Origin of the sequence: Halorarum halophilum, from assembly GCF_013401515.1 — an archaeon.
GTDB classification, from domain to species: domain Archaea; phylum Halobacteriota; class Halobacteria; order Halobacteriales; family Haloferacaceae; genus Halorarum; species Halorarum halophilum.
This window is the reverse complement of record NZ_CP058529.1, coordinates 937,920-992,945: the sequence shown is the minus strand read 5'-3', so window position 1 is coordinate 992,945 and position 55,026 is coordinate 937,920. Positions and strand designations below refer to the sequence as shown.

At 68.5% G+C, this 55,026-nt stretch carries 55 protein-coding genes and 1 pseudogene (1 of these 56 cut by a window edge); 19 read left to right on the top strand and 37 right to left on the bottom strand.

Annotated features, from left to right (window positions below; genetic code table 11):
• Positions 1-677: 677 nt before the first annotated feature.
• From HUG10_RS05230 to HUG10_RS05200, 7 genes are all read right to left on the bottom strand, one after another.
• On the bottom strand, positions 678-1,751 hold the full coding sequence (locus HUG10_RS05230) for a tyrosine-type recombinase/integrase (RefSeq protein WP_179168553.1): 1,074 nt from the start codon (positions 1,749-1,751) through the stop codon (positions 678-680).
• Positions 1,744-2,151: a DUF5805 domain-containing protein gene (locus HUG10_RS05225; RefSeq protein ID WP_179168552.1), complete on the bottom strand. Its 408-nt coding sequence runs from the start codon at positions 2,149-2,151 to the stop codon at positions 1,744-1,746. Before HUG10_RS05225 ends, HUG10_RS05230 begins: the two co-directional genes overlap by 8 nt.
• Positions 2,152-3,029: 878 nt before the next feature.
• On the bottom strand, positions 3,030-4,406 hold the full coding sequence (locus HUG10_RS05220; protein ID WP_179168551.1) for an ABC transporter ATP-binding protein: 1,377 nt from the start codon (positions 4,404-4,406) through the stop codon (positions 3,030-3,032).
• A complete protein-coding gene (locus HUG10_RS05215; protein ID WP_179171000.1) occupies positions 4,403-5,422 on the bottom strand; it encodes an ABC transporter ATP-binding protein in 1,020 nt (339 codons plus the stop codon). The genes HUG10_RS05220 and HUG10_RS05215 overlap by 4 nt, the downstream gene beginning before the upstream one ends.
• 77 nt (positions 5,423-5,499) lie before the next feature.
• Positions 5,500-6,939: an ABC transporter permease gene (locus HUG10_RS05210; RefSeq protein WP_179168550.1), complete on the bottom strand. Its 1,440-nt coding sequence runs from the start codon at positions 6,937-6,939 to the stop codon at positions 5,500-5,502.
• Position 6,940: 1 nt separating this feature from the next.
• Positions 6,941-8,002, bottom strand: coding sequence for an ABC transporter permease (locus HUG10_RS05205; RefSeq protein WP_179168549.1), 1,062 nt, complete (start codon positions 8,000-8,002; stop codon positions 6,941-6,943).
• Positions 8,003-8,094: 92 nt separating this feature from the next.
• The gene (locus HUG10_RS05200; protein ID WP_179168548.1) at positions 8,095-9,999 is read right to left on the bottom strand and encodes an ABC transporter substrate-binding protein; all 1,905 of its coding nucleotides are present in this window, start codon (positions 9,997-9,999) and stop codon (positions 8,095-8,097) included.
• 204 nt (positions 10,000-10,203) lie between these two features.
• Here HUG10_RS05200 and HUG10_RS05195 point away from each other — a divergent pair, with 204 nt between their 5' ends.
• On the top strand, positions 10,204-11,172 hold the full coding sequence (locus HUG10_RS05195) for a metallophosphoesterase family protein (RefSeq protein ID WP_179168547.1): 969 nt from the start codon (positions 10,204-10,206) through the stop codon (positions 11,170-11,172).
• Between the two features lie 69 nt (positions 11,173-11,241).
• Entirely contained in the window at positions 11,242-12,171 is a 930-nt protein-coding gene (locus HUG10_RS05190) for a carbohydrate kinase family protein (protein WP_179168546.1), read from the top strand.
• Positions 12,172-12,244: 73 nt separating this feature from the next.
• Here HUG10_RS05190 and HUG10_RS05185 read toward each other — a convergent pair whose 3' ends face one another.
• The 9 genes and pseudogenes from HUG10_RS05185 to HUG10_RS05145 all read right to left on the bottom strand — a co-directional run bounded on the left by HUG10_RS05185 (position 12,245) and on the right by HUG10_RS05145 (position 22,297).
• Positions 12,245-13,051 (bottom strand): BtpA/SgcQ family protein, encoded by an 807-nt coding sequence (locus tag HUG10_RS05185; RefSeq protein ID WP_179168545.1) that lies wholly within the window; start codon positions 13,049-13,051, stop codon positions 12,245-12,247.
• Between the two features lie 261 nt (positions 13,052-13,312).
• Positions 13,313-13,888: pseudogene (locus tag HUG10_RS05180) on the bottom strand (universal stress protein); the annotation flags it as partial.
• Between the two features lie 345 nt (positions 13,889-14,233).
• The gene (locus HUG10_RS05175; RefSeq protein WP_179168544.1) at positions 14,234-15,622 is read right to left on the bottom strand and encodes a hemolysin family protein; all 1,389 of its coding nucleotides are present in this window, start codon (positions 15,620-15,622) and stop codon (positions 14,234-14,236) included.
• A 422-nt stretch (positions 15,623-16,044) separates the two neighbouring features.
• Positions 16,045-16,824: an SDR family NAD(P)-dependent oxidoreductase gene (locus tag HUG10_RS05170; RefSeq protein WP_179168543.1), complete on the bottom strand. Its 780-nt coding sequence runs from the start codon at positions 16,822-16,824 to the stop codon at positions 16,045-16,047.
• A 166-nt stretch (positions 16,825-16,990) separates the two neighbouring features.
• Complete coding sequence (locus tag HUG10_RS05165) at positions 16,991-18,208, bottom strand: AI-2E family transporter (protein WP_179168542.1); 1,218 nt, start codon at positions 18,206-18,208, stop codon at positions 16,991-16,993.
• A 112-nt stretch (positions 18,209-18,320) separates the two neighbouring features.
• The gene (locus tag HUG10_RS05160; protein ID WP_179168541.1) at positions 18,321-19,220 is read right to left on the bottom strand and encodes a hypothetical protein; all 900 of its coding nucleotides are present in this window, start codon (positions 19,218-19,220) and stop codon (positions 18,321-18,323) included.
• Positions 19,221-19,266: 46 nt separating this feature from the next.
• On the bottom strand, positions 19,267-20,865 hold the full coding sequence (locus HUG10_RS05155; protein ID WP_179168540.1) for a coiled-coil domain-containing protein: 1,599 nt from the start codon (positions 20,863-20,865) through the stop codon (positions 19,267-19,269).
• A gap of 72 nt (positions 20,866-20,937) precedes the next feature.
• Complete coding sequence (locus tag HUG10_RS05150) at positions 20,938-21,384, bottom strand: universal stress protein (RefSeq protein WP_179168539.1); 447 nt, start codon at positions 21,382-21,384, stop codon at positions 20,938-20,940.
• 73 nt (positions 21,385-21,457) lie between these two features.
• Complete coding sequence (locus tag HUG10_RS05145) at positions 21,458-22,297, bottom strand: MBL fold metallo-hydrolase (RefSeq protein ID WP_179168538.1); 840 nt, start codon at positions 22,295-22,297, stop codon at positions 21,458-21,460.
• Positions 22,298-22,630: 333 nt separating this feature from the next.
• On the opposite strand from HUG10_RS05145, the gene HUG10_RS05140 reads away from it, so the two are divergent.
• Positions 22,631-23,398, top strand: coding sequence for an SIR2 family NAD-dependent protein deacylase (locus HUG10_RS05140; RefSeq protein WP_179168537.1), 768 nt, complete (start codon positions 22,631-22,633; stop codon positions 23,396-23,398).
• Positions 23,399-23,416: 18 nt separating this feature from the next.
• On the opposite strand, the gene HUG10_RS05135 is transcribed toward HUG10_RS05140, so the two are convergent.
• The gene (locus HUG10_RS05135) at positions 23,417-23,980 is read right to left on the bottom strand and encodes a hypothetical protein (protein ID WP_179168536.1); all 564 of its coding nucleotides are present in this window, start codon (positions 23,978-23,980) and stop codon (positions 23,417-23,419) included.
• 108 nt (positions 23,981-24,088) lie between these two features.
• On the opposite strand from HUG10_RS05135, the gene HUG10_RS05130 reads away from it, so the two are divergent.
• Positions 24,089-24,565, top strand: coding sequence for a TIGR00725 family protein (locus tag HUG10_RS05130; protein WP_179168535.1), 477 nt, complete (start codon positions 24,089-24,091; stop codon positions 24,563-24,565).
• 2 nt (positions 24,566-24,567) lie between these two features.
• Here the strand turns inward: HUG10_RS05130 and HUG10_RS05125 are convergent, their stop codons facing one another.
• A complete protein-coding gene (locus HUG10_RS05125) occupies positions 24,568-25,119 on the bottom strand; it encodes a hypothetical protein (protein ID WP_179168534.1) in 552 nt (183 codons plus the stop codon).
• Positions 25,120-25,204: 85 nt separating this feature from the next.
• Here HUG10_RS05125 and HUG10_RS05120 point away from each other — a divergent pair, with 85 nt between their 5' ends.
• A complete protein-coding gene (locus HUG10_RS05120) occupies positions 25,205-26,221 on the top strand; it encodes a hypothetical protein (protein WP_179168533.1) in 1,017 nt (338 codons plus the stop codon).
• Positions 26,222-26,238: 17 nt separating this feature from the next.
• Here the strand turns inward: HUG10_RS05120 and dph2 are convergent, their stop codons facing one another.
• Positions 26,239-27,276: a diphthamide biosynthesis enzyme Dph2 gene (gene dph2 / locus HUG10_RS05115; protein WP_179168532.1), complete on the bottom strand. Its 1,038-nt coding sequence runs from the start codon at positions 27,274-27,276 to the stop codon at positions 26,239-26,241.
• 135 nt (positions 27,277-27,411) lie between these two features.
• Between dph2 and HUG10_RS05110 the strand changes: the two genes are divergently transcribed.
• On the top strand, positions 27,412-28,335 hold the full coding sequence (locus HUG10_RS05110) for a PhzF family phenazine biosynthesis protein (RefSeq protein ID WP_179168531.1): 924 nt from the start codon (positions 27,412-27,414) through the stop codon (positions 28,333-28,335).
• On the opposite strand, the gene HUG10_RS05105 is transcribed toward HUG10_RS05110, so the two are convergent.
• The 7 genes from HUG10_RS05105 to HUG10_RS05075 form a co-directional block, all read right to left on the bottom strand.
• A complete protein-coding gene (locus HUG10_RS05105; protein WP_179168530.1) occupies positions 28,332-29,342 on the bottom strand; it encodes a sodium:calcium antiporter in 1,011 nt (336 codons plus the stop codon). The genes HUG10_RS05110 and HUG10_RS05105 overlap by 4 nt on opposite strands.
• A gap of 275 nt (positions 29,343-29,617) precedes the next feature.
• Positions 29,618-30,244: an RAD55 family ATPase gene (locus HUG10_RS05100; protein WP_179168529.1), complete on the bottom strand. Its 627-nt coding sequence runs from the start codon at positions 30,242-30,244 to the stop codon at positions 29,618-29,620.
• A 35-nt stretch (positions 30,245-30,279) separates the two neighbouring features.
• On the bottom strand, positions 30,280-30,909 hold the full coding sequence (locus HUG10_RS05095) for a MinD/ParA family ATP-binding protein (protein WP_179168528.1): 630 nt from the start codon (positions 30,907-30,909) through the stop codon (positions 30,280-30,282).
• A gap of 37 nt (positions 30,910-30,946) precedes the next feature.
• Positions 30,947-31,861 (bottom strand): glycosyltransferase, encoded by a 915-nt coding sequence (locus HUG10_RS05090; RefSeq protein ID WP_179170999.1) that lies wholly within the window; start codon positions 31,859-31,861, stop codon positions 30,947-30,949.
• 127 nt (positions 31,862-31,988) lie between these two features.
• Positions 31,989-32,390: a YlbF family regulator gene (locus HUG10_RS05085; RefSeq protein WP_179168527.1), complete on the bottom strand. Its 402-nt coding sequence runs from the start codon at positions 32,388-32,390 to the stop codon at positions 31,989-31,991.
• 98 nt (positions 32,391-32,488) lie between these two features.
• A complete protein-coding gene (locus HUG10_RS05080) occupies positions 32,489-32,749 on the bottom strand; it encodes a hypothetical protein (protein WP_179168526.1) in 261 nt (86 codons plus the stop codon).
• Positions 32,750-32,770: 21 nt separating this feature from the next.
• On the bottom strand, positions 32,771-33,784 hold the full coding sequence (locus HUG10_RS05075) for an FKBP-type peptidyl-prolyl cis-trans isomerase (protein ID WP_179168525.1): 1,014 nt from the start codon (positions 33,782-33,784) through the stop codon (positions 32,771-32,773).
• Positions 33,785-33,979: 195 nt separating this feature from the next.
• Here HUG10_RS05075 and cyaB point away from each other — a divergent pair, with 195 nt between their 5' ends.
• Together cyaB and HUG10_RS05065 are read left to right on the top strand one after the other, a co-directional pair.
• Complete coding sequence (gene cyaB, locus HUG10_RS05070; protein ID WP_179168524.1) at positions 33,980-34,561, top strand: class IV adenylate cyclase; 582 nt, start codon at positions 33,980-33,982, stop codon at positions 34,559-34,561.
• 60 nt (positions 34,562-34,621) lie between these two features.
• A complete protein-coding gene (locus HUG10_RS05065; RefSeq protein WP_179168523.1) occupies positions 34,622-35,821 on the top strand; it encodes a methionine adenosyltransferase in 1,200 nt (399 codons plus the stop codon).
• 190 nt (positions 35,822-36,011) lie between these two features.
• On the opposite strand, the gene HUG10_RS05060 is transcribed toward HUG10_RS05065, so the two are convergent.
• Complete coding sequence (locus tag HUG10_RS05060; RefSeq protein ID WP_246310219.1) at positions 36,012-36,392, bottom strand: thioredoxin family protein; 381 nt, start codon at positions 36,390-36,392, stop codon at positions 36,012-36,014.
• A gap of 111 nt (positions 36,393-36,503) precedes the next feature.
• Here HUG10_RS05060 and HUG10_RS05055 point away from each other — a divergent pair, with 111 nt between their 5' ends.
• On the top strand, positions 36,504-37,469 hold the full coding sequence (locus tag HUG10_RS05055) for a PLP-dependent cysteine synthase family protein (RefSeq protein WP_179168522.1): 966 nt from the start codon (positions 36,504-36,506) through the stop codon (positions 37,467-37,469).
• 256 nt (positions 37,470-37,725) lie between these two features.
• Here the strand turns inward: HUG10_RS05055 and HUG10_RS05050 are convergent, their stop codons facing one another.
• Positions 37,726-38,181 carry a DUF5804 family protein gene (locus HUG10_RS05050; RefSeq protein WP_179168521.1) on the bottom strand — a complete coding sequence of 152 codons (456 nt, stop codon included), beginning with the start codon at positions 38,179-38,181 and terminating at the stop codon, positions 37,726-37,728.
• Between the two features lie 210 nt (positions 38,182-38,391).
• Complete coding sequence (locus tag HUG10_RS05045; protein ID WP_179168520.1) at positions 38,392-40,113, bottom strand: glutamate--tRNA ligase; 1,722 nt, start codon at positions 40,111-40,113, stop codon at positions 38,392-38,394.
• A gap of 207 nt (positions 40,114-40,320) precedes the next feature.
• Here HUG10_RS05045 and HUG10_RS05040 point away from each other — a divergent pair, with 207 nt between their 5' ends.
• A complete protein-coding gene (locus HUG10_RS05040; protein ID WP_179168519.1) occupies positions 40,321-40,764 on the top strand; it encodes a MaoC family dehydratase in 444 nt (147 codons plus the stop codon).
• On the opposite strand, the gene HUG10_RS05035 is transcribed toward HUG10_RS05040, so the two are convergent.
• A complete protein-coding gene (locus HUG10_RS05035) occupies positions 40,765-41,601 on the bottom strand; it encodes an RNA methyltransferase (RefSeq protein WP_179168518.1) in 837 nt (278 codons plus the stop codon).
• Positions 41,598-42,269 carry a hypothetical protein gene (locus HUG10_RS05030; protein ID WP_179168517.1) on the bottom strand — a complete coding sequence of 224 codons (672 nt, stop codon included), beginning with the start codon at positions 42,267-42,269 and terminating at the stop codon, positions 41,598-41,600. Before HUG10_RS05030 ends, HUG10_RS05035 begins: the two co-directional genes overlap by 4 nt.
• A 178-nt stretch (positions 42,270-42,447) precedes the next feature.
• Here HUG10_RS05030 and HUG10_RS05025 point away from each other — a divergent pair, with 178 nt between their 5' ends.
• The 3 genes from HUG10_RS05025 (at position 42,448) to HUG10_RS05015 (ending at position 45,120) form a co-directional block, all read left to right on the top strand.
• Positions 42,448-43,593, top strand: a complete 1,146-nt coding sequence (locus tag HUG10_RS05025; RefSeq protein WP_179168516.1) for a dihydropteroate synthase — start codon at positions 42,448-42,450, stop codon at positions 43,591-43,593.
• 137 nt (positions 43,594-43,730) lie between these two features.
• Complete coding sequence (locus HUG10_RS05020; protein ID WP_179168515.1) at positions 43,731-44,405, top strand: 6-hydroxymethylpterin diphosphokinase MptE-like protein; 675 nt, start codon at positions 43,731-43,733, stop codon at positions 44,403-44,405.
• A gap of 106 nt (positions 44,406-44,511) precedes the next feature.
• The gene (locus HUG10_RS05015) at positions 44,512-45,120 is read left to right on the top strand and encodes an Ntn hydrolase family protein (RefSeq protein WP_179168514.1); all 609 of its coding nucleotides are present in this window, start codon (positions 44,512-44,514) and stop codon (positions 45,118-45,120) included.
• Here HUG10_RS05015 and HUG10_RS05010 read toward each other — a convergent pair.
• A complete protein-coding gene (locus HUG10_RS05010; RefSeq protein ID WP_179168513.1) occupies positions 45,090-46,187 on the bottom strand; it encodes a winged helix-turn-helix domain-containing protein in 1,098 nt (365 codons plus the stop codon). The genes HUG10_RS05015 and HUG10_RS05010 overlap by 31 nt on opposite strands.
• Entirely contained in the window at positions 46,184-47,182 is a 999-nt protein-coding gene (locus tag HUG10_RS05005; RefSeq protein ID WP_179168512.1) for a TIGR04024 family LLM class F420-dependent oxidoreductase, read from the bottom strand. The genes HUG10_RS05010 and HUG10_RS05005 overlap by 4 nt, the downstream gene beginning before the upstream one ends.
• A gap of 113 nt (positions 47,183-47,295) precedes the next feature.
• Between HUG10_RS05005 and HUG10_RS05000 the strand changes: the two genes are divergently transcribed.
• Positions 47,296-48,714: a cryptochrome/photolyase family protein gene (locus tag HUG10_RS05000; protein WP_179168511.1), complete on the top strand. Its 1,419-nt coding sequence runs from the start codon at positions 47,296-47,298 to the stop codon at positions 48,712-48,714.
• Here HUG10_RS05000 and HUG10_RS04995 read toward each other — a convergent pair whose 3' ends face one another.
• Entirely contained in the window at positions 48,715-48,855 is a 141-nt protein-coding gene (locus tag HUG10_RS04995) for a hypothetical protein (RefSeq protein WP_179168510.1), read from the bottom strand.
• 97 nt (positions 48,856-48,952) lie between these two features.
• Here HUG10_RS04995 and HUG10_RS04990 point away from each other — a divergent pair, with 97 nt between their 5' ends.
• Entirely contained in the window at positions 48,953-49,567 is a 615-nt protein-coding gene (locus HUG10_RS04990; RefSeq protein WP_179168509.1) for a DJ-1/PfpI family protein, read from the top strand.
• A gap of 1 nt (position 49,568) precedes the next feature.
• Here HUG10_RS04990 and HUG10_RS04985 read toward each other — a convergent pair whose 3' ends face one another.
• Positions 49,569-50,726 carry an MFS transporter gene (locus HUG10_RS04985; RefSeq protein ID WP_246310218.1) on the bottom strand — a complete coding sequence of 386 codons (1,158 nt, stop codon included), beginning with the start codon at positions 50,724-50,726 and terminating at the stop codon, positions 49,569-49,571.
• A 145-nt stretch (positions 50,727-50,871) separates the two neighbouring features.
• Between HUG10_RS04985 and sod the strand changes: the two genes are divergently transcribed.
• A complete protein-coding gene (gene sod / locus HUG10_RS04980) occupies positions 50,872-51,474 on the top strand; it encodes a superoxide dismutase (RefSeq protein ID WP_179168507.1) in 603 nt (200 codons plus the stop codon).
• Between the two features lie 50 nt (positions 51,475-51,524).
• Here sod and HUG10_RS04975 read toward each other — a convergent pair whose 3' ends face one another.
• The gene (locus HUG10_RS04975) at positions 51,525-51,935 is read right to left on the bottom strand and encodes a DUF7522 family protein (RefSeq protein WP_179168506.1); all 411 of its coding nucleotides are present in this window, start codon (positions 51,933-51,935) and stop codon (positions 51,525-51,527) included.
• A gap of 268 nt (positions 51,936-52,203) precedes the next feature.
• On the opposite strand from HUG10_RS04975, the gene HUG10_RS04970 reads away from it, so the two are divergent.
• Both HUG10_RS04970 and HUG10_RS04965 read left to right on the top strand, forming a co-directional pair.
• Entirely contained in the window at positions 52,204-52,494 is a 291-nt protein-coding gene (locus tag HUG10_RS04970; RefSeq protein WP_179168505.1) for a DUF5827 family protein, read from the top strand.
• Complete coding sequence (locus HUG10_RS04965) at positions 52,491-53,339, top strand: ATPase (RefSeq protein ID WP_179168504.1); 849 nt, start codon at positions 52,491-52,493, stop codon at positions 53,337-53,339. The genes HUG10_RS04970 and HUG10_RS04965 overlap by 4 nt, the downstream gene beginning before the upstream one ends.
• A gap of 21 nt (positions 53,340-53,360) precedes the next feature.
• On the opposite strand, the gene HUG10_RS04960 is transcribed toward HUG10_RS04965, so the two are convergent.
• Positions 53,361-53,984 carry an MBL fold metallo-hydrolase gene (locus tag HUG10_RS04960; RefSeq protein WP_179170997.1) on the bottom strand — a complete coding sequence of 208 codons (624 nt, stop codon included), beginning with the start codon at positions 53,982-53,984 and terminating at the stop codon, positions 53,361-53,363.
• A gap of 350 nt (positions 53,985-54,334) precedes the next feature.
• Here HUG10_RS04960 and thyA point away from each other — a divergent pair, with 350 nt between their 5' ends.
• Positions 54,335-55,026: the 5' portion of a thymidylate synthase gene (thyA, locus tag HUG10_RS04955; protein ID WP_179168503.1), read on the top strand. It continues 310 nt past the right edge of the window; the window shows 692 of its 1,002 coding nt (coding positions 1-692); its start codon is at positions 54,335-54,337; its stop codon lies off the right edge, out of view.

Here is a 55,026-nt window from a genome sequence, read left to right as displayed (position 1 = left end):
GGCACACATACACTACACTTTGCTATAGCCGTATAAGGTTTATATGTCGCGACGAAGGCGCCCCCTGATTACCTTCATTCCGGAACTGAGTACTGTCTCGAACGCCTCAACGGCGGATTCGGGAACTAGCCAGGTGGCGGGACGAACCGTGACTGTCCGCCTGTCGGCGGGACTCCTCATCGGTCGGCGGAGTCCGAAATCAGCGTCGACGGTAACGTCGAAAGCGCGAGCCGGCCGTTCCGACGCCCTCGAGGTTGGAGACAAAATCAACCGCCGGAATGGGCCGCTCGATAACTCCGCCGTGAGCCCCAGTCTGCACCCGATTCCAGTACCGTCGAGACGGGCTCAGTGGTGATCTCGTGGGGTGAAGCCGACGATGTGGCGCGGGTGCCCAGGGGAGTCAGCCCGCGTTTCGGACAGCCATCGTCCGTCTGTTCGATCGAGTCGACGTTCGGAGCTCGACACCGCAATACCCGAACCGGTATACGTCGACCGCGACAGGCGATCCACGGCGGAAGCCATCAGTTGTCGACCTTCGGGATCGTCTCTGAGCAGGCGATCCTGTTCATCGGGATAGGGCAGAGGGAGGCGTCGCGCCACCCGTTCCCGACGTCTCGATCACGTTAGCCCCGTCTCGACCGGTTCTGCGGACGAACATCACCTGACTACCCTCCGAGTCACCTCGGCGGTAAGTCGAGAAGCGAGTAGATGTGTCGCTCGTACGTCTCGCGGACGTTGTCGCCCCAGTTGTGCGTGTAGGTGTCGATGATGTCCTTCGCGACGTCGCCGCGGAGGTACTTCACGACGCCGCGCTCCCCGGTCCGGTCCCGGAGGTGTGTCGTGAAGAAGTGTCGGAAGTAGTGGGGCGTGACGTTCTCTGCGGCCCCGGCGCCCGACTCGTACCAGCCCATGGCGGTCGCGTGGTCGCGGACGACGCGTTGGACCTGTTCGGGGGTGAGCCGTTCGCCCCATCCGCTCGCGGTTCCGACGAACAGCGGTTCGGCGGGTGAGACCGGGTCCGGCCGGACGGCGAGCCACCGGAGGAGCGTCCGTTCGAGTTCGTCATCGACGGGGACGACGGTGCCGCGCTTGCGCTTGTTCGAGGCGGTACGCTCCTCGCCGTTATACACCTCACCGACGGTCGGTTCGGACGCGACGTACAGCGAGTCCGGGCGGCCGTCGAGCTGTGCCCTCCCTCCGACGTCGAATCCGTCGAGGTCGCGGGAGAGCGAGAGGTCCCGGAGGTCGAGGTTGCACAGCTCCCCCACCCGCATCCCGGTTTTCAGGAGCGTCACCACCAGTGCCCGCTCCAGAGGGTGATCGATCTCTGCCACGAACGCCCGCATCCGGGGGACCGAGATCTCCCGGCGGGTCGGGTCGGTGTCGATTCGTTCGTCGAGTTCCTCCATCACGAGCGCCATCGGGTTCGCGTCGAAGGTCCCGACCTGCGTCATGTACGCGTAGAAGCGGTGGAGGTACGCCGCGTACGTCGCGACCGTCGAGTCGGCGAGGTCGGGGTCACGGCGAAGATCGTGGACGAACGCCATGCAGTCGCGGTGGGACGCGTCGCCGGGTTCGATCCCCACGGACCCGGACGGCCCGCCGCCCGAGAGGAAGGACTCGAACCGCCGGAGGACGCGGCCGTACTCCCGTCGCGTCCGGTCGCTCTTGCCGTGGAACTCCATGTCCTGGAGGAAGTACCCGACCGAATCGGCGGGGTCGTCGACGTCGGAGTCGTCGGCGCTACTCATCGGTCAACACGTACCCCCCGTCGCGGCCGCTGAACCTCACGCGTCCCGACTGCTGCAACTCGCCCATCGTCTCGTCGAGTCGGTCCTCGAGGTCGCCGACCACCTCCTCGAGTAGGTCGTCCCACGACATGGCCTCCTCCTGCCGAAGAACCCGGAGGATCCGCTCTTCGAGGCCGCCACCCCGGGGGTCAACGCCTTCGGAAGTGGGTTCCGCGCTGGCGGTCGCCTGGGGCGCGGTGTCGGCTTCCAGTCCGAGGTCGCTGCGGCCCGCCTGGACCATCGTACGGACGAACTCGGCCTGCGACATGTCCAGGTCGTCGGCGTCGTCGGCCCACTCCTCCTTCTGGTATCGGGGGAGTTTCACGCGCACCTCCGTCCGATCGGTGTCGGGATCGCTCACGGACTCGTCGTGACGTCCATCCCATATCAATTCCCCTGTTTCCTGTCCTAACTTACTAAGACTGTGTATGGGGTTATGATTTCTCCCAATTGAGGCTCTAAATTCTGTCTTAACTATTCTACTTCCTCAATACTATGTCTTCATTCTATTCTGACCTTCCACCACTTCCTGTCTGTCTATCAGTGCCTTCGTTCAGCCGGGACTGGGACTACGCCAGAGCAAACGTCACGCAACCTGGTGATCGCGTGGTTGGCTGGACGAGACTGAGATGTCTTCGTCGAATCTCCGCCGATCTTCGTCGCGCTGGAGCTTCCCAATCCACTCCTCGGTCAGGGGGTCGTCTGTGGCTCGGTGCTCACGAGGGGTCGTTGTGAGGATCCTCGTTTCTCGATCCGATAGGCGGTGGAGTGGTCCTGTTGATGGAGGTTCTCGATACCCCTCCCTGGCCAATAATCGCTCAACTGCATACCACTACCAATATTAACTCGGAATAGAATAATTTCTACCGTCCTAAGGCCATCTTATGAACTACATGTCGCTATACGCAGGCTGGCGGACAGTTTGCCGGTCTGGACCCCCCTGTGTGGGTGAGGATACACCCTTGGATTCACGTCCCCCACCGAACGGCGAAAGGTCGTCCAACACACCGAAAGCGGACTGGGTCGCGGCTAGCGACTTGGTCGTGTACCAGTCTGGGTGGGGGTGGGACGGGGAGGTCAGCGCCGGATTGGAACGACGTCTCACCCGACTCGCGGACGTCTCTACGATCCAGGGAACCCCGAGGTGCGGTCTCGGAAACGAACACGAGACTCGGCCTCAGCGGTACTCCGTTTCGCACTGGTGTACGGCGATCTTAGACCAAAATAGGGGTCAGCCCCTCAATCACGGGGGCGCGAGAGCCTCCGGTCGACGACCTCCGCGGGGCTGTCGTACCCCTCCTCGTGGCGAACACACCTGCTGGTTCGTCCGGAGTCGTCGACGACGTGCGGGTGGGGATGCTCCCTGTTGCAGACCGAGCCGAACGTGTCGCGGAGCGCGGCCACGGCCTCGGCGTCCTCGCCCTCACGGGCGAACTCGAGGGCGTCCTCGACCGCCGCGTCGGCGTCGTCGGTCAGCGTCACGCCCGCGAACAGGTCGTCGACGATCTCGTCGATGTCACCGTCGCCGACCGAGAGGCCGAGGCTCCGTTTCAACCGTTCCGTCAGGCCGGTCCCGCTCCCCGACCGCTCGCGGAGGACGGAGTGGAGCGCGTCGAGCGCGTTCCAGGTCCCCTCCGGCAGGTCCGCGAACTCGTCGGGTCGAACCTTCGCCGGACAGCGAGTGACGAACGGACAGCCCCGCGGCGGGTCGCGTGGCGACGGCGGGGCCCCTCGGAGGACGACCCGCTCGCGGTCGGTTTCGGCGATGCTCCCGGGGATGGCCGAGAGCAACGAGATCGTGTACGGGTGGGCGGGGTCGGCGTACACCTCCTCCGTCCTGCCGAGTTCGACGACGTTCCCCAGGTACATCACGGCGACCCGGTCGGCGATGTGCCGGACGACGGAGAGGTCGTGAGCGATGAACAGGTACGTCAGCCCCAGTTCCTCCTGGAGTTCCTCGAGGAGGTTGATGATGCGCGCCTGTACGCTCACATCCAGTGCGGACACCGGCTCGTCGAGGACGATGAACTCCGGTTCGAGCGCGAGCGCGCGGGCGATGCCGACGCGCTGGCGCTGTCCCCCCGAGAACTGGTGGGGGTACCGGTAGTAGTGCTCCTCGTTGAGGCCGACCCGCTCGATGAGATCGAACACGCGCTCGCGGCGCTCGGGTCGCCCCCTCCAGTCGTGAGCGTCGAGCGGTTCGCGGATGATCTCCCCGACGGTCATCCGGTCGTTGAGGCTGGAGTCGGGGTCCTGGAACACCATCTGGGCGTCCCGCTGCCACTCGCGGAGCTCGGTCCCGGAGAGGCTCGCGACGTCCCGGCCGTCCGCGCTGACCGAGCCCGCGGTCACGCTCTCCAGCCCGAGGATGGTCCGCCCGAGCGTGGTCTTCCCGCAGCCGGACTCGCCGACGAGCCCGAGCGTCTCGCCCTCGTACACGTCGAAGGAGACGCCGTCGACGGCCCGCACGGGGTCGCCCGTGAGGAAGCCCTCGTCCTCGTAGTGCTTCTTCAGGTCGCGGACCTCCACCACCGTCTCCACGTCGTCCGTCGATGCCGGGTTCGCCCCGCTCCGGCCCGGCTCCTCGTTCGTCCCGGGTTCGTCGGAGCGGCTCATCTGGCACCCCCAGGTCCGTCACCGTCGTCCCCGAGTTCCGGCTCGTACTCCTGCTCGTGGAGCAGGCAGGCCGCCGAGTGGTCCGGTCCCACCGTCACGTGTCCGGGGTGGACGCGTTCGCAGGCGTCGAACGACTCGGCACAGCGGTCGGCGAACCGGCACGCGGTCGCCTCCTCGGTCGGCGTCGGGACCTCGCCCTCGATGGTCGGGAGCCTCTCGTCCCGCGCGGTCCGGCCGGGGATGGACGCGAGCAGCCCACGGGTGTACGGGTGTTTCGGCGACTCGAACAGCCGGTCGATCGGCGCGGTCTCGACGATCTCGCCGGCGTACATCACGTTGACGCGGTCGGTCGTCTCCTCGATGACGCCCATGTCGTGGGTGATGAAGAGGATCGCGAGGTCCTCCTCGGCCTGGAGTTCCTCCAGCAGGTCGAGGATCTGCGCCTGGATGGTGACGTCGAGCGCCGTGGTCGGCTCGTCGCACACCAGGAGATCGGGGTCGCAGGCGAGCGCCATCGCGATGACGGCGCGCTGGCGCATCCCGCCGGAGAACTGGTGGGGGTACTCGTCGACGCGCCGCGGCGCGTCGGGGATCCCGACCGCCTCCAGCAGGCGGACGGCCTCCTCGCGTGCCGCGGTTCCGCGGAGGTCCTGGTGGATGCGCAGCGCCTCGCGGATCTGGTTCCCGACGGTGTACACCGGGTTCATCGAGTTGATGGGGTCCTGGAACACGATGGCGAGGTCGCCGCGGTGGGCGTCCCAGTTGCCGCCGGTGAGTTCGTCGCCGCGGAAGCGGATCGAGCCGGCCTCGACGACGCCCGGTTCCTCGATGAGCCCGAGGATGGAGCGGGCCGTGACCGACTTGCCGGAGCCGGACTCGCCGACGATACCCACGGTCTCGCCGGGGTGGACGTCGAAGCTGACGCCGTCGACGGCACGGATCGTCTCCTTGTCGGTGTGGAACACCGTTTGTAGGTCCTCGACAGCGAGAAGTGGGTCCTCGCCGGTCCGATCGATCGCCGTCGTGGCGGCCTCCCCCTCGTCACTTCGGGACGCCGACCCGGCGGCGTCACCCGTGTCGCCTCGGGAACGCACTACGCACCACCCCCGCGACCGGCAGCCCCGTCTGTCGCGCTGTCCGACTCGGGGTCGATGGCGTCCCGGATGCCGTCGCCGAGGGCGTTGAAGCCGGTGACGACCAGCGTGATGAGCACGCCTGGGATGAGCGAGATGTGCCAGGACGGCCCGCCGACGTACGCCTGCCCGGCGTTGACCGCCCGTCCCCACTCCGGCGTCGGCGGGTTGACGCCGAGTCCGAGAAACGAGAGGCCGGCTATGGAGATGATGGCGCCGCCGAGCGTCATCGAGCCGTAGATGAGCAGGTAGCCGACGATGTACGGGAACATGTGCTTTCGCATGATCCGTCCCGGGGTCTGGCCGAACGACTTCGCGGCGTCGACCCACTCCGCCTCCGACACCTGCAACGCGGGCCCGCGGAGGGAGCGCCACATGTACGGCCAGGTCGTCCCGGCGAAGATGAGCGCGAGGACGAACGCGCCGCTGTACAGGTTGCCGATCCACGTGTCCGCGAGGACGACCGTGAGCATGATGAGCAACAGCAGTTGCGGGAGCGCGCTGACCGAGTCCGAGACGAGCACGAGCGAGAGGTCGACCTTGTCCTTGTAGTAGGCCGACAGCAGCGCGAACGTCGTCGCGAACAGCGCGCTGAGGCCGACCGAGAGCACCCCGATGACGAGCGAGATCCGGGCGCCGGCCGCGAGGAACGTGAAGAGGTCCTTCCCCGACGGGAGCGTTCCGAACGGGTGGAAGCGGCCGTAGTCGTCGTAGCTCCAAACCCCGACGTTGTTGTCGGTCCCGACCGACCGGGCGTTGCTGTTCGCGACGCCGACGTTCACCTCCTCGACGCTGTCCGTCTCGGCGTTCCAGTACTGGATCGTGTGGTCGTAGGGGTTCTGGAGGTTCTGCTGGACCGTCGACGGGCCGAGCGCCGGCGCGAACGCGGCCAGCACGACGAACATGAACACGACGACGAGCCCGAAGATGCCCCACTTGTGGCCGCGCAGGCGGTTCACGACGTCGTCACGGGGCGTCCAGTCGGCGACGCGGTAGTGGCGCCGGAACCAGACGTACCCGACCCACGCCCAGCCGAGCAGCGCGAACGAGTAGAGGTAGACGAGGGCCACCCGGAGGAGCCACGACATCACGGGCGAGAGGCCCAGGAAGGTGCCCACGTACCCGCTGCCGTTCCAGTAGCCGCCGTTGGGGACGACGTCCCGCGAGAGCAGGGTCGGGATCCCCGCGGCGTGTTCCGAGAGCGTGCCCGCGAACCCGGGGCCCGCGGTGACGGGGAGCGCGGCGACCGCGTCGGCGAGCAGCGTCGCGGCGAAGTGGAACGCCGCCCCGGCCTCGAGCGCGAGCAGGAACGCCGCGCCCGCGATCCAGACGAGCGCCGGTCGGGGGTCGTCCCGAACCCGGTCACGGAGCGTCGTCCCGGTGTCGGTCGGTACCGACATCTCAGGCCTCCTCGTAGCCGACGCGGGGGTCGATGAGCGTGTACAGCAGGTCCTGTGCGATGTTGATGGTGAGCATCATGACGATGAAGACGAACATGAGCGTCCCGACCAGCGGGAGGTCCCCCTGGATGGCCGCCTTGAAGAACAGCCAGCCGATCCCCTGGATGCCGAAGACCGCCTCGACGAGCACGGAGCCGCCGATGAGCAGGAACGCCTCGCTGGTGATGATTGGGACGAGTGGCACCAGTGCGTTCCGGAGGACGTGCTTCCAGACGAGTGCACGTCGGGAGACTCCCTTCGCCTTCGCGAGGTCGATGTACTTCTCGCGACGGGTCTCGAGCACGGCGGTCCGGCCGATGCGCATCTCGTTGCCCATCGACGCGGAGCCGAGGACGATCGCCGCGGGGAGGATCTTCTTGATCGCCGCCAGGGTGTTGCGCGGCTCGGTGACGAGCGCGAGGGGGTCACCGTGCATGTAGCCGAGCCTGGGGTTGCCGGTGACGGCGTCGATCTCGACGCCGAGGGCGTCCCAGTTGAGCGGCGTGCCGAACAGCAGTTCGGTCCACTGTTCGGAGCTGACCAGGAGCGAGAGCAGCATGACCGCGAGCCAGAAGTTCGGCATGGCCCGCCAGACGATGCCCGAGAGCGAGGTGACGTAGTCGGCGGCGGTGTTGGAGTTCAGGCCCGCGTAGAACCCCAGCGGGACGCCGACGAACACCGCGATGAGCACCGACCAGAACCCGAGCCACAGCGTCCGCGGGAGGAAGTCCGCGATGAGGGCGTTGACGTTCGAGCCGGGGTACAGCAGCCAGGTGCGACCGAGGTCCAGCGTGAACAGGTTGGTCATCCAGTCCACGTAGTGTTCCAGGGGCGGTCTGTCCAGGCCGAGCTGCTCGCGCGCGTCCTGGTACAGTTCCTGGTTCTGCGGGTTCGCGCTCCCGAGGACGTTGGCCGCTGGGTCGACCGGGCCCTGGAAGACGATGAACCAGGTCATGCTGGTCCCGAGCCAGAGGACCGGGATGGACAGTAGCAGTCGTTTCGCCAGGTATCTCCATCGACTCATGTGTGGTGTGGTCGTGGGGTGCCGAGGGTGTCGGTCGCTTGCGAATCGGAGCGATAAACACTACCGAATCGAACTATCCGTGGACTGTCGGGTTACCGGTCCAGTTCGGCGCGCTGGAACGTCTGGTTCTCCATCGTGCCGTACATCCGCAGGTTCACGTCGTCGTACCAGATGCGCTGGGAGACCGCGTGGACCGTCGGGAGCTCCTGGACGGAGGCCCAGTTCATCTCCTCGATGGCGTAGTACGCCTTGTTCCGCTGCTGTTGTGCCTCGTCGCCCGGCCCGGTGTTCGGCACGTAGTAGTCGTTCCAGGCGCTGCTGGCGGTGTCGACGTAGTCCGGGTTCGCGTGGGCGTCCTTCCCCCAGCGGGTGAACGCGGTCCCGGGGTTCTCGGCGTGGAGGAAGCGAAGGAAGTTGTCCGACTCGGGCCACTCCATCCCATCGCTGAGGGTGAACATGTCCATCGTGCCGTCGATGGCCTTCGAGATGATGGTCCCGAAGTCGGCCTTCTGGATGGTGATGTCGAGGTGGGCGGCCTGGGCCTGGTCGCGGAGCTGCTGGGCGAACTGGTCGCGGGCGGTGTCGCCGGAGAGCACCGTGAACTCGATGCTGTACTGGTCGTCCGAGGAGTAGCCGGCCTCCTCCATCACCTCGGTCGCGCTCTGGATGTCGGTCTCGCCCGGGGAGTACGGGTAGCCGTCCGCGCCGAACTCCGTCTCCGCGCGGAAGCCCTCCATCGCGTGGCGGTCGTACACGTCGGTGGGTTCCTCTCCCTCCCGGGCCATGAACGCCGGCGGCGGCGTGATGTGGTAGGCCGGCCTGGCGAGGCCCTTGTAGACGTCGTTGGCGATCTGTTCCTGGTTGACGAGGTAGGCGATGGCCTGGCGGGCGGGGCGCTCGACGTTCTGGCAGTTGAACACCAGGTAGCGGGTGTCGAGCGCGGTCACGTCGCCGTAGTGGACGACGTCGCCGTTGTCGAGTTCGTAGCGACCCTTGCGACGGCCGCCAGTCTCCTCGTCGATGACGAAGTGGTTCGGGTCGAACCGGGAGGTCGGGATGCCGTAGTCGAGCACGTCGAGGTTCCCGTTCTTGAAGCGGCTGAACCGCGTGTCCTCCGACCCGATGACGGTGTAGGTGATGGCGTCGATTTGGGGCCCCTCGCCGTGGTAGCCGTCGAACGCCGAGAGGGTGAGCTGGTCGCCCTTCGTCCAGGTGTCGATCTCGAACGGGCCGGTGGAGACGAACATCGGCCCGTCGCCGGACGTCGAGAAGAACTCGTTGTACGAGTACTCGCCGTCGTACCCCTCGATGTCGCCGACCGAGTTCTCGGGGATGACCGCGAACGCGCCGCCGGCGATCTGCGAGATGGCGCCGTGGAACGGGGAATCGAGGGTGAACGTGAACTCGTAGTCGCCCGCGGCCTCCATATCGAGCGACCCCGGCTCGTAGTTGTCGAGGCTCTCACCCGTCTCGCCCTCGTGCGCGATGGTAAACGTCCCGCCGATGATGTCGTCCTTGTTCCGGCTGTTGCTCGACTGGGCCATCCGCTCCCAGGAGTAGACGACGTCGTCCGCGGTCAGTTCGTCGCCGTTGTGGAACTCGACGCCTTGCTTCAGCTGGAACGTGTACGTCAGCCCGTCGTCGGAGACGCTATAATCCTCCGCGAGTCGCCCGACGGGCGGGAGGTCGCCGTTCGGGAACGACATCAGCGATTCGCCGTACTGCAGGTAACCAGCGCCCGACCCCTTCGCGTTGATAGGGTCGAGCGTCTGGACCGGTCCGTTCGAGACCATGCGGAGGGTGCCCTCCGGGCCCCCCGCCTTCACCGGCTGGCCCATGTCCGAGGGGGTCGTCGTGGAGTCGGTCGATCCGTCGGTCGAATCGCCGTTGGGGGTGTCCTCCTGGCTCGGATCGTTTCCGGCACAGCCCGCGAGCGCAGCCGCCGCTCCGGTTCCGGCCACCGCGAGGAAGCGTCGACGAGTGGTATCGTCAGACATCGGATGGATACCACCAGTCACCACGCAAATACCTTTTCATCTACATATCCGTGCGGTTCCAGGTAACTATCTATCCAACTGGTCCCTATGTTCGTGTACTTATTTTCAATTTCCGAGTGGACTCCTCAAACGTCCTCTCCGACGTTATGGTCTGCACTCCGGCGGTATCGGCGGTGTTTTTTGTCCCGGCTCGAAGGCGCGTGCATGGTTTCACCCGTCGAGCGCGGAGGGCCGACGAGCGGGTCGCTGATGGCTCGCCTACGGCGCCCGCGAACGGAGGAGCGAACCCGCCTCGCCGTCGTCGCCGACCCCCACCTCTCGACGCGGGCGGAGGGGTCCTCCAAACTGTTCGAGCACACCGTCGAGAGCGTCGAGAAGGCCATCGCCGACGCGAACGGTCGGAACGTGGACGCGATGGTGTGCGTCGGGGACATCACCAAGGACGGCGAGCCGTGGAACTACGGGCGGTTCGACGAACTCCTCGCCGATCTGGACGCCCCCTTCTACGCCGTCCCCGGGAACCACGACGTTCCGAAGGACGGCGACGAGCACGAGACGATGCCTGTGTCGGCGTTCGCCGACCGGTACGCGCCGCCCGGGCAGGGGTTCCCGTTCCACGTCCGCGTCGGCAGCCTGGACCTCCTGGGACTGAACACGGCGGGAAGCCGCTCGTTCCTCCACGACTCTCACGAGGGGCTGGTCACCGACGACCAGCTCGCCTGGCTCGCCGAGAGGCTCCCGGAGGTAGGGACGCCGGTGGTACTCGCCCACCACAACCTCCCTGCGATGTACGGGCAGCTACGCGAGCAGCGGGACCTGGCGGAACCGGACATGTTCGTCCCGCCGGAGCTCCGAAACCCGGAGCCGTTTATCGATCTGCTGAACGAACACGACGTGTCGCTCCTGTTCACCGGCCACCTGCACATGCCGTCGGCCGCCCGCGAGGGATCGGTACGCGAACTCATGGTCCCGACGACCTGTTCGTTCCCGCAGGGCTACCTCCTCGTCGAGGCCGGACCCGAGGGGACCGACGTGCGGTTCGTCCCGGTGACTGACTTCGCAGGGACGGTCCGGGCGTACCGCGAGCGCTCGACTGACTCGGTCACGGCGCGGGGGTTGACGGGCATGGCCGCCGCCAGGCTGGCTCAGTTCCCGCTGGTCGAGGAACGATGATCGGCCATCGGGACCCACCGACGGGACTACGAACGACCCGCGCGAACGCGCGGACACTGGGGTAACGAAGTGGCACCCGACATCGTCACGATCGGCGCCGCGACGGTCGACCGGCAGTACCTCGTCTCGAACCACCCCGAACCCGACGGCGGGGCATTCGCGCACGTGGTCGAGGAGACGTTCGGCGGCGTCGCCGCGAACGTCGCCACCGGCTGTGCGCGCCTCGGCCGCGAGGCGGGGCTGGTAGCCCGTCTCGGCGAGGACGACGTTGGCGAACTGGTGCTCGAAGAGCTCCGCGACAGTCCTCTGGATATTTCTCACGTCGTGCGAAAACCGGGAACGAGTACACATTGCGTGATACTCCGGGACGGCGGTGGGAGACGGAGCATCGCCACCGCCGGGGACAGCACCAAACGGCTCCGGCTCTCGGCGGCGGATCTCGACTACCTGGCGGGCGCCGACGCGGTGTTCGTCACGGCGTACGCCCCCGACCGGGTCCAGCGAGCGCTCCTCGAACGAGCGCGGGAGGACGGGTTCCCGCCCGTCACCTTCGACCTCTCCGGACGGCTGGCCGAACTCGAGGGGCGCGGCGCACGCCCCGCGTCGGTGGACGAGTGGGTCGACGCGGCGTCGCTGTTCGTCGTCGGCGAGGTCGCCGCCGATGCGTACCTCGGCTGTTCGGGTCGCGAGGCGGCCGTCGAACTCAGGGAGCGCGGCGCTGCTCGAGTCGCGTCCACGCGCGGGGAAGCCGGGGCGACACTCCTCGGCCCGGCCTCCGACGCCGACGTGCCCGCGTTCGACGTCGACGTCGTCGACGAGACGGGCGCGGGGGACGCGTTCGTCGCTGGCCTCCTCGACGCCTGGATGCTCGGCGACCGGGACGCGGAGTCCGCGGGCCGCTTCGCCGCCGCGGCCGCCGCGCTCAACTGCACCGCGGCGGGGGCGCGCGGGGGATTGGCGACGGCGGCGGAGGTCGGGGCGTTCCTGGCCGAACGATAGCTCCGATTCGAACCTCCTTCTCGTGGTTTTCCGGAGTAAACGATGAGATCGCGTTTTCGGCCCCGGGGGTCGATTACAGCTCTGCGGCCTCGACCAGTTCGCGGACGCGTCGCTCAGACACGGGCTCGCCGACGTCGCCGTCCTCCTTCAGGGCCGTGCCGACGATGACGCCGTCGGCGAGTGACAGGATCTCCCCGACGGTGTCGACGGTGACGCCGCTGCCGACGAGGATGGGCGTGTCGAGGTCGAACTCCTCGCGGGCGTCGACGGCCGCCTCCAGGTCGGCCAGGTCGACGCCGTGGCCGGTCCCGATGCCGCTCACGACCGTCGCGTCGGCGAGGCCGCGTTCCACGCCGTCGACTATCGACTCGGCGGTGAACTCGCGCGCGGCGAGCGGCGCCGAGTGTTTCACGTCGTGGTCCGCGAGGATTCGAACGTCCGCGTCGATCCGCTCGCACAGCCTGACGGTCTCGTGGGCCTTCCCCTCGACGACGCCCTGATCGGTGACGCGGGCGCCCGTGTGGACGTTCACCCGCACGAACTCCGCACCGGTCGCCGCGGCGACCGAGACGGCGGCGTCGGCGTCGTTTCGCAGGACGTTCACGCCGACCGGAACGTCGACCGCCTCGACGACTTCCCGCACTGCGCGGGTCATCGTCGCCACCACGTGTTTCGGGACGTCGTCCGGGTAGAACGGCACGTCGCCGAAGTTCTCGACCATGATCCCATCGACGCCGCCGTCGTCCAGCGCCCGCGCGTCCCGGCGGGCGTCCGCGAGCAGGTCCTCGAGCGAGCCCTCGTACTTCGGCGCGCCCGGCAGCGGCGGGAGGTGTACCATGCCGACGACCGGACTGTCGGTCCCGAACGTGGAACGGAGCATGGTCGCCCGTTCCGGTGACGTCGGGTAAAGCCCGCCGTTTTTCGGAAATGTCGGCGCTGGATCGGTCGTTTCGTCGTTTGAGAGGCGACGGAATACTGACTCCCCGCCGACTTATACATGGTATGCCGCTATAGGAACAGCCGAGCGGCGGATACGCGTACTTCGGATGGTGCAGGGAAGAAACCTATATTTCCGAAATCCGCATCTCCATTCGGGGATCCTCCGAGCGGAGGCGGTGGAAACCTTTCCTGTTGACAGGAGTTACTCCGGTTCTGCGACAGTCATGACGGGGTCCGGGGCGGATCGCACGGTCTTCTCAGCGACACTGCCGAGCAAGATACGCTCCGTACCGCGCTTTCCTGTCGTTCCCATTCCAACAGCATGTATGTCGTTCGATTCGATACTGTCGAGGATTACCTCGACGGGTGTTCCGTGTTCGATATGGCGGACGGTGTTCGTGACCCCATGTGTCTTGGCCTTCGAGACGACGGTCTCGACAGCGTCAGTCGCGGCCTGTTCACTTTCTTCTCCGGAACTCGTCGATCGGACGTCCAGCCCGAGTGCAGCGTCGTCCACGACAGACAGGACGTGCACGGTCGCATCGAGTTCCGCCGCGAGCTCTACGAGATGATCGGCAGCGTACGTCGCGGCGGAACTCCCATCCGTCGGGATGAGGATGTTCTCATAGGGGAACACGAGCTGTTCATCGGGCTGCATTCGGACTGTGAGAACCGGAACCGAGGAGAGCCGGACGACCTTCTCGGAGACGCTTCCGTTGAGGTATCGCGAGAGGCCCTCGTGGCCGTGCGTCGGCATCACGACCAGATCCTGGTCGTGCGAGAGTACGAAAGCCCGTCCCTAATGGTTTTCACCCGTTATGCACCGTGAAGGCTCCAACCTCAGGGAGCGCACTCACAATCGTACAGTCCTCCGTCTCCAACTATCGAGAGAGCTGGTCTCAACTTCAGAAATAAGTCACCGAGAAACAATCCCTACGACTCAGGGGAGAGCCGACCATCTGGTTGAGGAACTCAGTCCTGATGCGATAAAAGTTCGAGTCCCCGAGGGTGCCAGAAGAAGTACTGAAGTGGCGAACTCTTGGAAAATCGTGGTTTGCCGGTACAGCCTTTTCACAGGAGCTGAGTCACCTGTTCGGAGTCTTAGCCGTTGAGACACTGCTAGTCAATCAGGTTCACCCTCGCCATCCGGCGATTCCTCGTCGATCGTGACACTGCCGGTCCGATCGACGGTCACCCGGGCCTTCTGGATACGAGTGTTCTCCACCTGTTCGACCCCCAGCGTCACGTTCTCGTAGTCGAACTCCTCGCCCTGTTCGACAAGGCGGCCCGCCCGGTTGAAGATGAAGCCCGCAATGGTCTCGAACTCCTCGCCCTCCGGCAGTACGATGCCGAGAGCCTCGTTGATCTCCTCGATGTTGACAGAGCCGTCCACCAGGACGGTGTCGTCGTCGACGGACTCGATCGGGTGGTCCTCACCGCCCACCAGTATCTCGCCGACGATCTCCTCGAGCACGTCCTCCATCGTGATGAGGCCTCCAGTGGCGCCGAACTCGTCGATGACGACGACCATGTGCATCCGGTTTCCGCGCATCTCCGAGAGAAGTTCGTCGACGTTCTTGGACTCGGGGACGTGGAGCGTCGGGGCGACCACGTCCTCCACCTCGATGTCGGCGAAGGCGCCGTAGCTGGAACCCTGCAGGTCACGGATGTCGAAGACGCCGATTACGTTGTCCAGCGAGCCCTCGTAGGCCGGCAGGCGGGCGTGTCCCGACTGGATGCACTTCTCAATGGCCTCCTCGACGGTCGCGTCCCTGGAGATGGCCTCCATGTCGAGGCGCGGGGTCATCACCTCCTTGGCGCTGGCGTCGGTGAATCGCATGGTGCGCTGAAGCATCTGACGTTCCTCCTCGTCGAGGATGCCCTCCCGTTCACCCGTCTTGATCATGTTCTGGATCTCGTCGCGGGTGACATACGACGACTCGATGGACGCGCTGCCGCCGGTGATCCTGTTTACGGCGCTCGTCAAATAGTAGAACATGGTGATGAGCGGCCACAGCACTTTCCCGACGATCTTCAACGGTGGAGCGACGGTCCGCGCCCACGAGTCGGTGTTCTCGACGGCGTAGGACTTCGGTGCGCTCTCACCGAACAGCAGGACCATCGACGTGATACCGAACGACGAGACGAGTACTGCCGTGCCCGCGTCGAAATAGAAGCCGACGATGGTGGTCGAGATGGAGGACATCGTGATGTTGACCATATTGTTTCCCACGAGAATCGTCACGAGCAAGCGGTGAGGGTCCTCCTTGAGGGACTTGACTACTCGTGCGCCACGCTTACCCTCCTCGACCATCGCGTCGACCTGATGGGCTGGCAGAGAAAACAATGCGATCTCAGAAGACGAGAAGAACCCCGACCCCATGATGAGGATCAGAATCAAGAGGACACCGACCGCGGTGACCTGTGTTTGTCCCAGTTCGGTACCCACGATCGGCACAGTGTATTGTGCGATACTGGCCCCCGATACCGCTGCGAGCACGAAGATTCCCATCGATAGCCCTACTATTAGAGCAAAAATAACGCTTTTGTAATGATGAAGTGGTTCAACGACTTATATTCGAACATAGCGTACACACTGAGAGTCACAATCTCAACTTCGTGTAGTTCGGAGGATGGGTAATGTCAACAGAGATGGCGGTTAGGAGGTCCGTGAGTCAGAACCAACGAGAGCCATACGTAGAGAAATCCCGTATATATGCGATAGCCCGTGTTCTGTAGATAGAGTCCTGCTCGGCTGAAAATAGATCACCTGCTCGTGCTTCGAGATCGCGTGTTCTCCGAGAACGCGTTGTGCCGAACTCGTTCGCCGTTTCAGCAGGTGACCCCGATCCGTTTTTGAGATACTGCGAATACGAACGCTCCCGAAGCCACGACTGCCGCGTCGGCCAGCCGCGAGGTCGGCGGTCGGGTGTGTCAGTCGTCCTTACAGCCCCAGCCGAAGGCCATCCAGCCGCCGTCCGCGGTGAGCACTTCCCCGGTGACGAAGTTGTCACCGGAGGCGAGGAACGTGACGCAGTTCGCGACCTCGTTGAGGGTTCCGAACCGATCGAGCGGCGTCCTGTCCCTGATGTCCTGTTTGTCGAACCCGGTGTCCTCCTGGGCCTGTTCGACCATCTCGGTCTCGATGTACCCGGGCGCCAGGGCGTTCACATGGATGTCGTGTTCGGCCCACTCGACGGCGAGACAGCGCGTGAGGTTGTTCACGCCGCCCTTCGTCGTGTTGTACGGCGTCCGGTCCTGCTGTCCCGCACTGCCCATCATGCTGGAGATGTTGACGATGCTCCCGCCGTCGCCCTGCTCGATCATCTGCCTGCCGGCCGCCTGGGCGCCGAAGAAGACGCCGGTCAGGTTCACGTCGACGACCTGCTGCCAGTCCTCGGGCGAGATCTCCTCCGCGGGGCCGCGGATGTTGATGCCGGCGTTGTTCACCATCACGTCGAGCCGACCGAACCGATCGACGGCCTCGTCGATCAGGTTGTCGACCGACTGCTTGGAGCGAACGTCGACTTCGACTGCGTGCGCGGATCCGCCCTCCGATTCGATCTCCTCGACCACCCGTTCACAGTCGCCCAGCGACCGCGAACAGACCACGACGTTCGCACCGTCGTCCGCGAACCGCTTCGCGACGTGTTTACCGATCCCCTTGCTCGAGCCAGTTACTATTACTGTCCGCTCGTCTGGTTCGTCAGTCATACGGTGGGTTATCCTCCACGCTGGTTGGGTTAACGGTGTTGATAGCGAATAAATGTCAACGTGCGCTCCATATTCCTCGGTCCGACCAAATTAGATTCCCGACGGGCGGGAGGGGAGTCATACCGGGCACGATGGGGCACCGATCGGGCTCGGCTGTGGGGTCCGTTCAGGCGGCGTCCCCTGCCCGTTCCTCCTCGGTCTGTCCGCCCGAGACGTCCTCCTCGGACGAACCGTCGTCGTTCGTCGGCTCACCGCTGGAGGAGAGGCTGGCCCCCACCGACTCGCCCATCGAGACGGTCGGCGTCAACCGCTCCCCCCTGACGAGTTCGGGGAGGACGATGCGGACGGCCTCGAGGATGACGACGAACACGATCGGCATGAGGAAGAAGCCGTACCAGCCGAACAGGATCGGGCCGAGGATGTAGCCGAACAGCAGGATCATCGGGTCGATCTGGCGGCCCGTGATGTACGGCTGGAGGAACGTCTGCGGGAGGATGTCGAGAACCAGGAAGTAGACGACGAGCACGCCGCCGACGAACGCGAAGCCGCCCCCACTCCCCATCGCCTGGAGGCCGAGGTAGCCCACGACCGGCAGGTAGACGACCTTCCCGACGACGATGGGGATCAGGCTGGCGACACCGGTCAGGAACCCGAGTACCAGTACCATCGGGACCGCGATGCCCTCGGGTGCGACGAGGTTCGTTCCCCAGTAGACCGCCGTCGCGACCACGGCCATGGTGGCGACGAACAGCATGTTGCCGAAGAACACGGATTCGAGGTCACCGTCGACGGCCGAGGCGTAGGCGTGGGCGGTCGTGTCCCGTCCGCCGAACAACTGGCGGAGCCCGTCGGACAGCGCGTCGTCGTTCTTCAGGAGGAAGAAGGACAGCGTCACCGAGAGCGAGAGGAGCAACAGCGCCCCGGCGACGACCGACGTCGCGGCCAGGCCCGCCTCCAGCACCCTCTGGAACGTCTGGCGCGGGTTGGTGACGAGTTGGCTCGGGTTCTCCAGGGCCGTCCGGAGCGTTCGGCGTTGCTCGTCCGAGAGCGCGCCGAGGTGCTCGCCGAGGAGCGGAATTCCCGCACCCCCGCCGAGGAGTTGCTGGGCCTGCTGGAGGAGTTGGAAACCGGCGTAGAACAGGACGAGGACGACCGGGAGCAGGACCAGCGTGACGGTCAACCCGGCGGCGAGACTGTCCGAGTCGACGTAGGTCGCGAGTCGGCGGCAGATCGGGCGCGTGGCGTAGTAGCCGAACACGCCCAGTACGAGGATGCCGACGAACGAGTGGGCGATGAACGCCGCCGCACCGGCGAGGATCAGGACGAACGCCCACCAGCCGACGCGAGCCCGGCCGTACCCACCCGTGGGTCCGATATCCACCATCGTCGCGAACGTTCGGCGTGGCGCCGTGAAACGGTTGTGGCTGCCAACGAATCACGATCCATCGGAAACCGACCGCACCCTTCGGCACTCGTGGTGTCGGACCCGCCGTCGCTCAGTCGGCCCGGATCGCCGTCTCGACGCCGCGGCCGAGCAGCGCCTCGAGGTCGTCGGTCGCGGCGGTCGACTCGGCCTCGTTCTCCAGCAGCACGGTCTCGCTCGGGAACAGGTCCGTGCCGAGGACGAGCCCGTGTTCGCGCGCGGTGCCGCCGGTGACGGTGAGGTACACGCCGAGCCCGGTGTCGGCGATGGCGGCCTCCTCTTCGACCCCCGGTTCGGGGTAGACGAACTCGACCCCGTCGAGTGCGTCCGTCCCGAGGACGGCCTCGACGAGCCGTTCGTAGCGGGGCGAGATGCAGAGCCGCCCCTCGTAGTCCGCGACGAACGAGCGGTCCAGGTCGGCGCCGGGCGGGAGCGTCTCGGGCCGCGCCATCAGGGTGTGTCGGACCGTGTCCCCGAGCCCCGTCGCGACGCGAACGTCCGTGTCGCGGGGGTCGATTCGCGCGTTCACGTCCCCGAGTTCGGACAGCCCCTCGGGACGGAGGCCAACGACCTCCTCGAGTACGAGGTCCGCCGAGTCGAAGCCGAGCGCGAACTCGTGCGTCCGGAGCGCCCGGAACGGCTCCTCGCGGCCGACGAGCAGCACCTCTGTCCCGTCGACGGTCACCCGGGCGCTGTCGAAGACGACCCGGCGCGGGTGTGCCTCGCGGTCGTCACGGACGAGCGTGTACTCCGCGCCGTCGCCGTGCGGTTCGCTGTAGTCGGCGAGGCGGTCGTACACCCGGTCGTCGGGCGACTGGCGCCCCTTCGTGACGGCCTTCTCGTAGCGGAGCGTCGAGGAGACGTCGTCGGCGAGCGCGGCGCCGTCCGAACCGCCGACGGCTGCGAGGCGTTCGAGCGCGGCCTCCAGCGGCCTCCCCTTCCGCGGTACCGCCACGGCTACCGTCCCTGTCATTGTCGACGCCACGGGTTCCCGCGTCAAAAACGGCGCGCTTCGGGCGTTATTCCGCGTCTTCGTTCGCGTCGTCCGCGCCGTCGCCGCCGGCAGCGGCGGCACCGCCGGGGCCGAACACCGAGGAGAGCCGGTCGCGGAACTCCTCGAACTCCTCGAGTTCGGTCCGTACTTCGGCGAGTTCCGCTCGGAGCTCGCCGACCTCGTCGTCGAGCATCGCCGAGATCGACTCGAGTTCGTCCTCGACGTCCGCCATCCCGTCGCGGACCTCCGCGACGGCGTCGTCCTCCTCGGCCACCTCGTCGGCCAGATCGTCGACCTCCGAGCGGACCTCGGCGACCGACGCCTCCAGCTCCTCGGCACGCTCCGTCACCTCGTCGGTGACGTTCTCGACGGTCGCGCGGACGTCCGCGACGTCGTCGGAGAGGTCCGACCGCTCCTCCTCGGCGTCCGCGACGTCGGCCTCGACAGCGTCGAGCGCCTCGCGGACCTCGGTCACGTCGGCGCGCAGCCCCTCGACGAGTTCGTCCGCCGTGCCGTTCTCGTCGATGAACTCCTCGAGCGCGTCGGTGTACGCGCCGAGGTCCTCGACCTTCGACTGGAGCCGGGACACCCTGGCGTCCACGCTCGTCGAGTGATCGAGTTCGAGTTCGCGCTTCAGCAGTTCCCGGTCCTCGTCGGACACGTCGCCTGCGCGGAGTTCGGCCGCGAGCGCAGCGGCGACGCCGCCGGCGGCCCCTCCGGCCGCGACGGGTTCGCCGACGTTCACGTCGTCGTCGACCTCGGTGTCGACGTCGCTCCCGTCCACGTCGGTGGACGGTTCCTCGTCGAACGAGGCGTCCGCATCGTCGGCGTCGGCGAGGGGGTCATCGATCCCGAGGTCCTCGTCGTCGGCCACGCTGGACTCCGCGTCGGTATCGGACTCGTCCGCCGGCGGCTCAACGGGTTCGGTGATGGAGTCGACGCCAGATCCGCCGACCGCCTCCGCGATGGCGTCGTCGTCGGCCGACGCGTCGTCGTCGGTCACGTCGTCTGCCTCGTCGGCGGCGACGTCGTCGGCCTGCTCGTCCTCGTCAGAACCGCCGAGCCCGAGGTCGTCCTCCGCGGCCGCGAGGTTCAGCCGGGAGTCGTCCGCGTCCGCGGCCGAATCCGACTCCATCGTCGCGTTCGCCTCGTCGCCGTCGCCGGGGATCGCGTCCCGCTCGCCCGAGAGCACGTCCCGGACCACCTTCGAGGAGTCCTCGCCGATGACGTCCGCGACGTCGCCGACGGGGTCCGCGTCCTCGGCGACCTCCTCGATGGAGGGCTCGCCGAGGAACTCCTCGCCTCGGCTCGGATCGTCCGTCCGGATGCCGTACACCGTCGTGACCTCCTCCCCCGGTTCGAGGCGTCGTCGGTACTCGACCCGGTGGTCCTGGTACGCCGTCCAGTGTTCGGACTCGTACTCCGGGTGGAACCCGACCCGGTCCATCGGGAAGTCCTCTGGGATGTCGTCGACGAGTCGGAACTCGGCCGGGTCGTCCCGCTCCGTCCGGAGGGTGAACGAGACGGCCGGGACGGGGAACTCGTCCGCGGCGAAGCGCTTCTCTACGGTGACACCGTCCCCCTGCACGACCACGGTGTCGTCGATGTCGGACCCCTGATTCATGGATACACCCTCCCGGACGTCACATAAAAACCCCACGGGCCGATTCTCAGCCGCGAATCCGGCCCGATGGGTTCACTCGGTGACGACCGTAACCGGGACGTCGGCGTCGAGGATGACCCGCTGTGCATCGTCGCCGAATAGCGCCTTGCCGGCCGGCGACCGCTTCCGACCGGCGAGGAAGACGTGGTCGCACCCGCGCCGGTCAGTCTCGGTGAGGATGGTCTCCGCCCTGTCGCCGACGCTCCCGACGGCGTCGTACTCCACGTCGACGTCCCGGAGCACCTCGCGTCCGATGTCGTTCGCGTAACTGCGGGCGCCCTCGACCGCCTGGCCGACGCTGTACGTCGAACTGGCGCTGGTCACCTTCGCCAGCTGTTCGCGCTGTTCGTCGTACGTCTCCTCGTCGGTGACGTGGATGAGCGTCAGGTCGGCGTCGACGCCGGCGGCGAGTTCGCCGGCCTCCCGGACGAGTTCTTTCGCCGTCTCCGTCGGGCCGACGACCGCGAGTGCGTGTTCCATGCCCCCGAATCGGCTGGTCCCGGCAAAAAACCCGTGACTAAGGTTACAGATCCGACAGTTCCGCCCGCCCGTCTCAGAGCTCGACCCGATCGCCGATCTCGACGAGTTCGAGTCGCTGGGGGTGCTCGAAGCTCCGAACGTGCTCGTGGAGCGACGTGGGGTTCGCGGTCATCCCCTTCCACATGTCCCAGTGGCTGGGGAGCATTCGGTCTGCCCGGAGTTCGCTGGCGACCTCGACCGCCTGGTTCTCGTCGCAGTACCACTTCGTCACCGTCGGTTCGCCCGTCTCCTTGTCGTCGATGCGGCCGACGGAGCCGAACGCGACGACGGCGAGGTCGACGTCGTACTCGTCCCCGAGGTCTGCGAACCCGTCATGGGGTTTCGTGTCGCCGCCATGGAACAGCGTCCCTGCCTCGTGCCGGAGGACGTAGCCGACCGGGTGGGTCGCGTCGGCGTCGTTCACCTCGACCACGTCGACGTCGAACGCGCCGACGGAGAACGATTCGCCCTCGGCCACATCCACGAACTGGTCGTCGCTCACCTCCCAGTTCTCGGTCCACGCCTCCTCCTCGCGGGCCACCGCGAGCGCGTCGTCGGGCGCGTACAGCGACGCGCCGTTGTTCTGGAGGATCGGCGCCTGCGACGGCCCGTGGACGTGGTCGATGTGCTCGTGGGTCACGAGCACGGCGTCCGTGTCGGTCACGTCGGCCGGGTCGAACGGAACCGGGATCATCCGGACGGTCCGCGGGGGACGGCCGGTCCCCACGTACGGGTCGATCCAGAGCGTCGTCCCGTCGCTCGCCTTCACGACGAAGCCGTTGCAGCCCAGGTACCAGAGCGAGACGCCGTCGGGATCGGCGGACTCGACCGCTCGCGGGAGCCAGTCGCCCCAGTCGGAGGTTGCGTCTGCCATGTCGCCACCCACCAGTTCCGGGGACTAAGCGTTGTCCACTCCCGGCGGCGAGGGCCGGTCAGACGAGGAACCGGTTCCCTGCGGGTCTACGGCACCCCGTCCGTCCGGTGTCCCGCGGGCTTGCAACAGCGGGGCGGCAACTTACCCCTCGGCGGAGGGTACGCAGGGCCATGTCAACTCACCGCCGCACCGCGGACTTCGCCTCGATGCGCCAGCATATCACGGACAGCGTCCCCACGTTCGACCCCCAGGTCGTCGCCGGACTGCTGACCGACTGACACCCCATCCTCGACCGCCGAACCCGTTTTCACTCCCGTCGTCGAACGTCGGCACATGGACGAGGCGTCCGACGACAGGCTCGAGTCGCTCGCGGGCGACCTGCGCGCCGCGGACCGAGCCGTCGCGCTCACCGGGGCCGGCGTGAGCGCCGCCTCCGGGATCCCCACGTTCCGCGGTGAGGACGGCGTCTGGGGCGGAGAGTTCGACCCCGACGACTTCAGGTACGACCGGTTCCGGCGCGACCCGGCCGGCTTCTGGCGCGACCGTCTCGAACTCCACGAGACGATGTTCGCGGCCGACCCGGAGCCGAACGCCGCCCACCGCGCGCTCGCCGACCTGGCGGCCGACGGTCCGTTCGAGGCCGTCCTCACGCAGAACACCGACGGCCTCCACGCCGAGGCCGGCGGGACCGTCGTCGAACTCCACGGCAACGCCCGACGGGTGGTCTGTCCGGACTGTAGCCGGACGGCCGACGCCACATCGGCACGGGAGCGGGCGCGCGACGGGGAGCTTCCGCCGCGGTGCGAGTCGTGCGATGGTGCACTGAAGCCGGACGTGATCCTCTTCGGCGAGCGGTTACCCGGCGAGGCACTCGCGGAGGCCCGACGGCTCGCCACCGCCGCGGACGTGTTCCTCGCCGTCGGATCGTCGCTCACCGTGGACCCAGCGGCGTCGCTGCCGCGGGAGTGCGACGGAACACTCGCGGTCGTGAACTACGACAGGACGCGCCACGACGACCGCGCGGAGTACGTGTTCCGCGAGGACGTCACCGAACTCCTCCCCCACCTCGTCTCGCTCGTGGCCGGGGATGCGGACCCGTAACCGTCGGGGAATACCCCGTTACCCGCGCCAGGACTCGTACAGGAACCGCCCGACGATGCCCGTGCCGAACAGCGTCGCGACGGTGGTCACGAGGTCGCCGATGACCGGGATCGCGAAGGGAACGGCGAGCGCGAGTGCGCCGACCGCCGCGTCGGTTCCGGAGACATCGCCCCTGCTCCCCCGAATCGCCGCCCCCACGGTCACCACCGTAACGGCCGTGCCGACGACGCCGACCGGGAAGAGGAGCAGGAGTCCCGGGATGGCGACGATCAGACCGATGATCGTGAACGCGAGCAGGACGAGCACGAAGGGGACTCCGATCGAGACGAGCAGCCCCCAGACGAAGGCCGACCCGGGATCCTCGCGGATCTCACGACTCGTCTCCGTCGCGTAGCGCGGACCGAGCGCGACCAGCGCGCCCCCGAGCAGGAGGTAGACGACGAGCGAGACGACCAGGCGGATTCCCAGGCGAGCCCCGAGTTCGAGGCCGCTCCCGCCCGGCGACTGTGCGGCGACTGTTCCCACGAATCCGAGCGCCGCGGCCGCGGCGCTGGCGCGAACGAGCGTCCGTGTGGAGGGCATCGGCCGGGATGTCAACAGGACGTGATAAACCGTTTCCGGTCGCCCCCTGGCCGCGTTCCCCCTACCCGGGCCGGTAGGTCGAAGTCCTCACGTCCCCCTGTCGATACCGTGCGAGTCAGTGTCATCGGCGCCGGACGGGTGGACGAGGGGACGGCGGCGGTCGCGGAGGAACTCGGCCGACTGCTCGGCGGGCGGGGGCACACGCTCGTCTGTGGCGGCCGCGGCGGCGTCATGCGGGCGGCCTGTCGCGGCGCGCGCGGGTCGGGCGCCGAGACGGTGGGCATCCTCCCGTCGGCGGACCCGGCAGAGGCGAACGAGTACGTCACCGTGCCGGTCGCGACGGGGCTGGGCCACGCGCGGAACGCGCTGGTCCCGCTGAACGGCGACGCCGTCGTCGCCGTCACCGGGGGGCCGGGGACGCTCTCGGAGATCGGATTCGCGCTCGTGTACGGCCGGCCCGTCGCCGGGCTCGCAACCCACGAAATCGATGGCATTGAGGCGTGCGATTCGCCGGCGGCGGCGGTCGAGTACGTCGAGCACGCCGTGGATACGGGAGCGGTCGAGGGCGCGGGAGGGGGGGATTAGCCTCAGCCCTTCCAGGCGCGGTAGAGGTCCCGGCCGACCAACCCGATGCCCGGGAGGGAGATGAACCAGGCGAACACCGCGCCGACCACGGGGATGGCGGTCACGGATGCGAGGACGAACGCGCCGAGCACCACCTCCGACTTTCCGGGGGTCTCGCGCCTGATGCCTCCGGCCCCGACGATGACGACGAGGACCGCGGAGCCGACAACGCCGACCACTCCGAGCACGATGAGCCCGGGGACGGCGACGAACAGCCCCACGAGGGGGACCGCGAGCAGGACGAGGGGGATCGGGACCGCGAACCAGACGAGCAGGCCGCGGACGAACGCGGCCCCCAGGTCCGAACGGAACTCGGCGAGCGTCCGCTCGGCGTAGTCGGGGGCGATCGCGAGGAGCGCCCCGCCGAGCAGGAGGTTGGTCACGAACCCCGCGGCGAACCTGACGTCGATCCCCGGCGAGGAGTCCGTGCCACCGTACTGCGCGGCGGCGACACCGACGAACGCGAGCACGACGAGCGCGCCGGTCGCCCGGCCCGCGGCGCGTGTGGAGGGCATCGACGTAGCACGCTCGCCGCCGAATCATACCCTTTGTGATGTAACTCCCCTGAAGACATTCATCCCGCCGTCCCCACCTCGGCACGTGAACCGCCGTGCCCTCCTCGCCGCAGTCGCCGCGTTCGGCGGCGCGCTCGGCGCCGGCTGTGCCGAGTCCACCGGACGCTCGCCGACGTCCTCGACGGCGTCGCCGACGCGGGAACCGACCCCGACCCCGACGGACGTCACCTCGACGAACGACACCGCGACCGACTACCCCGAGGTCGGAGGGACGCCGTCGGAAGTCGATTGCCCGCCGTTCGACGACCACGTCCGGCGGGTCGTCTGCTGGACCGACGGGCGCCCGGATGACCCGCTGTTCGTGCGACCCTCGAAGACGAGTGGAACGCTCCCCCGGGCAACCTTCGAGTTCACGCTGGTGAACGGGACGGACCTGCGGTTCGGCTACAACCGGTTCCACTGGCAGGTGTGGAAGCGCGTCGCAGGGGAGTGGTACTACGTCGCCCCGCGGTCGTGGGTCGACCCGCTGTTCTTCGTCGAACCCGGCGAGTCGTGGACGTTGACGGTCGCAGTCGACGCCGAGGGATCGGTAGCCGACGATGCCGACGAGGCCCGGGGCGGGTCGGCCGAGTCGGTGGCGCTGTCCGGCTTTGGCGGCGGCGAGTACGCCTTCGCCGTCGACGGCTGGTTCGAGGGCCAGGACTACCGTGACGGCACCGGCCTCGCCGCGCGGTTTGCGCTGGAGGGGGAGGAACTCGAATTGACTCCCGACGACACGGTGACCGACACGGAACGCGACGGCGACGCGGTCACGGTGCGCACCGACGTGGACGGCGGGGATGACGCTCGTGAGTGTGCGTTCGTGCTCGAACGAGCGGACGCCCCCGACCCCCGGCGGTACGTCGCCGAACAGGCGATCCGCGACCGTCGCCTGCGGAACACGCTCCCCTTCTTCGAGGACGGCGTCGAGCGCGTGGAACTGGTCGAGCAGAACGGGGTGACCCCGCCGTTCGGCGTGAACGAGCCGTACGGGATCTCGTACGACGGGGAGTCCTACCGGGTCAGCGCGGAGGAGCGAGAGCCGCGGGCGACCGGCGGGTGAGAAGCCGGGCTACCGGGCTACCAGGTGCCGTGGAACGTGTCGAACTCCAGGTTCTCCAGCGGCTCGTTCCCGACGGCGATCTCGTACTCGCCGGGCGTGAGCATCGGCTTGTGGAAGCGGGGGCCGTCGTCGGTCGTGATGCGCGGACAGCCCGTGTTGACGAACGCGTCGAAGTCGAAGTTGCGCAGGCGGTCGGGCGTCACCTCGTCCATCGTGATGAGGTGGGCGTCGTCGTTGTTCTCGACGATCTCTTCGGCCGTGTCGAACCGACCCTGACCGATCTTCGTACAGAGGATGACCCCGAACGTGTCGGCGTCCATCGCGCGGTGGACCGCGCCGTAGCGCTGCTTCAGGAACTTCTCGGTGTCCGCGATGGTGACGACGTTGTTGACGGGGTCGGCGATGACGACGTTCTTCTCGGGGTGTTCCATCGCCAGCCCGAGGGGGTGGAACTTCCCGCCGCCCACGTACAGCACCTGGTCGGCGTCGATGTCGGCCGAGGCGTAGTTGCAGCCCAGAACCTGTCCCTCGTGGGTCAACCTATCGTCGCCCCGGCGGGTGTGGACGTCGAAGCCGCGCTCCTCCAGCCAGTCGTACATGTCCTCGAAGAGGTTCATGTGCTGGGCGGTCGTGACGAGGCCGACGTCGGGGTCCTCGGCGGGGTCCGCGAGCTCCTCGAGGGAGTCCTCCATGATGGGGAACGGATCCACGTTGGAGAACAGGGGCACATAGATGATCTTGTCCGACTCCTTCATCGGCGAGTGGCCGAAGTGGACGAACACGTCACAGCGCCGCATGAGGTAGGTGTCGAGATCGCAAGCGCCGTAGCACGGCTGGCCCGAGATGAGGTAGCGGACGTCGTCGGTCAGTTCGCGGAGGTCGTCCGCGACCGCCGGGGCGCGCCGCTTCAGCCCCTCGGGGAACTGGAGGCCGACCTTGTCGGCGTCGCGCTCCTCGACCGCCTCCACGATGCGATCGAGTTCGTAGTCCCACTCGCGGTCGTGCTTGAGGGACATCCCGGTGTTCGTGAGGTCGCCCTCGCTTCGCTGACTCATTGAACCGGCGTAACGGGCGTAGGTGGTTAAACGGCCCGCTTGACCCGTCGTAGGTGGGCTGTTCGCACGCCAACTCGGGACAACGAGTCCCACACCCCCGACAGCGCCTTGTTCCCGCCTACAGACCTCGTACCCATGCCCGACAACCCTTTCCACGTGGTGGACGTGTTCGCCCGTGAGCGATACACCGGCAACCAGCTCGCCGTCTTCCACGACGCGGCCGACCTCGACGGGGACGAGATGCTGGCGCTCACCCGTGAGACGAACTTCTCCGAGTGCACCTTCCTCGTCGGCGAGGCGGACGGCGGCTACGACGTCCGGATCTTCGACCCGGCGGAGGAGATCCCCTTCGCCGGCCACCCGACCCTCGGCACCGCGTACGTCCTCCGGGAGTTCGTCCGCGAGAATTGCCCGGACGAACTGACCCTGAACCTCGGGGTGGGACCCATCGACGTCCGCGTCGAGCGCGGGGGCGACAATGGTGCTGGGGACGATGGGGAACACGTGGACGGCGGAGGTGGCGGTGGCGACGAACTGTACTGGATGCGCCAGATCGCCCCCGACTTCGGCGGGACCGTTCCCCGGTCGCTCGCGGCCCGGCTTCTCGGGCTCGACGAGTCCGACCTCGACGACTACCCGGTCCAGACCGTCTCGACGGGCCTCCCGACGCTCGTCGTCCCGCTGGCGTCCCTCGGCGCCGTGGAGCGGGCGGGCACGACCGATCCCGCCTACACGGAGTTCATCGAGGAGTACGGCGGCCACAACGTCCTCGTCTTCACGAACGAGACGGAGGCCGACGGCGACCTCCACGCCCGGGTGTTCGCCGACTGGGCGGGCGTTCCGGAGGACCCGGCGACCGGTTCCTCGAACGGCTGTCTCGCCGCCTGGCTGGTCGAACACCGCTACTTCGCCGCCCGGGAGGTCGACGTCCGGGTCGAGCAGGGATTCGAGATGGATCGCCCGTCCACGCTCCACCTTCGCGCCGAAGCCGAGGGCGACGACGTCGCGGTCGAGGTCGGGGGTCGAGTGTCACCCGTCGCCGAAGGGCGGTTGCTCTAGACCCCCGGCACGAACGCCGTGACCTCCAGCGTCTCCAGGACCATCCACGCGAGGAATACGCCGTACAGCCCGAGCAGCCACACCGCCTCCCGCCGGGTGAGTTCGAGGTTCGTCCGCGTGGCGAGCAGGAAGCCGAGCGTCGCGACGGTGAGAAATCCCATCATCGGCACGGCCGTCGCGAAATCGATGGGGGTGTCTCCATTCAGCAGCACGGCCGCCGGTACCGCGACGAGCAGGTCGAACGTGTTGCTCCCGAGGACGTTCGCGAGGCTCGTCGGCCCCCGCCCCGACTCGGCTGCGCGCACCGACACCGCCGCGTCCGGGAGGCTCGTTCCAGCGGCGACGACGGTCAGCCCCCAGACGGTCGAGGGGACGCCGAGGATCGTCTCCAGGGTCAGCGCGGCCTGGATCAGCGCCTCGACGCCGATCAGGATGACTGCGAGCGAGCCGAGGAGGAGGAGCCACTGCCGGCGAACGCGCACGTCGTCGGTCTCCGGGGCCTCGTAGTCCGAGACGTCCTGCGACTGGATGAAGACGTAGACGCCGTACAGCGCGATCGGAATCATCGCGAGCGGTCGGGTGACGGTGGCGACGAGCCTGCCCGTATCCCCGGGGTAGTAGATGACCCCGAGCGAGAACGTCAACAGCAGGACCGCGATCGCCAGCATGTAGAACTGCGCCTCCTTGTACACCACGTCGCGGTCGGCGCGAAGCCCTCGGCCCCGGATCGCGCTCCAGCCGGGGATGACGAGGATGTTGAAGACGGCCGAGCCGACGATGGCGCCGACCCCGAGACCGAAGTCGTCGTGGACCAGAACGGAGATGATGGAACTCGACAGTTCGGGGAACGACGAGCCGATGGCGGCGATGATCGCGCCCTGTACGACCGGCGGGAAGCCGTAGTGGGTGCCGAGGCGCTCGCTCGCGGACTCCAGGCGACCGCCCGCGAGCCAGACGGCGACCGTGCCGACGACCGCGAGTACGATCGCGACGGCGAGCGAGGCCATATCGGGGTCCGTGGTCGGGAGGGTGTAAATCCGGTCGGTTTCGGATGCGACCGTGCCACGGCGAGGAAGGTCGAATTGTCCGTGAGAGTACTACGACTCCCACCGCGAGCGAGGGCCGTAAGGCCCGAGCAGGAGGCGTTTTGGCATCACGGGAAATCGAAGATTTCCCGTTAGTAGTGGGATTCCGGCGGAATCCCACGACATGAACGGGTTTTCCGGGGGTTCGACGAGCGACCGAAGGGAGCGAGGATGACCCCGAGAATAGAGGTTCGTGGCTAGGCGATGTCCCGGCTGGTGTCGATCGTGACCGACTCCTCCAGTTTCAGCTTCACCGTCTCGTCGAGCGCCCGCCCGCCGCGGAACTTCGGGACCGCCAGGTGGTTCACCACGTCCGTCCCGCGGACGGTCGTCCGGAGGTCCCAGACGACGTCGGCCACGTGCTCGGTCATCGACCGGTTCTCCGGCTCGTTCCCGCCCTTCATGCAGTGAAGGAACGCGACGCTGCCGGTGTTCACCATCGTCGTCTGCAGTTCGTTGAGGAACCGTCGGTACCGTCCGCGATCCATGCGTTCGAGCGGGTCGAGCACGTCGATGACGAGGTTCGCGCCCTCCGGGAGGGTCCCGACGAGGCGGTTGGCGGCGTCCAGCGGCGCGTCGCCGTCGATCTCCCGAACCGTCGGGTTGCCCACCCGGGTCCGCGTGGCCGCGAAGGCGTCGGCGACGGCGGTCTCCGAGCGCAGCGTCGTGAGGTACAACGTCCCGCGCGCGGCCGTCAGCTCGTACAGCAGTAGCTCCGACTGGCTCGCGGCGTCGGCCGCGAACTGGACGACGCTCCCCTTCGGGATGCCGCCGTCGAACCGGCGGTCGAGCACGTCGACGCCGGTCGGGAGCCGGTCAGCCATGCTCCACCGAACCGAGCGGAGGCAGATAACGGTTGTCACCCGCATCTCTCCAATGATAGCTGCGACAGTTCCGCGAGTTCCGCGGCGGCCGACGCGTACGCCGCGTGGACGCGCTCGGTCGACAGGACCTCCCGACGAACCGGCGGAACCCGAGCAAGCACCGGACAGCCGAGCGCGTCGTCGACACCCGGCGGAACGGCCCGGGCCCGCGTGAGGACCGCACCGAGGACGGGGGTGTCGAGCTGCCGGGCCATGGCCGCGGCCTTCGCGGCGTCGCGGAGCGCGGGGGCGCAGGGAGTGACCGCCAGCACCGCTGCGTCGGCGACACGGAGCGGCACGGCAGCGTCCGGGCCGGCGCCGGCGGGGCAGTCGGCCAGGACGAACGCGTCGACGCCGTCGAGCGCCCGGAGGACTGCGCCGACATCCCGCTCGTCGCGATCCGACGGGGCGGCGAGGACGCGCGCCCCGTCGGACACCGGGGCCCTCGAGGCGGCCGCGACCGCGTTCGGCTCGGTCCACCCTCGCGGGACGCCGGCGAGCGCGTGGAGGTCCGGGAGGTCCCAGTCGGCGTCGACGGCGAGGGCCGGCGAGTCGAGCGCGCGGGCGAGACCCAGAGTCGTCGTCGTCTTGCCGGAGCCGCCTTTCCCGCCGGTCACTGCGAGCATGGGCGGTCTGGCCGCCCCATCCGGTTTGAACGTTCGCCTACGACAGGACCTCGACGTCGAACTTCGACCGCCAGCGATAGCGGCGACCGCCCCACACGAACGTCCTGCGAGCGAGCCCGTAGGCGAGCGCGGGCGCCTGGAGGATCATCGCCGGGAACGCGAGGAGCGCGGTCCACCTGCGAACGCCGAAGGCGGCGTAGACGGCCGCGACGAGCAGCGTCGAGAGCAGTATCCCGGCCCACGGGAACAGCAGGAGCGGCGCCGTCGTCGCCGTCGCGGTCGCCCCCATCACGACCGTGTCCCGGGGTTCGTGTCGGTGGACGATTTGGCAGAACCTGGCGTGTCGCTCCAGCGTCTCGCGAACCGTCCCGCCGACGTCGACGCGGCGTGCCCGTCGGAGGGGGGTTACGTCGAGGTGCTCCGACAGCAGGCCGTCGTCGCTCACGGTCCGCCGGAGGTCGCGAAGGAACGCCGCCTCGTCGAGGTCGTCGCGCTCGAACAGCACGCCGCCGCCCCACGCCTTATCGTTGGCGTACGCGCCGAGCGTCCCGCCGATGGCGTAGATCGGCTCCAGCAACGTCGACAGCGGATCTCGGCCGACGAAGAACGGGACCTCGGAGACGGGTCCGTGCTCGGCGTAGTCGGCGTGGAGCCGGGAGAGCCAGTCCGACGGGTGGTGGAAGTCGTCGTCAGTCCAGACGAGCCGGTCGTGCTCGGCGGCCTCCATCCCGGCGGCGATGGCGTTGGCTTTCCCCGAACACCGCTCGGGCTCGCCCGCGAACACGAGTCGGACGCCGTCCGGGAGGTCCCCCAGGTGGTCGGCTACCGGATCGGACTCGTCGTCTGCGACGACGAGCAGTTCGTCGTCCGGTTCGAGCTGGTCGGCGACCTCGTCACACGCCGAGGTCCAGCGTATCGTCGGGAGGATGACGCTCGTGGGTGGAGGGCTGATCACGTCCGAAAGATGGCGGGGACGTGACGTAAACGGTCCGAAAATCGACGGATTCGAGCTCCAACTCGTGGCATAACTAGCACTCCTCCGCGAGCGAGGAGGACCCCGTCAAAAGAGGTCCGTGTTCCTAATCCTGACAGCAGCCGCCGGCCTCGCCGCCGAAATCGACGGCCAGCGGGGCGGAGACGGCCTCGTTCAGTTCCTCCAGCCGACCCTGTAGCTCGTCCTGCGCCTCGACGTACTCCTCCATCACCGGGAGCGAGTGGAGGTCGGCCTGGGCCTCCTGCAGCTTCCGGAGGCTCTCCTCGTCCGCGTTGCCCATCTGCCGCGCGAAGGAGAACTCCTGACGGAGCTGTTCGAACTCGGAGATGCGCTCCTGCGCCTCCTCGTCGGCCTCCACCGCGGCCTTCGCCTCGGCGAAGCGCCGGTAGGCCGGCAGGTCCACGATGGCCTCGCCGAGCCGTCCGGCGAGCGCGTCCACGTCGGTTCCGGCCGTCGCGTCGGACTCCGCGTCCGTCTCGATGCTCATGGGCTGTCTTGGATGTGCGGTGGTAAAAGCGCCGCGACCGCGCGCAGATAGGTGGCCGGGCCGTCGCGGTCGGCCGACGGGGTCCGTCGACCGACTCTCTAGGCGAACAGCGCGTACGCGCCAGCGACGACGGTGACCGCCACCGCGAGAACGGCCCAGTTCTGCGCCGTGTCGAGCGGGCCGTACGGCCCACCCTTCCGGGAGAACAGGTAGGCGAAGTAGACGGCAAGCGGCGTCGAGTGGAGCCAGACCGACACCGACACGTTCGCGAGCAGCTCGAGCGACAGCGTCAGCGTGACCGCACAGGCCGCGGCGACGCCGGCGACCAGCAGGTCGTCGCGGACGGATTCGAGTGCCATGCGAGAAACGGGGGTGCCGGTTTACTCCTCGTCGCCCTCGAGCTCCTCGACGAGCTCGTCGGCGTCGACGTCGACGTCCTCGAGCGCCTCCTCGACGTCCTCGGCGTCCTCGCCGCCGAGGCCGCCCATGCCACCCATCATGCCGCCCATCCCGCCCATCATGCCGCCGGAGCCGTCGATGACCTCCTCGACGACGACCCTGTCGAGGCCGAGTCGGCCCATCAGGTCCTGGGCGATCTGCTGCTTCGAGAACATCCACTGCTGGTTCATCTGCATCATCGGCGTCGCCTCGATGTACAGCGTGTCCTTCTCGACGTCGCGCAGTTCCGTCTCCTTCTCGACCTCGCCGTCCTCGTTCTCGGACGCCTCGAGGGTGACCTCCTCTTCGACCGTCTCGGTCTCGATTCGGACCTCGGGCGTCTCCTGGAGGTACATGCCGATGAGGCTCGCGGCCTGCTCCTCGCGGTCCTCAACGAGTTCGAGGATCTCGTACTCGTACTCGAGGTCGTCGCCGGCGAGCGGGTGGTTGAAGTCGACGCGGGCGCGGCCGCCGATGACCGTCTCGAGGTAGCCCTGGTCGCCGTCGATGGTCACCTGCGCGCCGGGGTAGCGGTCGTCCTCGGGGACCTTCTCGACGCTGACGGTCCGGACGTCCTCGGGGTCGAACTCCCCGAACGCCTCGTCGGCGGGGACGGTGACCACGTTCTCGTCGCCGACCTCCCGGCCGACGAGGTCCTCGTCGACGCTCGCGAACACGTGCCCCTCCCCGACGACGATGGTCCGCGGAGAGAAGTCGTAGTCGTCGTCGTCGATGCCGGCCTCCTCGGCGACGTCCTTCTTGGTCGTGTCGACGACTCGACCTTCCTCGTCCTCCTCGGACGCGACGGTTCGGACCGTGTACTCGAGTTTGACGAAGTCGTTCTGCTGGATCCCGCTCTCCTCGTCGGTCTCGTCGTCCTGCGCTGCCGATGCGTCCTCTGCCTCCGCGTCGGCGTCGGCGGACTCGGCCGCGTCAGCCTGCTCTTCTTCGCTCATGTCCTGACGGTCGCCCGTGCGGTCCTTAAGAATCACGTTTCGTCCCCGGCCGCCGAAAACGACCGAAACTGGAACATGAGCACCAGATTCGACCGGGCTAGCACGCTATTCGGCGGACCCCCTAACCCGAGGTGAACTCCGCCGTGAGCGTCTCGACGGGACCCTTTTTGTCCGTCCCGGCGAGCACCCACGCGTATGTACGAGGTCGAGGTGAAGGTCCGTGCGGACCACAGGCTCGTCCGGCAGCGACTCGCGGAACTCGGCGCCGAGCGAACCGAGAGGGTCAGCCAGACTGACGTGTACTATGACGCGCCGCACCGCGAGTTCGCCGAGACGGACGAGGCGCTCCGCATCCGCCGCGAAGGGGGTCCCGACGACGGCGACGCGGAGGCCGACGACGAACCGACCGAGACCAGGCTAACCTACAAGGGACCGCTCGTCGAGCGAGCGTCGAAGACCCGCGAGGAGCACGAGACCCCGGTGGACGACTCAACGGCCCTGGAGGGCGTCCTCGACGGCCTTGGCTTCGAACCGGCCGCGACCGTCGAGAAGGAGCGTGAGCGATACGGCCTCGACGGCTACACGGTTACGCTCGACAGCGTGGTGGGCCTCGGCGAGTTCGTGGAGGTCGAACGGGAGGCCGAGGAGGACGGGATCGAGTCGGCCCGCGAGGGTGCGTACGAGGTGCTCCGGGACCTCGGTCTCGACCCCGCCGACCAGATCCGGACCTCGTATCTCGGCCTCCTCCTCGCGGACGACGGGGATGCCTCGCAGTAATAGCCACGACCGAAACCGTTTCCGCAAGTTATAGTTCCGCCCATCTCGACCGCTCGGGTAATGAGGAACATCCAAGTCTCCGAACTCGACCGCCGTGCAGTCGAGGATCAGGGCGTGGAGATCGTCGAGCGGAAGGGGCTCGGACACCCCGACTCAATCTCCGACGGCATCGCAGAGGCGGTCTCCCGCGCGCTCTCGCAGCTGTACATCGACCGCGTCGGGAAGGTGCTCCACTACAACACCGACGAGACACAGCTCGCGGCGGGCTCGGCCTCGCCGGCGTTCGGCGGCGGCGAGGTGCTCGAACCCATCTACCTGCTCATCGTCGGCCGCGCGACCAAGAAGTACGAGGGGCAGACGCTCCCGGTCGAGCGGACGGCGCTGGAAGCAGCCCGCACGTACCTGAACGAGACGGTCCCCGAACTCGACGTCGGCACGGAGATCGTGCTGGACGTGAAGCTCGGCGAGGGATCGGGCGACCTCCAGGAGGTCTTCGGGGAGGACGGCGCGCAGGTTCCGATGGCGAACGACACGTCCTTCGGCGTCGGCCACGCTCCACGGACCGAGACCGAACGCATCGTCCTCGAGGCCGAGCGCGCGCTCAACGGGTCCTACGCGGACTCCCACCCGGAACTCGGCCCGGACGTGAAGATCATGGGCAAGCGCGAGGGCGACGTGATCGACATCACCGTCGCCGCGGCGATGATCGACTCGTACGTCGCCGACATGGACGACTACGTGGCCGCCGTGGAGCGAGTGGAGGAGTTCGTGACCGACCTCTCGCACGACTACACCGACCGCGAGGTCCACGTGCAGGTGAACACCGCCGACGACCTCGAGGAGGGGTCCATCTACCTCACGACGACGGGAACCTCGGCCGAGCAGGGCGACGACGGCTCCGTCGGACGGGGCAACCGCGCGAACGGGCTCATCACGCCGAACCGGCCGATGAGTATGGAGGCGACCTCGGGAAAGAACCCCGTCAACCACATCGGGAAGATATACAACCTGCTCTCGACGGACATCGCGGAGTCGGTCGTCGAAGAGGTCGACGGCATCCGTGACCTGCAGGTACGGCTCCTCTCGCAGATCGGACGCCCCATCGACGAGCCCCACGTTGCCGACGCGCAGGTCGTCACCGAGGAGGGCGTGGCGGTCGCCGACGTGGAGGCCGAGATGGTCGAACTCATCGACGAGCGCCTCGCGAACGTGACGGACATCACGCGGCGCGTCATCGAGGGCGAGCTCTCCACCTTCTGAGCGAACACCCGACACCGTCCCACGTAGCGTTGTCCTCCCGGTCAGGGGTTTTCGATGGGGTCGGCTCGCGCGCCGGTCGTATCGGGTATTTCGCGGTCCGGCGCGCGGTTCGAATCAGGTCACGCACCGTCTGGCTGCGTTTCCGGTGAAAAACGTTCGCCCGGGCCGAACCTCGTCGGCCGGTTCCGTGCTACGACGATTTGCCGGTCAGTTCCCCAGCGAGGGACTCCGCGATCGGCTCGTTCGCGGACTCCACGAACCGGGCGACCTCCTCGTCCCGCCGGAACACGACGACGGTCGGGATGTACTCGACGTCGTGCTCGTCCATCCCGGGGCCCTCCTTCTCGCCGTCGACCTTCTCGACCGGGTACTGGTCGACGCGGTCCGCGGGAACGCCTGCTTCGTCGAGCACGGCGGCGAACCGCGGGAGCTGGTCGGTGCAGTCGGGACACCAGTCGCCGCCCCAGACCTTGAACCGCAGGTCGTCGTCCGCGAGCGCCTCCACGACCTCGGCTGGGGCGTCGTGGCCCGCGCCCGGGTTGGACTCCATCGTATCGAGTGCCTGGCTCATGGCCGGACTAGGCGGGCGGGCGGCATAACCTCCACGTCCGCGGCAGCGACCGCGATCGGGGTATTGCCGGTGTCGGGGACTGGTTAAGTGAACCGGTCCGTACTGACGGACATGGACGACTCCGTGCTGGAGACCATCGGCTCGCCGCTGGTACGGGTACGCTCGCCGGAGGGCGCCACCGTGGCGGCGAAGCTGGAGTCGCGCAACCCCGGCGGCTCCGCGAAGGACCGCCCGGCCCGCTACATGGTGGAGGCGGCCGAGGCGGCCGGGGAACTGACGCCGGGCGACGCCGTCGTCGAGCCGACGTCGGGGAACACCGGCGTCGGGCTCGCGCTCGTCGGCGCGGCGAAGGGGTACGACGTGACGCTCGTGATGCCCGCCTCGAAGAGCGAGGAGCGGCGGCGGGTGATGCGGGCGTACGGCGCCGAGATCGAACTCGTCGAGGGGAACATCGAGGACGCGAAGGCGCGCGCGGACGAACTCGAGGCCGACGGGATGGTCCAGCTCCGCCAGTTCGAGAACGCGGCGAACCCCCGCGCCCACTACGAGACGACGGCCGAGGAGATCCTGGACCAGTTGGACGGCCGCGAACCGGACGCGCTCGTCGCGGGCGTCGGGACCGGCGGCACGCTCTCCGGTATCGGACGCCGGCTCCGCGAGGCGTTCCCCGCGATGGACGTCGTCGCGGTCGAACCGGAGCACAGCGCGGCGCTCTCGGGCGGGTCGGTCGACGCGGACGACTTCCAGGGGATGGGTCCGGGCTTCGTCAGCCCGAACCTCGACGCCGACCTCCTCGACGGCGTGTTCACCGTCGGACTCGACGAGGCGGAGGCCGAGTGCCGACGGCTCGCCCGCGAGGAGGGCATCCTCGTCGGCCAGTCGAGCGGCGCGTCGAACCTCCTCGCCCGGCGTGTCGCCGAGGCGTTCGCCACCGGCGAGGACCCCGGCTACGGCGACGTCGCGGTGGACGGGTGGGAACCCAGGTCGGACGCCGGGGAGTCCGGCGACGACCCGCTCGTGCTCACTGTGTTCTGGGACTCCGGCGAACGGTACATGTCGACCGGGATGTTCGACTGACGGGACTGTACCCCCGCAATCAGCTGTCGGGTCGTCCGGCGAGGCTACGCCGGAACGGGCGGGAGGTGAACGTGCTCGCACCAGAACAGTTTGATCGCCCCCGCCAACGTGACGAACGCACGTGGCGTCTGACGTGATAAACGATATTCGTTACTCCACATCCTCACAACAGATCGGAGGCCCACAGCCGACAGTTCGTACCCGTTTCACCGGATCGATTCTACCCTCGGTCGGGCAGTCACCCCTTGTGGGACGGTCATCCCTCGAACTCGTCCTCGGTGACCCGGACCCGAACTGTCTCCTCGACGTCGCGGAGGTCGTACTCGGGGAGCGGCGCCTCGTCGCTGCGCGCGAGGAACATCGGCTCGACCAGCCTGCCGTCCTCGACGCCGAATACCTTCAGCAACCGGTCGGTCTCCTCGGGGCGGACGGCGTCGTTTCGGACCTCGGTCGCGAGGCGGCGCGAGAGCCACTCGGAGTCGGAGATGGAGGGGTCCCGAACGAACGCCTCGTCGACGAAGCGGACGAGGTACCAGTTCAGGTCGTTGAGGAGCGAGACGGCGGCGCCGAGGCTCACCGTCTCGACGGCGATGCTGTTCTCGAACGGGGACGCGAGGTCGTAGGTCGAGAGGGCGTCGCGCGCCGTCTCCCGGGAGAGGAGTTCGTACCGGAGCTCCACCTCCGGGTCCCCGACGAGACACACCGTGGGCATACTCGCGGGTTATCCGGCTGCGGGAAAGCGGTTACGCTCCTATTTGGGGTCGCGTGGGCTCACACTCGATACGTGAGGACTTCGAAGTCCGTGACCTCGAAAGCCCCCGCGTGCTCGGCTCCCGCGACCGCTGCTGCGCTCCTCGCTCGCGTTTCGGACTAATCGTGAGGAACGTCACCGCGAACGCGATGTTCGAACCGAATCCGCCCGTCAGGGGTGCGCGTAGTACGCGACCGTCCCGGCCTCGTCGACCCCGTCGTACCGCGCGAACCCGACCCGCTCAAACTGCACGAGGTCGTCCGGTTCGTAGTCCGCGTAGCCCGGTTCCGCGCGGCCGTACACGTCGCCGTCGATGGTCCGGAGGCGAACGCGGACATTGTCGTCGGCCCCTACCCAGTGGACGACCGGCACGTCCTCCTCGCGGACGGCGTCGATGTCGTCGCCGGTCCAGTCCAGCGCGTCGCCGTCGCGGCGGAGACAGCCGTACCCCTTCAGCCAGACGCGCTCGCCGTCGGCGGGGACGTCGTCGGGTTCGAGCAGCACCCCGTCGTCGACTGGGATGTCGCGGGTCCCGCGCTCGTCGTGGTCGGGGTGGAGCGGCGGGTGGCCGGCCGCGGGTCGGTCCGCGCCCGTCACGGCGAACTCCTCGCCGTCGCGGACGAGGAACCGGCGGTCGGACACGTCGTCCACCAGGTCGCGGTTGTTGGCGTACACCGCCGACATCGCGAGGTCGACGTCGCTCGTCGACATGCCCAGATCGACCATCGCCTCGACGAGCGCCTCGCCCCGGATGCCGCGACGGCGGACCGACTGGATTGTCGGCGCGCGCGGGTCGTCCCAGCCGTCGAGTTCGCCTTCGTCGATGAGCGCCTTGATAGTCGAGGTGGACATCTTCACGTCGTACTCGTCGACCTGCACGTGCCCCCAGTGGAGCACCTCGGGGTACTCCCACCTGAAGTAGTCGTAGACGAACCGCTGGCGCTTCGCGGAGTCCTGCAGGTCGATGCCGCGGATGATGTGGGTGACGCCCGTCAGGTGGTCGTCGATGCCCGACTGGAAGTCGAGCATCGGCCACGCCCGGTAGTCGGCCGCCTCGGGGCGCGGGTGGGGCGTCTCCACGACGCGGAAGGCGACGAAGTCGCGCAGCGCGGGGTTCTTGTGCTCGATGTCGGTCCGGACGCGGAGGACGAGTTCGCCCTCGCCGTACTCCCCCGCGACCATGGCGTCGAACTCCGCGCGGACCGTCTCGGCGTCCTTGTCGCGGTGGGGGCACGGCTCCGCGTCGGCCTTCAGGCTTCGGAACTCCTCGGCCGGACACGAGCAGGTGTACGCGCCGCCCAGGTCGATGAGTTCACGGGCGTGCTCGTAGTGCGTCTCCAGCCTGTCCGACGCCCGCAGCACCTCGTCGGGCTCGAACCCGAGGAAGTCGATGTCCTCGAGGATGGCGTCGTACGCGTCGAGGTCCGGGCGCTTCGTCTCCGGGTCCGTGTCGTCGAAGCGGACGAGGAAGTGGCCGTCGTACCGCTCGGCGTACGTGCCGATGACCGAGGGCATCCGGGCGTGGCCGATATGCCACGGGCCGTTCGGGTTCGGCGCCGCCCGCATCCGCACCTCGTCGTACTCCTCGACGTTCGGGAGGTCGGGAAGCGGGTGCTCGTCCTCCTCGTCCTCGGCGTCGAGTTCCTCGAGCAGTTCGGGAGCCAGTTCGGCGAGTCGCTCGCGGCGCTCGGTCTCGTCCATGCCGGCGACCTCGTTCGCCACGGGGGCGACGACGCCGGGGATCTCGTCGCCGTGCGGCCGGAACTCGGGGTTCTCGCCCATCAGCGGGCCCATGACGGCGCCCACCTCGGGGTCCGAACCGTGTTTGAGCGCGTTGTAGAGCGCGGCCGTCTCGGCGGCCGAGCGAACGCGCTCGCGCAGGTCTTCGTCCATTGGTGACGGCTTCGCCGGCCGTACCAAAAAGGGGCGTGAAACGGACGGGCACACTCGGGTAGGGGTACGAGTAGGGTCGGCCGGTCGGTAGATATGGGTGTCGACGTTTCGCCCGAATTCAGTTGCTAACGTTTCCCTAAGGTGCCCGTACCGGCGCGGCACCCGGAACGGGCAACGTTGATACACCAGCCCACTGTTCGCACGGGTATGACCGTGTTCTTCGAGGACGTGTCCGTCGGCGACACCGACGAGTACGGGAGTTACGAGGTCACCCGCGAGGAGATCCTCCGGTTCGCGGAGCAGTACGACCCGCAGTGGTTCCACGTCGACCCGGAGCGGTCGGACGAGGAGTCCCCTTACGGTGGGCTCATCGCCTCGGGCTGGCACACCGCCTCGATGACGATGCGCCTGCTCGTCGACGGCACGTTCGGTGACGCCGCCTCCATCGGCGCGAAGGGCGTGGACGAACTCCGGTGGTGGCAGCCGGTCCGGCCGGGGGATACGCTCCGCATCGAGAACGAAGTGCTCGAGACGACCCCGGAGCGCCCGGAACGCGGCCTGATCCGCGCGCGGACGGAGACGTACAATCAGGACGACGAACTCGTGTTCTCCATGGTCAGCAACGTGATGTACCTCCGGCGGGAGGACTGACTACTCCGAGTCGGGTTCGACCCCGCCGCCCGGGTTCGCTCGGCGGTCCCGGTCGTCCCCGCGGCTCCCGCCGCTCGACCCGCGGTCGAGGTCGGCCTCGTCGAGGTCGCGGGTCGCCTTCCGGTACACGCCCGTGAGCGTGCTGACCTCCTTCTCGGTCGGGTGCGCGCGTCCGACGAGCCGACGCGCCAGCCGCTCGGTCCGCTCGCGCTTGTGGTCCCGGTGTTCGACGCGGTCGAGGAACGCGGAGAACTGCTCGTACAGCCGCTCGACGTCGGGTTCTGCCGCCCGTTCGTGCTCCACGTCCGGGAGCTGCGTCCCCGCGAGGAACAGGTCGCGCAGTTCGTACAGCGTCACGGTCGCCGCCTGCCCGAGGTTGAGGACGGGGTAGTCCTCGCTCGCCGGGATGGAGCAGATCTCGTCGAGCCGCGCCAGCTCGTCGTTGTTCAGCCCACACCCCTCGCGCCCGAACACGAGCGCCGTGTCCGCCTCGACTGTCGCGAGCGAGTCGCGGAGTTCGGCCGGCGTGCGGAACGGGAAGCGGACGTGCCGCCGGGCGTCCTCGCCGGTGATGGCCGTGCAGCCGACGGTGTGGTAGCGCTCGACGACCTCGTCGAACGTGACCGTCTCGGCGTTCGGGAGCACGTCCTCCCGCGCGTGGCCGGCGAACCCGTACGCCTCGCCGTCCTCCTCCAGTTCGGGCGGATCGACGAGCTTCAGGTCCGACAGGCCGAAGTTCTTCATCGCCCGCGCGATGGTCCCCACGTTGCCGGGCGTCTCGGGTTCGACGACCACGACGACGTACTTGCTCCCGTCCCCCCGCGCACCGTCGCTCATCGGGGGTACTCGCGGTCCAGATCGAGGTCGTCGAGGTCGAGGTCGTCCTCCCCTTGGTCGTCGGTTTCGTCGGCCTCGTCCGTCTCCTCGACTTCGTCCACTTCGTTGTCCTCGGTTCGGTCGGCGTCGGACTCACCACCTTCACCGCCACGCTCTGCGACGGCGCTCGCGTCGCTCGGGTCGAAGTCGGCCCGCTCGTCCTCGAGGAGTTCCTGCTCGCGCTCGTAGATCTCCTCGGGGCTCGGGAGGTCCGGTAGCCCCTCGGGGTCGGTCTCGACGTGCTCGACGCCGGCGTACCCGTCGGGTGCGCGTCCGCCGTCCGCGAACCACTCGTGGAACTCGTCTCTCAGCTCCGGTTCGCCCGCCAGCCGCTCGCCGCCCTCCTCGCGGAACCAGTAGAGGAAGTCGGGTTCGTGTTCCGCACACAGGAGGATCTCCTCCAGCGGCTCGCCGTAGACGATCGCCGCCTCGCGGCACCGCTGTTTCTCCGCCTCGCCGTGGATCAGGTAGCACGCGTCGCACGGCTTCCCGATGACGACCTGCAGGCGGACCAGCCGGTGGCGCGGGTCCTTCGGGATCTCCTCCAGGGGGCGCCAGGTGCCCTCGTCGGTGAAGAGATCGTCCTCGTCGAAGCGCCAGCCGCGCAGGCCGATGCTCACCTTGCCCATTATCGGAGGGTAGCGGGGCCGCCGGCATAAACGACGCGTTAGCGCGTCTCCAGTTCCCGTTCCAGTTCGCGGAGCCGCGCCAGCCGGTCGGCCAGCGGCGGGTGCGTCGAGTTTCCCGGTACAGGCTCCGGCGTCCGGGACCGAAACACCGAAGCACAGCCCGCCCGACCGCCCGCCAATGCGAACCGTGGACGCCGCCGGGCTGGAGATCGGCGACGAACACCCGCCCCGGATCATGGGCGTGCTCAACGTCTCCGAGAAATCGCCGTACTCGCCCAGCGTCTTCGACGACCCCGGCGAGGCGGCCGCCTACGTGGACGAGGAACTGGTCGGCGAGGGCGCCGACATCGTGGACGTCGGGCTCGAGACTGCGAACAAGCGATTCGAGGTGCTGACGGCCGAGGATGAACTTGACCGGCTCGACACCGCCATTCAGGCCATCGAGTCTGTCTCCGGCGACGCGGTCTTCTCCATCGAGACGCGCTACCACGAGGTCGCCGACGCGGCGCTCTCCAGGGGGTTCGACGCGGTGAACGACATCTGCGGCTTCGCCGACCCGGAGATGCCCCGGGTGTGCGAGGAGCACGACGCGGCCGTCGTCAAGATGGCGTCGCCGCCGGACCTCGAACGACCCGGCGCAGTCGAGGACGTGGACGACATCTACGAGGCGCTGGCGCGGAACGGTTTCACCGACAAGACCATCCTCGACCCAGCCTTCGGCGGCTGGTCGGAGGCGAAGACGCTCGAGGACGACCGCGAGACGTTCCGCAGGCTTCGGGAGTTCCGCGGCTACGGCCGGCCGCTCCTCGTCTCCATCAACCGCAAGAACTTCCTCCGGGAGGTCGCCGGCCGCGACACCGAGGGGGCGCTCCCCGTCTCGCTTGCCGCAACGTCGATGGCCGTCGAGCGCGGCGCGCACGTGATCCGCACCCACGACGTCGCCGAGACGCGCGACGCGGCGCTGATCGGGAAGGAGTTCGCCCGGCGCCGAGTAAGCCGCGAGGACGATGTCTCGGTCGAGGAACTGGACGTGACGACGCCGGGCGAGGCGGCCCGCCACGTGGATCGGCTCGGCGGCGAACCGGCCGTCGCGGCCGACGCCGTGACGCGGGTGTTCGAGTTCGACGGGCTCTCCCCCGCCGAGACCGGCGCCCTCCGTGCGGCGGCGGCCGAGACCCGCGCCGTCGCCGTGATCGGGGCCGACGAGGCGGCCGCGTTACTCGTGGGAACGCCCGCCGCGCTCGAACGCGCTTCACGGGCGGCATCGGGCGTCTCCGACCCTCTCGACGCCGCGCTTGCCACATTCGGGTCCTCGGACGAGTGAGAAAACTTATACCATCTGCGCCGGTACGAGCGGCTGGAAGCCGGAAGGGCACTACGGGTAGGGGTACTTGAGTGCACTACCGGCCCAAACCGTATCTTTAACCGCCGAGTGGCGACGACAATCCCACAGTCACGACCATGGAGTTCGCCGAGTGGGAGCCGACGTACGAGCTGATCCTCGCGGATTTCGGCTACGACAGGGTCGGGGACGAGTCCGTCCGAAATCGGATGGCGGAGCTGGCCGAACCGTTCGACCTCGACCGGCTGGACTGTTCGGGGCTGACGGTCGCGGTCGCCGGGTCGGGCCCCTCGCTCGACGTCGAACTCGACCGCGCCAGCGACGCCGACCGCGTCTTCGCCGCCTCCACCGCAACGGACCGCCTCGTCGACGCCGGCGTCGCGGTCGACGCCATGATTACGGATCTCGACAAGAACCCCGAGACTGGACTCGACCGCACCGAGCGCGGCGCGCCGGTCGTCGCACACGCGCACGGCGACAACGGCGACCTCGTCGAGGAGTGGATGCCGCGGTACGACGCGGAACACGTGCTGGCGACGACCCAGGCGGAGCCGGTGGGCCCGGTTCGGAACTTCGGGGGCTTCACCGACGGCGACCGGGCCGCGTTCCTCGCCGACGCGCTCGACGCCGCCGAACTCCGGTTCATCGGCTGGGACTTCGACGACCCAGGCGTCTCCGATGAGAAGGCGAGGAAGCTCCGGTGGGCCGAACGCCTGCTCCACCTCCTGGAACGTCGTCGCGGCGAGGAGTTCGCGGTACTCGACGGACGCCGCGCCCACATCGAGTCGCTCTGAACGTCGGGCCGCCTGCCCCGTCGATGCGTCGGAAGCTCGACGGCGACCCGCCGACTAAAGTATATTTTAGCGGACACTTATCCGGGCGGCCGGCCGAGCGGGGAGCATGGTTCAGGAGACCGAGTTCGGAACGACCATCGTGGGCCTCGTCGCTGACGGGCGCGTCGTCCTCGCGTCGGACCGTCGCGCGAGCGTGAGTGGAATGGTGTCGAGCAAGCGGGCGGACAAGGTGTTCCCCGTCGGCGACCGGGCGGCGCTGGCGTTCACGGGCGCCGTCGGCGACGCGCAGGCGCTGGTGCCGAAACTCGAGACGGAGGTGCGACTGTACGAGACGCGCCGCAACGAGCGGATGTCGATCCCCGCGCTGGCGACGTTCACGGCGAACACGATGCGCGAGAACCCCCTGCGCGTCCAGCACGTCCTCGGCGGCGTCGACGCCGACGGGCCGCACCTGTACACGTTCGACGCCGCCGGTGGAGTGCTCGACCAGCCGTACGCCGCCGATGGGTCGGGCGGACCGACGGCGTACGGGGTACTGGAGAGCGAGTACGACGACGGTCTGTCGGTCGCGGAGGCGCGCTCGGTGGCCGCTCGGGCCGTCGCCGCCGCCTCCGAGCGCGACCTCGCCTCCGGCGACGGCCTGAACGTCGCGGTCGTCGACGGCGAGCGCGTCGACCTCGACCGCTACGACGACCCGGCCGCCGTCGCGTCGTAATCCTCCGCGTCGTTCCCGGGCTGCATTCCCGCCTCTTTCCCGTCCTCCTCGCTGGCCCCGTCCGCCTCGTCGCCCTCGTCCGTCCCGTCCGCCGACCGCGACGGGTCCCCGTCGTCTGGGGAGCGTTCGAACCCCTCCACGTCGACGACGGTCGGCCCCTCGCCGACCAGGAGGCGGAGTTCGTCCCCGTCGAGTCGGACCGACACCCGCACGGCCGGCGGGTCGGTCGAGAGCACCGTCTCGGCCCACTCCGGACCGAGGTTCCACAGCGGTCGGTCGCGGACGGACCGGTCATGTTCCCGGAAGAACGCCACGACCTCCGGGTGGTCGAGGACCGCGAGCGAGACGGGCGCCAGAACCCGGAAGTCGCAGTCGGCACACGAACCGTCGAGCGTCGGCCGGCGGTCCTCCCCCGGCAGGTCGGGGGCGTCGACGAACTCGATTCCCGCCCCCGCTCGGCCGGCGCAGTCCGGACAGACGCCGTCGGCGAGCAGGCGGAACCGGCTCCGGTGGTAGGCGTCGAACGCCGCGAGCGCCCCGTCCGCGTCGCGATCGCGCGCGCCGTTCGGCGGGAACGGAAGTGAGAGGAGTTCCGTCCCGCAGTCGACGCACCCGACGGCGAGGAAGTTGTCCGCGACCCGCCCCTCCAGCCCGGCCTCCCCGCAGACCGGGCAGTCGCCGTCGACGGGTTCCGGGTCCCGGTTCACCCGCTCCGTGTACGTGCCCGCGGCGAGCGCGCGGGCGGCCTGCCTGCCGGCGTAGGTGAGGTGGTATCCCTCCGTCTCGGGGTCCTTCCGGACGTAACGGTCGACGAGCTGTCGGAGGTGGTACGCGAAGCCGGCCGAGGTGTCCTCGTCGGTCGCCTCGAACAGCTCCGTGAACGTCGGCGGTTCGTCGGCGCTCGCGAGGGTCCGGAGCACGCGGAGCCGGGTGGCGTTCCCGAGCGCCGCGAAGGCGTCGTCGGGGGCCGACCCGCGCTCGCCGTCTGAAACCCCGTCGTCGAGGCCACCCCCGTCGGCATCGTGGTCGGTGGTATCGTCGGAGGTTCCGTCGACCCCGCGACTCACGGCGCGAGCACCTCCATCGTCCCGCGGATGTCGTCGTCCTCGGCGCCGCGGGGGAAGCCGATCGTGAGTGCGTCGACCCCCTCGATCTCCGCGTAGTCGGCCAGCCGTTCGTTCGCCTCCTCGGGCGTCCCGGCGACTGCGAGGTCGTCGAGCAGGTCGTCGTCGAGCGCGGCCATCGCGGCCTCGCGGTCGCCGTCGTTCCAGGCGTCGTGGACGGCGTGGGCCGTCTCCTCGTACCCCTGCCGGGCCAGCGCGTCGCGGTAGAAGGTGCCCATCCCGCCGAGGTAGAAGCCGAGGTGCTGGCGGAGGAGTCGCCTGGCGCGGTCGCCGTCCTCGTCGACACAGCAGGTGAGCGACAGCGTCACCCGTGCGTCGTCCGGGTCGCGGCCTCCCAGTTCCGCGCCGCGCCGGAAGTCGTCCAGGCGGTCGCGGAGGCCGTCCGGCGTGAGCATGAGCGCGTGCCAGCCGTCGGCGAAGCGTCCGGCGAGTTCGACGGACTTCGGGCCCATCCCGGCCGCGTCGACTGGCGGGGCAGGGTCGGGGGCGCCCTGGCGGAGTCGAAAGCCGCCGAGCCTGAACACGTCGCCGCCGTAGCGCACCTCCTCGCCCGAGAGGACGCGCTTCACGACCTCGACGTACTCGCGGGTGCGCTTCAGCGGATCGTCGAAGTCGACGCCGTGCCAGTTCTCGACCACCGCGGGACCCGAGGGGCCGAGGCCGACGCGGAAGCGGCCGTCGCTGGCCTCCTGGAGGCTGGCGGCGGTCTGGCCCACGAGCGTCGGCGACCGGGAGTAGACGTTGAGGATGGACGCCCCGAGACCGATTTCGTCGGTTCGTTCCGCGACGAGCGCGAGCGTGGTGACCGCGTCGCGGCCCCACGTCTCCGGGAGCCAGACGCGGTCGTAGCCGTGACCCTCCGCGGTCTCGGCGAGCGAGACGATATCGTCGAGCGAGGGCTGGGCGGCGACGGGCAACGACACGTCGAACTGCGTCATACCCCCCTGGAACCGGGCGACCCGTAAGAAACCTCCCCCCTCCTCGACGTGCCACCCCTCCGCGGTGGTGCCGGTCCAGTAGCGTTAGGAACGACGCGGCCGTCCTGTCTGGCATGCGCGTCTTCTGGCACCGGCGGGACCTCCGGATCGCCGACAACCGGGGGCTGGCCGCGGCCGCGGCCGACGACACCGTCCTCCCGGCCTTCGTCGTCGACGACGGCGTCCTGGAACACGCGGGCGCGACCCGCGTCCGGTTCATGCTGGACGCCCTCGCCTCGTTGCGCGCGACGTACCGCGGTCTCGGTTCGGACCTCCTCGTCGTCCGCGGTGACCCGACAGAGGAGCTTCCCCGGCTCGCCTCCCACCACGACGCCGATGGAGTGTACTGGAACGAGGATTACTCCGGGCTCGCGCGCGAGCGCGATGCGGCGGTCCGACGGTCGCTGGAGGACGACGGCCTCGTCGCGAGGGCGTTCCACGACGCCGTCCACCACGAACCCGGAACGATCACGACGAACGAAGGGGAGCCGTACTCGGTGTACAGCTACTTCTGGAAGAAGTGGCGCGACCGGAGCAAGGCGGACCCGTACCCGGCGCCCGGCCCGGAGTCGCTCGTGCCGGCCGACGACCTCCCCGCCGACCCGCTCCCCGATCTCGACGACCTCGGCTTCGCGGAGCCCGACGCGGTCCTGCAGAGGGTCGGGACCGACGCTGCCCACGATCGGCTCGATGCCTTCCTCGACGGACCCATCTACGAGTACCAGGAGGCGCGTGAATACCCGGCGAGAGAGGGGACTTCGCGGCTCTCGGCGGACCTCAAGTGGGGGACGATCGGCGTGCGCGAGGTGTCCGAGGCCGTCGAGGCGGCCGCGGCGGACGCGCCCGACGATGGCGCCGCCGAGTCGGTCGAGGAGTTCCGCTCGCAACTCGCCTGGCGGGAGTTCTACGCGCAGGTTCTATGGGCGAACCCGAACGTCGTGTCCGAGAACGTTCGGACGTACGAACGCCCCATCGAGTGGCGCGAGGACCCCGAAGCGCTGCGGGCGTGGAAGGTCGGCGAGACGGGGTTTCCTATCGTCGACGCGGGAATGCGGCAGCTTCGCGAGGAGGCGTACATGCACAACCGGGTCCGGATGATCGTCGCGTCGTTCCTCACGAAGGACCTCCGGGTCGACTGGCGGGAGGGGTACGCCCACTTCCGCGAGTTGCTCGTGGACCACGACGCCGCCAACGACTCCTGTGGCTGGCAGTGGGCCGCCTCGACCGGGACCGACGCCCAGCCGTACTTCCGCGTGTTCAACCCGACGACCCAGGGCGAGCGCTACGACCCCGACGCCGAGTACATCCGCGAGTACGTCCCCGCGTTCGAGGGGATCCCGGCCGAGGAGGTCCACGGCTGGCCCGACCTCACCGACGAGCAGCGCGAGCGGACGGCCGACCACCCGCACCCGATCGTCGACCACGCCGAGGCGCGCGAGGCGGCCATCGGGATGTTCGAGCGAGCCCGCGGGGACGACGGGTCGGGCGGGTAGTCAGACGCCGCGTTCCGACACCCCGAGGATGGCGCCGCAGCTCGGACACTCCCACACCGTCGCGTCGCCGTTGTAGCGCGCGTCGGTGTCGCTCTCGACGACCTCGCGGATCTCCGACTCGCAGCCGGGACAGCGACCCATGTGTCGGCGCACGGACGGGGTCTCGTCAACCGTTTCGATCGGGCCCCGCCGTTGCCGACCGCGATACGGCTTTCCCTCCGGCCTGCCACGGTCGGGTATGGACGTCGCGATTCTGCTGTACGAGGGGTTCGACGAACTCGACGCCGTCGGTCCGTTCGAGGTGTTCGGCTACGCCGAGGACGAGGGCGCCGACCTGCACGCGCGGCTCGTCTCGCTCGACGGCACCGGGCCCGTAACCGCCAGCCACGGCATGCGCGTCGAGGTCGACGGCCTCCTCCCCGACCCGGGCGAGGTGGACCTCCTGGTCGTTCCTGGCGGCGGCTGGAACGACCGGAGCGAGGCCGGCGCGTGGGCCGAGTACGAGCGCGGGGAGATCCCCGACGCGATCGCCGCGCACCACGACGCCGGCGCCCGGGTCGCCTCCGTCTGTACCGGCGGGATGCTGCTCTCGAAGGCGGGGCTGCTCTCCGGCCGGCCGGCCGTCACCCACGCGGGCGCGATCGACGACCTCCGAGGGACCGACGCCGACGTGCGGGAGGAGCGGGTGATCGACGACGGCGACGTGCTCACGGCGGGCGGCGTCACCTCAGGGCTCGACCTCGCGCTCCACGTCGTCGAGCGCGAGGCGGGCGCCGAGGTGGCCGAGGCGGTGGCGACCGTTCTCGAGTACCGACGCCAGCACGAGGCGTACACGCCGCAGCCCGCGGACTGACTCACGACTTGGCGACGGGGAGCACCGACAGCGCGGCGAGCAGCGCGACGACAGCGAGCGCGTACCACCCGACGGCGTAGCCGATTGCGTCGGCGAGGTAGCCGAAGGCGGGCGGCGCGAGGAGGCCGCCGACGTTGATCGCCGCCTGGCCGCCGGCCGTGGCCGCGCCGACCTCGTCGTCCGGGACGAGCCCCGTGAGGCAGGCGTAGTAGACGCCTGGGAAGCCGAGGACGAACAGTCCGAGCGCGAGGAAGGCGACCGCGGCCGAGACGGGAGCACCGGCGAGCGCCACGGCGACGAAGCCGACGCCCGTGAGGACCGCCTGTGCGACGAGCACGAGCGCGCTCGCGTCCGCTTGGCCCGGGAGCCTGTCGGCGATCGCCCCTCCGGCGAGGCGACCGACGCTCCCGGTCACCTGTACGCCCGCGAACGTCGCCCCGGCGAAGCCGGCCGCCGCGGCGACGGTGCTGTCCTGCATGTAGACGACGAGGTAGCCCGTGGTGGTGAACACCGCCGCACCGAGGAACACCCCCGCGAGCAGCAACCCCCGGTAGCCGTCCACGTCGAGCAGCCCGTGAACGTCGGGGAACGAGAGCACGCCGCTTCCCGGCCGGCCCTCGTAGTCCCAGCCGAACGCGAGGGCGACGACGCCGGCGACCGCCGCCGCGACGAGGAAGCCGGTGCGCCAGTCGCCGTTCGTGCCCGCGGTCGTGACGAGCAGCGCGGAGAGCCCCGACCCGGCGGTGACGCCGACCTGCTTCACGTTCATCGCGATGTTGCGCCGCCCCTCGGGTGCGACGACGAGCACGGCGCGGTTCGTCGCGGGCATCGCCGTCGCGTACGCCATCCCGACGAAGACGAGCGCGGCGAGCAGCCACGGGTAGGTCGGCGCGACCGCGACGGCGACCATGCCGACGCCGAGCAGCGTCAGCCCCGCGAGCATCGCCGGGCGCTCGCCGTAGGCGTCGACCGCGGCGCCGGCACCGGCAAGCGCGACGGTGTAGCCGAGCATCACTGCCGTCACGGCGATACCTGTCAGGAAGCCGGAGAGACCGAACCCCTCGCGGATGAACCCGGTCGATGCGAACACCGCATAAAAGCAGAGGCTGGCGGTCAACTGCCACCCGCCGACCATCCCGACGCCGCGCCATTCGCGCACGGGGAGGCGTTCGCGGTGAGGGGTCCTCTCACCTTCGATGTGGCCCGATGGGTTCGCGCGCGCTGGGCCTCCCGTGTGACGGATTCCCGAACCCTTTCTCAACATTTAACAGCTATCCGAACCATCTACCGGACGAGGTGACTCTATGAGCGAACACGAACTCGATCCCCTTCCGTACGACTACGACGCGCTCGAACCACACATCTCCGAACAGGTGCTGACGTGGCACCACGACACCCACCACCAGGGCTACGTCAACGGCTGGAACTCGGCCGAGGAGACGCTGCAGGAGAACCGCGAGTCCGGCGACTTCGGCTCCTCCGGCAGCGCGCTCCGCAACGTGACCCACAACGGCTGTGGGCACATCCTGCACACCCTGTTCTGGCAGAACATGAGCCCCGAGGGCGGCGACGAGCCGTCCGGGTCGCTCGCGGACCGCATCGAGGAGGACTTCGGCTCGTACGACGCCTGGAAGGGCGAGTTCGAGGCCGCGGCCAAGAACGCGAGCGGCTGGGCGCTGCTCGTCTACGACTCGTTCAGCAACCAGCTGCAGAACGTCGTCGTGGACAAGCACGACCAGGGCGCGCTCTGGGGCAGCCACCCACTCGTCGCGCTGGACGTCTGGGAGCACTCGTACTACTACGACTACGGCCCGGCCCGTGGCGACTTCATCGACGCGTTCTTCGAGGTCGTCGACTGGGAGGAGCCGTCGTCCCGGTACGAGCAGGCTACCGAGCTCTTCGAGTAAGTCGTTCGACGACGACTGCGTCGACCTCCACTTTCTTTCGACCCGACCGCTCAGCCGCCGCTCCCGCCGAGCTCCAACCGGTCCGCGCCCTCGGCGAGGTCCTCGATCCGGTTCGAGAGGTCGTCGAAGTCGTAGTTCTCGCCGGGGTCGAAGCTCGCGAGCAGTCCGATACGGCGATCGCCCGCGAGCAGGAACGTCCTGAACTGCGTGAACGCGTCGAACCCCCTGACTGTGTAGTTGTAGCCGGTGTAGTGGAGCTCCTCGAAGGTCCGTCGGGTCACGTACCCGTACCGTTCGTTGTCCAGGTATCCCGACACGTCGACGTCCGCCACCCGACGCTCGACGTCCTCGCGGACGTACAGCGACTCGTGGGTCTCCTCGTCGAACAGCCACGCGTCCCGGAGGGCGTCGCCGCCGAACTCCCGGAGCGACGCGATCAGTTCGTCCTTCGCCTCGTCCATGCTACGGTACGCCTTTCCATCTCGGGTCAAAACCGTTCGGGTCCGCGAACGCGTCCGACACGCGTCCCGTCCATCCGTCCTGTCTGATCTCGTTCACCGTCACGTTCGTCCGTCCGCTCCGATACCTCAGGAACTGCTACGGCTGCGTACGGTGGAGACCCAGGATTCGCTGCAACCGTGCCCTCGTGGGGGCGGGAGCGCCGCGAGGCGGGACACGGCGCGGAGGGCATCCGTCGGTATTTACGGGGCGCGCGTCCTACCTCCAGGCATGCCGACACCGAAGTCGGAGTTCCAGGAACTCCACCCCTGTGACTTCTACACGCCAGAGGAGCTCCTCGAGGAGGATCAGATGTACACCGTCTACGAGATCGCGCGCCTCCTCCAGGGGCTCGAACCCGACGCGAACATCGACGAGGGGACCGAGGAGATCCTCCTCGACTGGACCATCCCGTGGGTGATGCGTCACGCCGACGACCTGGTCGTCGCCGAGCCCCGGACGGACGAGGAACCGGGCTACTACGGCCGCGAGGAGGCCGGCGACCTCGACGACGAGGAATGAGACTGCTCGTCGCCGGGGGCGACCGCGTCGACGCGGGGAAGACGACGTTCGCGGTCGGCCTGGCGGCCCGCCTCGCCGCGGAGGGGGTCGGTGACCCGGATTCGGGTCGGTCGGTCGAGCCGTTCAAGCCCCGCGCGGGCAACGACTACTGGTTCGACCACGACGACGTGCTGGCCGCGACCGCGGACGGTCGACTGTACGGCAAGGACGTCCGTCGGCTCACCGACGTCGCCGGCGGCGTCCCCGAGGAACGGAACCCGGTCCACCGGCTCTGGCGGCCGACGCCCGGCCGCACGGGGATGCTCGGCGACCCCAACCGGACGTTCCTCCTCGACCGGGTGTCGACCCCCGACGGGACGACGTGGGTCCGCAACGCCAACGTCGACCTCCCCGACCCGATTCGCGAGCGACTGCCGGTCGCCGACGCGCGCGACGTCGACTCGGTCGAGGCGTTCAACGACGCGATGCAGGCGATCCACCTCCCGGCGCTCGAAGGCGTGGCCGAGCGCGTCCGCGCGGCCGACGCGGCGCTCGTGGAGTCGTACGGCGACGTCGCGGACCCGCTTCCCGGCGCCGGCGTCGACTACGACGCGGTGGCGGCCGTCGAACCCGGTCGGGCGCGGGTGTACGACGGCGACCGCTGGGAGGCTGCGCGAGCGGCCGCCGCCGGCAGCGACGCCGAGGGGCAACTGGAGGAGCGCGTCGAGCCAGTGACGAGGATGGTCGACCCCGTCTCGACCCACGCGCTCCCCGCGCTGTCGGGGCCGGAGCGCGCCGACCCCGACTCTGTCTCCGACGCGAATCGGTCAGCATACGACGCGCTGCTCGGCGTCGCGGGGGAGTAGTCGAGCAACCCGACCGCCTGCCTATCCCATTCGGGCCGAGCGCGCTGCCAGTTCCACGTCCTGCGACGGGTTCGTGAGGACGCTCGGCCCGTGCCCGACGTGGAGTTCGCGCAGGTCGTCGCCGACCCGTCCGTACACGCGGTCGATGCTGTCGATCAGAGCCTCGCGGTTCCCCTCCGCGAGGTCGGTGCGGCCGAAGCCGCCGTTCTGGAAGACGAGGTCGCCGGCGAACAGCACGCCCGCGTCGGGGGCGTACAGGCAGAGGTGGTCGTCCTTGTGGCCCGGCGTGTGCAGCGCCTCGTACTCGGCGGTCCCCATGGTCACGGTCCCGCCGTCCGGGAGTTCGTTGTCCACCTCGTCCAGCGCGGTGTCGAACCCCCACGTCTCCACGTCGAACGCGTCGCGCACGTGGGCAAGGTTACCGACGTGGTCCGGGTGCGTGTGGGTGAGCACGACGGCGTCCAGGTCATCGACGTGCTCGCGGATTCGGGAGGCGACGTCGAAGTTCGACCCCGTGTCGACGAGGACGCGTCTCCCGGGCTCGCCGTCCTCCGTTCGGGGCGGGGCGTCGGCGCGCGGGTCGCCGGAGACGAGGAACGCGTTGCTCGTGAACGCCTGCACGCCGGCGGCGAGGTTCCGGATCATTGGCGTGTGTTCGTCCGGGTGGGACTTCGCGTTTCGCATCGATACCCCGTCTCAGTTGCTATGTTGCACACTGTTCGTGACGACGAGTGGACCACTACCCAAGTGGACCACTACCCTGAGCGTGATGAAAGACCTCACCCTCCCCAGCCGATTCGCTTGCCTTCGGCTCACATTATCCCTCGCGCGCGTGCCGGCTGGCCTCCGTGCCAGCCGGCACGCGCCACCACAGCCGGCCGATACCCACAACCCAATTGCGGGGCCACTTCTGAGGTGCTTCCAGCGTCGGTCCGCATCGCGACCGGGTAACCGCACTAGAATGTTTTTTCTCCCGGCGGGTACCCTCGCCTGGTATGCAACAGTACCTCGACCTCGTCGAGCGCGTCCTCCGGACCGGGACGCACAAGCCCAACCGCACGGGGGTCGACACGCTCTCCTCGTTCGCGGAGGGGTACGAGGTGGACCTCGCCGAGGGGTTCCCGCTCCTGACGACGAAGGACCTCTCGGGGTTCCGGTGGAACTCGCTCATCCACGAGTTCCTCTGGTACCTCTCCGGGGAGCAGCACATTCGGACCCTGCGGGAGGAGACGGGCATCTGGAACGCCTGGGCCGACGAGGAGGGCAACCTCGACACGGCCTACGGGCGGTTCTGGCGGCGCTACCCCATCCCCGACGAGGGCCTGCCGGGCGAGACTTGGGCCGAGGAGGGCCACCGCTGGGTGAACGACGACGAGCGCACGTTCGACCAGATCCAGTACGTCCTCGACATGCTCCGGGAGAACCCCAACTCGCGACGGATCGTCGTGAACGCCTGGCACCCCGCGAACGCCACCGTCTCGACGCTCCCGCCGTGTCACTACACGTTCATCTTCAACGTCCAAGGCGACCGGCTGAACCTCCAGCTCGTCCAGCGCTCGGGAGACATCGCGCTCGGCGTCCCGTTCAACGTCGCCGCCTACTCGCTGCTGCTCACCGCCGTCGCCCAGCGCACCGGGTTCGAGCCCGGCACCTTCGCCCACACCGTCACCGACGCGCACGTCTACTG

What these genes read in the sequence shown, in the direction of transcription:
- HUG10_RS05230 (WP_179168553.1), bottom strand. Translation starts at nt 1,751, where the DNA reads ATGAGTAGCGCCGACGACTCCGACGTCGACGACCCCGCCGATTCGGTC.
- HUG10_RS05220 (WP_179168551.1), bottom strand. Translation starts at nt 4,406, where the DNA reads ATGAGCCGCTCCGACGAACCCGGGACGAACGAGGAGCCGGGCCGGAGC.
- HUG10_RS05210 (WP_179168550.1), bottom strand. Translation starts at nt 6,939, where the DNA reads ATGTCGGTACCGACCGACACCGGGACGACGCTCCGTGACCGGGTTCGG.
- HUG10_RS05205 (WP_179168549.1), bottom strand. Translation starts at nt 8,002, where the DNA reads ATGAGTCGATGGAGATACCTGGCGAAACGACTGCTACTGTCCATCCCG.
- HUG10_RS05200 (WP_179168548.1), bottom strand. Translation starts at nt 9,999, where the DNA reads ATGTCTGACGATACCACTCGTCGACGCTTCCTCGCGGTGGCCGGAACC.
- HUG10_RS05195 (WP_179168547.1), top strand. Translation starts at nt 10,204, where the DNA reads ATGGTTTCACCCGTCGAGCGCGGAGGGCCGACGAGCGGGTCGCTGATG.
- HUG10_RS05185 (WP_179168545.1), bottom strand. Translation starts at nt 13,051, where the DNA reads ATGCTCCGTTCCACGTTCGGGACCGACAGTCCGGTCGTCGGCATGGTA.
- HUG10_RS05175 (WP_179168544.1), bottom strand. Translation starts at nt 15,622, where the DNA reads ATGGGAATCTTCGTGCTCGCAGCGGTATCGGGGGCCAGTATCGCACAA.
- HUG10_RS05170 (WP_179168543.1), bottom strand. Translation starts at nt 16,824, where the DNA reads ATGACTGACGAACCAGACGAGCGGACAGTAATAGTAACTGGCTCGAGC.
- HUG10_RS05165 (WP_179168542.1), bottom strand. Translation starts at nt 18,208, where the DNA reads ATGGTGGATATCGGACCCACGGGTGGGTACGGCCGGGCTCGCGTCGGC.
- HUG10_RS05160 (WP_179168541.1), bottom strand. Translation starts at nt 19,220, where the DNA reads ATGACAGGGACGGTAGCCGTGGCGGTACCGCGGAAGGGGAGGCCGCTG.
- HUG10_RS05155 (WP_179168540.1), bottom strand. Translation starts at nt 20,865, where the DNA reads ATGAATCAGGGGTCCGACATCGACGACACCGTGGTCGTGCAGGGGGAC.
- HUG10_RS05150 (WP_179168539.1), bottom strand. Translation starts at nt 21,384, where the DNA reads ATGGAACACGCACTCGCGGTCGTCGGCCCGACGGAGACGGCGAAAGAA.
- HUG10_RS05145 (WP_179168538.1), bottom strand. Translation starts at nt 22,297, where the DNA reads ATGGCAGACGCAACCTCCGACTGGGGCGACTGGCTCCCGCGAGCGGTC.
- HUG10_RS05140 (WP_179168537.1), top strand. Translation starts at nt 22,631, where the DNA reads ATGGACGAGGCGTCCGACGACAGGCTCGAGTCGCTCGCGGGCGACCTG.
- HUG10_RS05135 (WP_179168536.1), bottom strand. Translation starts at nt 23,980, where the DNA reads ATGCCCTCCACACGGACGCTCGTTCGCGCCAGCGCCGCGGCCGCGGCG.
- HUG10_RS05125 (WP_179168534.1), bottom strand. Translation starts at nt 25,119, where the DNA reads ATGCCCTCCACACGCGCCGCGGGCCGGGCGACCGGCGCGCTCGTCGTG.
- dph2 (WP_179168532.1), bottom strand. Translation starts at nt 27,276, where the DNA reads ATGAGTCAGCGAAGCGAGGGCGACCTCACGAACACCGGGATGTCCCTC.
- HUG10_RS05110 (WP_179168531.1), top strand. Translation starts at nt 27,412, where the DNA reads ATGCCCGACAACCCTTTCCACGTGGTGGACGTGTTCGCCCGTGAGCGA.
- HUG10_RS05105 (WP_179168530.1), bottom strand. Translation starts at nt 29,342, where the DNA reads ATGGCCTCGCTCGCCGTCGCGATCGTACTCGCGGTCGTCGGCACGGTC.
- HUG10_RS05100 (WP_179168529.1), bottom strand. Translation starts at nt 30,244, where the DNA reads ATGGCTGACCGGCTCCCGACCGGCGTCGACGTGCTCGACCGCCGGTTC.
- HUG10_RS05095 (WP_179168528.1), bottom strand. Translation starts at nt 30,909, where the DNA reads ATGCTCGCAGTGACCGGCGGGAAAGGCGGCTCCGGCAAGACGACGACG.
- HUG10_RS05085 (WP_179168527.1), bottom strand. Translation starts at nt 32,390, where the DNA reads ATGAGCATCGAGACGGACGCGGAGTCCGACGCGACGGCCGGAACCGAC.
- HUG10_RS05080 (WP_179168526.1), bottom strand. Translation starts at nt 32,749, where the DNA reads ATGGCACTCGAATCCGTCCGCGACGACCTGCTGGTCGCCGGCGTCGCC.
- HUG10_RS05075 (WP_179168525.1), bottom strand. Translation starts at nt 33,784, where the DNA reads ATGAGCGAAGAAGAGCAGGCTGACGCGGCCGAGTCCGCCGACGCCGAC.
- cyaB (WP_179168524.1), top strand. Translation starts at nt 33,980, where the DNA reads ATGTACGAGGTCGAGGTGAAGGTCCGTGCGGACCACAGGCTCGTCCGG.
- HUG10_RS05065 (WP_179168523.1), top strand. Translation starts at nt 34,622, where the DNA reads ATGAGGAACATCCAAGTCTCCGAACTCGACCGCCGTGCAGTCGAGGAT.
- HUG10_RS05060 (WP_246310219.1), bottom strand. Translation starts at nt 36,392, where the DNA reads ATGAGCCAGGCACTCGATACGATGGAGTCCAACCCGGGCGCGGGCCAC.
- HUG10_RS05055 (WP_179168522.1), top strand. Translation starts at nt 36,504, where the DNA reads ATGGACGACTCCGTGCTGGAGACCATCGGCTCGCCGCTGGTACGGGTA.
- HUG10_RS05050 (WP_179168521.1), bottom strand. Translation starts at nt 38,181, where the DNA reads ATGCCCACGGTGTGTCTCGTCGGGGACCCGGAGGTGGAGCTCCGGTAC.
- HUG10_RS05045 (WP_179168520.1), bottom strand. Translation starts at nt 40,113, where the DNA reads ATGGACGAAGACCTGCGCGAGCGCGTTCGCTCGGCCGCCGAGACGGCC.
- HUG10_RS05040 (WP_179168519.1), top strand. Translation starts at nt 40,321, where the DNA reads ATGACCGTGTTCTTCGAGGACGTGTCCGTCGGCGACACCGACGAGTAC.
- HUG10_RS05035 (WP_179168518.1), bottom strand. Translation starts at nt 41,601, where the DNA reads ATGAGCGACGGTGCGCGGGGGGACGGGAGCAAGTACGTCGTCGTGGTC.
- HUG10_RS05030 (WP_179168517.1), bottom strand. Translation starts at nt 42,269, where the DNA reads ATGGGCAAGGTGAGCATCGGCCTGCGCGGCTGGCGCTTCGACGAGGAC.
- HUG10_RS05025 (WP_179168516.1), top strand. Translation starts at nt 42,448, where the DNA reads ATGCGAACCGTGGACGCCGCCGGGCTGGAGATCGGCGACGAACACCCG.
- HUG10_RS05020 (WP_179168515.1), top strand. Translation starts at nt 43,731, where the DNA reads ATGGAGTTCGCCGAGTGGGAGCCGACGTACGAGCTGATCCTCGCGGAT.
- HUG10_RS05015 (WP_179168514.1), top strand. Translation starts at nt 44,512, where the DNA reads ATGGTTCAGGAGACCGAGTTCGGAACGACCATCGTGGGCCTCGTCGCT.
- HUG10_RS05005 (WP_179168512.1), bottom strand. Translation starts at nt 47,182, where the DNA reads ATGACGCAGTTCGACGTGTCGTTGCCCGTCGCCGCCCAGCCCTCGCTC.
- HUG10_RS05000 (WP_179168511.1), top strand. Translation starts at nt 47,296, where the DNA reads ATGCGCGTCTTCTGGCACCGGCGGGACCTCCGGATCGCCGACAACCGG.
- HUG10_RS04995 (WP_179168510.1), bottom strand. Translation starts at nt 48,855, where the DNA reads ATGGGTCGCTGTCCCGGCTGCGAGTCGGAGATCCGCGAGGTCGTCGAG.
- HUG10_RS04990 (WP_179168509.1), top strand. Translation starts at nt 48,953, where the DNA reads ATGGACGTCGCGATTCTGCTGTACGAGGGGTTCGACGAACTCGACGCC.
- sod (WP_179168507.1), top strand. Translation starts at nt 50,872, where the DNA reads ATGAGCGAACACGAACTCGATCCCCTTCCGTACGACTACGACGCGCTC.
- HUG10_RS04975 (WP_179168506.1), bottom strand. Translation starts at nt 51,935, where the DNA reads ATGGACGAGGCGAAGGACGAACTGATCGCGTCGCTCCGGGAGTTCGGC.
- HUG10_RS04970 (WP_179168505.1), top strand. Translation starts at nt 52,204, where the DNA reads ATGCCGACACCGAAGTCGGAGTTCCAGGAACTCCACCCCTGTGACTTC.
- HUG10_RS04965 (WP_179168504.1), top strand. Translation starts at nt 52,491, where the DNA reads ATGAGACTGCTCGTCGCCGGGGGCGACCGCGTCGACGCGGGGAAGACG.
- HUG10_RS04960 (WP_179170997.1), bottom strand. Translation starts at nt 53,984, where the DNA reads ATGATCCGGAACCTCGCCGCCGGCGTGCAGGCGTTCACGAGCAACGCG.